Annotated in this window: 37 protein-coding genes and 10 pseudogenes; 28 read left to right on the top strand and 19 right to left on the bottom strand. The window is 67.1% G+C overall.

Translation table 11 applies throughout. The features are described 5' to 3' along the window. Positions 1 to 72: 72 nt before the first annotated feature. Together OG521_00235 and OG521_00230 are read right to left on the bottom strand one after the other, a co-directional pair. Positions 73 to 1,326: an endonuclease VII domain-containing protein gene (locus OG521_00235; GenBank protein WUW19292.1), complete on the bottom strand. Its 1,254-nt coding sequence runs from the start codon at positions 1,324 to 1,326 to the stop codon at positions 73 to 75. Positions 1,327 to 1,477: 151 nt separating this feature from the next. After that, positions 1,478 to 2,409: pseudogene (locus OG521_00230) on the bottom strand (IS5 family transposase). 439 nt (positions 2,410 to 2,848) lie between these two features. Between OG521_00230 and OG521_00225 the strand changes: the two are divergent. The 6 genes from OG521_00225 (at position 2,849) to OG521_00200 (ending at position 12,160) form a co-directional block, all read left to right on the top strand. Beyond that, positions 2,849 to 3,388, top strand: coding sequence for a hypothetical protein (locus OG521_00225; GenBank protein ID WUW19291.1), 540 nt, complete (start codon positions 2,849 to 2,851; stop codon positions 3,386 to 3,388). Continuing rightward, positions 3,385 to 4,356 carry a hypothetical protein gene (locus OG521_00220; protein WUW19290.1) on the top strand — a complete coding sequence of 324 codons (972 nt, stop codon included), beginning with the start codon at positions 3,385 to 3,387 and terminating at the stop codon, positions 4,354 to 4,356. Before OG521_00225 ends, OG521_00220 begins: the two co-directional genes overlap by 4 nt. 1,360 nt (positions 4,357 to 5,716) lie before the next feature. Continuing rightward, the gene (locus OG521_00215; protein WUW19289.1) at positions 5,717 to 6,670 is read left to right on the top strand and encodes a hypothetical protein; all 954 of its coding nucleotides are present in this window, start codon (positions 5,717 to 5,719) and stop codon (positions 6,668 to 6,670) included. 2,128 nt (positions 6,671 to 8,798) lie between these two features. Beyond that, positions 8,799 to 9,116 carry a hypothetical protein gene (locus OG521_00210; protein ID WUW19288.1) on the top strand — a complete coding sequence of 106 codons (318 nt, stop codon included), beginning with the start codon at positions 8,799 to 8,801 and terminating at the stop codon, positions 9,114 to 9,116. A 260-nt stretch (positions 9,117 to 9,376) separates the two neighbouring features. Next, complete coding sequence (locus OG521_00205; GenBank protein WUW19287.1) at positions 9,377 to 11,596, top strand: helix-turn-helix transcriptional regulator; 2,220 nt, start codon at positions 9,377 to 9,379, stop codon at positions 11,594 to 11,596. Positions 11,597 to 11,602: 6 nt separating this feature from the next. Next, the gene (locus OG521_00200; GenBank protein WUW19286.1) at positions 11,603 to 12,160 is read left to right on the top strand and encodes an XRE family transcriptional regulator; all 558 of its coding nucleotides are present in this window, start codon (positions 11,603 to 11,605) and stop codon (positions 12,158 to 12,160) included. A gap of 216 nt (positions 12,161 to 12,376) precedes the next feature. Here the strand turns inward: OG521_00200 and OG521_00195 are convergent. Continuing rightward, positions 12,377 to 13,105 (bottom strand): annotated as a pseudogene (locus tag OG521_00195) (HNH endonuclease family protein). A gap of 82 nt (positions 13,106 to 13,187) precedes the next feature. Between OG521_00195 and OG521_00190 the strand changes: the two are divergent. From OG521_00190 to OG521_00180, 3 genes are all read left to right on the top strand, one after another. Then, the gene (locus OG521_00190) at positions 13,188 to 13,889 is read left to right on the top strand and encodes a hypothetical protein (protein ID WUW19285.1); all 702 of its coding nucleotides are present in this window, start codon (positions 13,188 to 13,190) and stop codon (positions 13,887 to 13,889) included. A 628-nt stretch (positions 13,890 to 14,517) separates the two neighbouring features. Continuing rightward, positions 14,518 to 22,491, top strand: coding sequence for a polymorphic toxin-type HINT domain-containing protein (locus tag OG521_00185; protein WUW19284.1), 7,974 nt, complete (start codon positions 14,518 to 14,520; stop codon positions 22,489 to 22,491). Positions 22,492 to 23,268: 777 nt separating this feature from the next. Beyond that, positions 23,269 to 24,132: a Dyp-type peroxidase gene (locus tag OG521_00180; protein WUW19283.1), complete on the top strand. Its 864-nt coding sequence runs from the start codon at positions 23,269 to 23,271 to the stop codon at positions 24,130 to 24,132. A gap of 454 nt (positions 24,133 to 24,586) precedes the next feature. Here the strand turns inward: OG521_00180 and OG521_00175 are convergent, their stop codons facing one another. Beyond that, complete coding sequence (locus tag OG521_00175; protein WUW19282.1) at positions 24,587 to 24,775, bottom strand: hypothetical protein; 189 nt, start codon at positions 24,773 to 24,775, stop codon at positions 24,587 to 24,589. A gap of 135 nt (positions 24,776 to 24,910) precedes the next feature. Between OG521_00175 and OG521_00170 the strand changes: the two are divergent. Then, positions 24,911 to 25,453: pseudogene (locus OG521_00170) on the top strand (transposase). 29 nt (positions 25,454 to 25,482) lie between these two features. Here OG521_00170 and OG521_00165 read toward each other — a convergent pair. Then, positions 25,483 to 26,643: an IS30 family transposase gene (locus tag OG521_00165; GenBank protein ID WUW19281.1), complete on the bottom strand. Its 1,161-nt coding sequence runs from the start codon at positions 26,641 to 26,643 to the stop codon at positions 25,483 to 25,485. Between the two features lie 50 nt (positions 26,644 to 26,693). On the opposite strand from OG521_00165, the pseudogene OG521_00160 reads away from it, so the two are divergent. Continuing rightward, positions 26,694 to 27,440 (top strand): annotated as a pseudogene (locus tag OG521_00160) (IS256 family transposase). 16 nt (positions 27,441 to 27,456) lie between these two features. Here the strand turns inward: OG521_00160 and OG521_00155 are convergent. Together OG521_00155 and OG521_00150 are read right to left on the bottom strand one after the other, a co-directional pair. Further along, positions 27,457 to 28,961 (bottom strand): annotated as a pseudogene (locus tag OG521_00155) (transposase). A 95-nt stretch (positions 28,962 to 29,056) separates the two neighbouring features. Further along, the gene (locus OG521_00150) at positions 29,057 to 29,302 is read right to left on the bottom strand and encodes a hypothetical protein (protein ID WUW19280.1); all 246 of its coding nucleotides are present in this window, start codon (positions 29,300 to 29,302) and stop codon (positions 29,057 to 29,059) included. 107 nt (positions 29,303 to 29,409) lie between these two features. On the opposite strand from OG521_00150, the gene OG521_00145 reads away from it, so the two are divergent. Both OG521_00145 and OG521_00140 read left to right on the top strand, forming a co-directional pair. After that, positions 29,410 to 29,652 carry a hypothetical protein gene (locus tag OG521_00145; GenBank protein ID WUW19279.1) on the top strand — a complete coding sequence of 81 codons (243 nt, stop codon included), beginning with the start codon at positions 29,410 to 29,412 and terminating at the stop codon, positions 29,650 to 29,652. Positions 29,653 to 29,805: 153 nt separating this feature from the next. Further along, entirely contained in the window at positions 29,806 to 30,249 is a 444-nt protein-coding gene (locus tag OG521_00140) for a hypothetical protein (protein WUW19278.1), read from the top strand. Between the two features lie 328 nt (positions 30,250 to 30,577). Here OG521_00140 and OG521_00135 read toward each other — a convergent pair whose 3' ends face one another. Together OG521_00135 and OG521_00130 are read right to left on the bottom strand one after the other, a co-directional pair. Then, entirely contained in the window at positions 30,578 to 30,913 is a 336-nt protein-coding gene (locus tag OG521_00135; GenBank protein WUW19277.1) for a YnfA family protein, read from the bottom strand. A 55-nt stretch (positions 30,914 to 30,968) separates the two neighbouring features. Continuing rightward, on the bottom strand, positions 30,969 to 31,115 hold the full coding sequence (locus OG521_00130; protein ID WUW19276.1) for a hypothetical protein: 147 nt from the start codon (positions 31,113 to 31,115) through the stop codon (positions 30,969 to 30,971). A gap of 426 nt (positions 31,116 to 31,541) precedes the next feature. Between OG521_00130 and OG521_00125 the strand changes: the two genes are divergently transcribed. Beyond that, positions 31,542 to 31,880, top strand: coding sequence for a DUF6292 family protein (locus tag OG521_00125; GenBank protein ID WUW19275.1), 339 nt, complete (start codon positions 31,542 to 31,544; stop codon positions 31,878 to 31,880). Positions 31,881 to 32,195: 315 nt separating this feature from the next. Continuing rightward, a pseudogene (locus tag OG521_00120) lies at positions 32,196 to 32,429 on the top strand (hypothetical protein). Here the strand turns inward: OG521_00120 and OG521_00115 are convergent. Continuing rightward, positions 32,335 to 32,844: a DinB family protein gene (locus tag OG521_00115; GenBank protein WUW19274.1), complete on the bottom strand. Its 510-nt coding sequence runs from the start codon at positions 32,842 to 32,844 to the stop codon at positions 32,335 to 32,337. The pseudogene OG521_00120 and the gene OG521_00115 sit on opposite strands and share 95 nt — an antisense overlap. 485 nt (positions 32,845 to 33,329) lie before the next feature. After that, entirely contained in the window at positions 33,330 to 33,623 is a 294-nt protein-coding gene (locus tag OG521_00110; GenBank protein WUW19273.1) for a transposase, read from the bottom strand. A gap of 121 nt (positions 33,624 to 33,744) precedes the next feature. Here OG521_00110 and OG521_00105 point away from each other — a divergent pair, with 121 nt between their 5' ends. Beyond that, entirely contained in the window at positions 33,745 to 34,461 is a 717-nt protein-coding gene (locus OG521_00105; GenBank protein ID WUW19272.1) for a DUF2993 domain-containing protein, read from the top strand. A 75-nt stretch (positions 34,462 to 34,536) separates the two neighbouring features. On the opposite strand, the gene OG521_00100 is transcribed toward OG521_00105, so the two are convergent. Continuing rightward, positions 34,537 to 35,109, bottom strand: a complete 573-nt coding sequence (locus OG521_00100) for a hypothetical protein (protein WUW19271.1) — start codon at positions 35,107 to 35,109, stop codon at positions 34,537 to 34,539. Positions 35,110 to 35,206: 97 nt separating this feature from the next. Between OG521_00100 and OG521_00095 the strand changes: the two are divergent. Then, positions 35,207 to 35,380 (top strand): annotated as a pseudogene (locus OG521_00095) (IS701 family transposase). 142 nt (positions 35,381 to 35,522) lie between these two features. On the opposite strand, the gene OG521_00090 reads toward OG521_00095, so the two are convergent. Next, the gene (locus tag OG521_00090) at positions 35,523 to 35,861 is read right to left on the bottom strand and encodes an inner-membrane translocator (GenBank protein ID WUW19270.1); all 339 of its coding nucleotides are present in this window, start codon (positions 35,859 to 35,861) and stop codon (positions 35,523 to 35,525) included. 482 nt (positions 35,862 to 36,343) lie between these two features. After that, entirely contained in the window at positions 36,344 to 37,084 is a 741-nt protein-coding gene (locus tag OG521_00085; GenBank protein ID WUW19269.1) for a hypothetical protein, read from the bottom strand. Between the two features lie 387 nt (positions 37,085 to 37,471). Between OG521_00085 and OG521_00080 the strand changes: the two are divergent. Together OG521_00080 and OG521_00075 are read left to right on the top strand one after the other, a co-directional pair. Further along, positions 37,472 to 38,709, top strand: a pseudogene (locus tag OG521_00080) (IS256 family transposase). A gap of 42 nt (positions 38,710 to 38,751) precedes the next feature. Next, a pseudogene (locus tag OG521_00075) lies at positions 38,752 to 39,165 on the top strand (GNAT family N-acetyltransferase). Positions 39,166 to 39,239: 74 nt separating this feature from the next. Here OG521_00075 and OG521_00070 read toward each other — a convergent pair. Then, positions 39,240 to 40,398: pseudogene (locus tag OG521_00070) on the bottom strand (IS3 family transposase). Between the two features lie 324 nt (positions 40,399 to 40,722). Next, entirely contained in the window at positions 40,723 to 41,214 is a 492-nt protein-coding gene (locus tag OG521_00065; protein ID WUW26531.1) for a GNAT family N-acetyltransferase, read from the bottom strand. A 230-nt stretch (positions 41,215 to 41,444) separates the two neighbouring features. Between OG521_00065 and OG521_00060 the strand changes: the two genes are divergently transcribed. The 3 genes from OG521_00060 to OG521_00050 all read left to right on the top strand — a co-directional run bounded on the left by OG521_00060 (position 41,445) and on the right by OG521_00050 (position 43,608). Next, positions 41,445 to 42,323 carry a metallophosphoesterase gene (locus tag OG521_00060; protein WUW19268.1) on the top strand — a complete coding sequence of 293 codons (879 nt, stop codon included), beginning with the start codon at positions 41,445 to 41,447 and terminating at the stop codon, positions 42,321 to 42,323. A 224-nt stretch (positions 42,324 to 42,547) separates the two neighbouring features. Continuing rightward, positions 42,548 to 43,120: a DUF4262 domain-containing protein gene (locus OG521_00055; protein ID WUW19267.1), complete on the top strand. Its 573-nt coding sequence runs from the start codon at positions 42,548 to 42,550 to the stop codon at positions 43,118 to 43,120. Between the two features lie 158 nt (positions 43,121 to 43,278). Then, the gene (locus OG521_00050) at positions 43,279 to 43,608 is read left to right on the top strand and encodes a hypothetical protein (protein WUW19266.1); all 330 of its coding nucleotides are present in this window, start codon (positions 43,279 to 43,281) and stop codon (positions 43,606 to 43,608) included. 121 nt (positions 43,609 to 43,729) lie between these two features. Here the strand turns inward: OG521_00050 and OG521_00045 are convergent, their stop codons facing one another. Then, on the bottom strand, positions 43,730 to 44,056 hold the full coding sequence (locus OG521_00045; protein WUW19265.1) for a hypothetical protein: 327 nt from the start codon (positions 44,054 to 44,056) through the stop codon (positions 43,730 to 43,732). Between the two features lie 220 nt (positions 44,057 to 44,276). After that, positions 44,277 to 44,672, bottom strand: a complete 396-nt coding sequence (locus OG521_00040) for a hypothetical protein (GenBank protein WUW19264.1) — start codon at positions 44,670 to 44,672, stop codon at positions 44,277 to 44,279. 2,815 nt (positions 44,673 to 47,487) lie between these two features. Here OG521_00040 and OG521_00035 point away from each other — a divergent pair. The 5 genes from OG521_00035 to OG521_00015 all read left to right on the top strand — a co-directional run bounded on the left by OG521_00035 (position 47,488) and on the right by OG521_00015 (position 54,181). After that, on the top strand, positions 47,488 to 49,710 hold the full coding sequence (locus tag OG521_00035) for a helix-turn-helix domain-containing protein (protein ID WUW19263.1): 2,223 nt from the start codon (positions 47,488 to 47,490) through the stop codon (positions 49,708 to 49,710). A gap of 12 nt (positions 49,711 to 49,722) precedes the next feature. Further along, complete coding sequence (locus OG521_00030; GenBank protein ID WUW19262.1) at positions 49,723 to 50,280, top strand: XRE family transcriptional regulator; 558 nt, start codon at positions 49,723 to 49,725, stop codon at positions 50,278 to 50,280. Between the two features lie 703 nt (positions 50,281 to 50,983). Continuing rightward, positions 50,984 to 52,318 (top strand): SpoIIE family protein phosphatase, encoded by a 1,335-nt coding sequence (locus OG521_00025; protein WUW19261.1) that lies wholly within the window; start codon positions 50,984 to 50,986, stop codon positions 52,316 to 52,318. An 821-nt stretch (positions 52,319 to 53,139) separates the two neighbouring features. Continuing rightward, on the top strand, positions 53,140 to 53,343 hold the full coding sequence (locus tag OG521_00020; protein WUW19260.1) for a hypothetical protein: 204 nt from the start codon (positions 53,140 to 53,142) through the stop codon (positions 53,341 to 53,343). Positions 53,344 to 53,707: 364 nt separating this feature from the next. Next, entirely contained in the window at positions 53,708 to 54,181 is a 474-nt protein-coding gene (locus OG521_00015; GenBank protein ID WUW19259.1) for an SLATT domain-containing protein, read from the top strand. A 219-nt stretch (positions 54,182 to 54,400) separates the two neighbouring features. Here OG521_00015 and OG521_00010 read toward each other — a convergent pair whose 3' ends face one another. Then, complete coding sequence (locus OG521_00010) at positions 54,401 to 56,887, bottom strand: Helicase associated domain protein (protein WUW19258.1); 2,487 nt, start codon at positions 56,885 to 56,887, stop codon at positions 54,401 to 54,403. Positions 56,888 to 57,163: 276 nt separating this feature from the next. Between OG521_00010 and OG521_00005 the strand changes: the two genes are divergently transcribed. Continuing rightward, the gene (locus OG521_00005; protein ID WUW19257.1) at positions 57,164 to 57,424 is read left to right on the top strand and encodes a hypothetical protein; all 261 of its coding nucleotides are present in this window, start codon (positions 57,164 to 57,166) and stop codon (positions 57,422 to 57,424) included. Positions 57,425 to 57,671 lie beyond the last annotated feature (247 nt).

The raw sequence follows: 57,671 nt of genomic DNA, 5'->3' as shown, positions 1-57,671 counted from the left end.
GCCCTCTCGCATGTCCGTCGGGGCGGACATGCATGCACGCGATGTTGTGTCAACGACGCCGTTGTATGGCGGTCACCCCGCTCCTGTGGCCGGGGCGGGAGAAGGCCGGCCTTCCCGTACGGCCAGCACCGCGTCGACGAAGGCCCGCACGAGCGTCGCCACTTCGGACGCCGTGACGTCCTTTGTCCAGCGGCTTTCCGCGTGCCAGCCGCTGCACTCCAGATGGAACCGGTGGACACCGTGGGCGTGCTCCAGCTCCCGTACGTACGGCTGACGGTGACAGCGGCCATGCCGCTCGGTCTTCTCCAGGTGCGTGAGGACCACATCCGTGTGGAAGCGCCGCGGCAGGGTCTGCTGCTCCAGGCAGGCCCGGCATTCCAGGAGGTGCAGCGCATTGTCTTCGAGCTGGAGGAAGTAGTACGGCATGGCCTTGCCCTCGCGCGTGTTGCAGCTGCCGCAGAGAGGTCCTCGAACATGACCGTGCTCGTGGCAGTGGTCCCACGCGGACGCCTGGCGCCTCTTGCACAGACGGCACAGGTAGTCGTCGGCCCGCGTGCCCCGTCTGCGCGCGGACGCGTACTGCACGCCGCGCAGGTGACCGGCGTAGGTACGGAACGCCGCTCCGGAGCTCGGCGGGCACCTGGTGACGTAACCCTGGCTGGTCGATGTCCGCCAGCCGTCCCAGTACGGGCCCTTGAGGCCGCAGCTGGAGCAGAACCGGACGCAGTCGACCAGTTTGTCCTCGCGCTGCGCCCAGCGGTCCAGCAGCTCGATGTAGGCGCGGGGCAGAATCCACTCCTTGCCGGACCAGGTGAGCAGTTCCAGGAACCGGGTGCCGGCCAAGTTCTGCGAGTACCGAAACCGGCTGCTGGCCGCGACGAACTCGTCCCACGTCAGATCCCCGGGAAGCCCGTTCGCCCCGACCCGCTTCCAGGAGCCACTCCATTCCTCGTACGGGCGACCGTCGTGGGCTTTGCGGCGGGCCTGGCCGAACATCTGTGACACCACCCGGCGCCGCCAGTCGACGCGCTGCCATTCCTCTGGATTGCTCCCGGACTCGTGGTACGCGGGCAACTGCACGTCGACGACGTCGTCCAGGTCCAGCCGCATCTCCGCGAGCGCCTGCCCCGCGCGGCGGATGTCCCGCTCGTCGTACATCCAGCGCGCCTTGTGCTTGTAGCAACGCACCGCTATGTCACCGAAGAAGACGTGGCCGTGCTGCGCCAGCCCCGGCATGTGAATGAGCTCGTCAGGGTCCAGCGGCACCATGGCGCTCTGCGTCAGGTCCGCGAAGAGGGAGCGTGCGTACTCCCGGCTGATGGGCATGGCCGAAGGGTGGCAGCTGCCACTGACAATGCCGCCTGAACTGCACATAGCTAACTGTCAGTGCACAGGCGCAGAAACGGCACGACCGATCAAGAAGACACGCCATCACAAACCGCACATGACCAAGCCCTACTAGGCACTGTTTCTCGGATCATGCTCTGAGCCAGATGACGAGGGCTGCGAGGGTGACGGTGCCGAGGTAGATGTAGGCGCGTTTCTCGTAGCGGGTGGCGACGGCGCGGAAGCCTTTCAGGCGGTTGATTGCGCGTTCGACGGTGTTGCGCTTCTTGTATCGCTCGCTGTCGAAACCGGTGGGACGGCCGCCTCGGGAACCGCGATTCTTACGGTGTCTCTGCTGGTCTAGGCGTTCGGGGATGGTGTGCCGGATGCCGCGTCGCCGCAGGTAACGGCGGTTCTTTCGAGAGGTGTAGGCCTTGTCCGCCAGGACATGGTCGGGCCGAGTCCGGGGGCGGCCGACTCCGATGCGGGGCACGGAGACCTGCTCCAGCACTCGCTCGAACTGGGGGCCGTCACCGTAGTGTCCGGGTGTCAGGACAAGGGCGAGGGGCCGGCATCGCCCGTCGGCGGCAAGGTGGATCTTGGTGGTGAATCCGCCGCGGGAACGTCCCAGACACTCGCCGATCTGACCACTTCCTCCAGCCGGACCGTCAGATTCCTCAACACCGGATCGACCTGTTTCGTCCCCCCAGCGATCCCCTTTTGAGGGGCCGCGACCGCCGTCGCCTTGCGCGCGCCGGCGGCGTGCTGGTGGGCCCGCACAGCTGTCGAGTCCACTGAGACGTCCCAGTCGATCTGGCCCGCGGCGTCCTCGGCCGCCTGGATCCGCGACAGCAGCATCGTCCAAGTTCCATCCGCTGACCAGCGGCGATGGCGTTTGTAGACGGTCTCCCACGGCCCGAACCGCTCCGGTAGATCCCTCCACTGCACGCCCGTCCGGACCCGGTAGAGCACCCCGTTGATCACCCGACGGTGGTCACTCCACCGGCCCCCGCGGGCCCCACCAGGAGGCAAGAACGACTCCAGCCGGTACCACTCCGCATTCGTCAGATCACCACGTCCCATACACACAGCCTGACCCCAACACCCCACGCACGTCAGGAGATCCGAGAAACAGTGCCTAGTGGTCTGGGTGATGGCTGGCCCCGCTCTGTTCTGGGCGCTTATCGGGCTGGGGCTGGGACTGAGCCGCGCAGGCCGGGCGGCGGGGAATCACTCTCACCGCGATCCTGATCGTGCTGACCTACGCCTCGCTCGCCGCCCAGTCCACCGGGCACGGGTTCAGCTACTGGTCGTTCCTCACACTCCTTGTCAGCTGCGGTCTCTTCACGTTCTGCCTCATCCCGAACGGCCTCGTTCCAGATCGCTGGCGGCCGCCGTGAAAGAGAATGTTCAGTTCACGCCATCCTTCGCCAAGACCCAGCGCACCAGCTGACCGGCCGCGATACTCGTTCCCGCCTTGTCCCGCGCGAACGAGCGGGATAGGGCTTCACGAGGGGGGCCGGTGACCGAGGCACAGACGGAGCGCGAACTGCACGAGACGCACCAGGAGCTGGTGCGCGCGCTGGCCCGCGAGCACGCGCTCGCCGCCACCCAGGATTCCGAGGACGGCGTGCCCGACGAGGTGTTCGACGCTCTGGTGGAACGCGCTCAGGCACTGATGGTCTACGAGGAGCAGCTGCCAGCGCTGCTGGTCGAACCCCACCGACGGCGCAGCGAGAAGATCGTCTTCTGGTCCTGGCGGGCCCAGAGTGCGGTCGCGGCCGCGCTGATGGGCGCTGCGCTGCTGCTCGGGCACTCGGGCTGGTGGCTGCTGCTTCTTGTGCCTCACCTGGTGGCCACCTTCTGCGGCTGGCAGCTCAAGGTGACGCTGAAGGATCACCTGGACCGCCGCTACGCATCCCTCGGACTGCACGTGGTGACGGTCCTGCTCGCGCTGGTCGTGCTGGGTGTCATCTCATCCTGGTTCCTCGTCGCCGTCCTGATCGGCTGGGCGCTTGTGGGGGGCGGCCTCGCGTCGGACAGCCAGGGGGCGGGGAAGTGAGCGACGCGTTGGAGTACCAGTTCCAGGACACCGACCGGCGGGTGCGCGACCTGGACCGCCGGCTCGACGACCTGGAGAGCGAGCACGAGAGCTTGAAGTCGCGGTTCGGATACACCGAGGACCTCGACCACGACCTGCGCACCATCCGCGACAACGTCTCCAGTTGCGAGAGCGCGGCCGAGGAGGTCGATGGCAGAGTCGATGACCTCGAAGGCCGCGTCGAGGCTGCGGAGCGGACGGTGAAGCGGCTCACCCAGCACGTACGGCTGCTGGAAGGCCAGATTATCGCCACCGGGAAGATCCCCCACGCGGACCTGGACACCTTCACCACAGACCAGCATGCTCTGGCCCGCACCATGCGCACCGGCCAGGAAGCCGCCGACGACCTACTCCACGACGATCTTCGCTACCAGTACCAGGCCCAAATCCGGCGGTTCAACGAAACACGGTCCGCTCACGAGGACGCCCGGGAAGAGGTAGTCGCCCTTACCGGCGCTCTGCTCAGCCACCGCCACGGCACCCCGGCCCGCACCCAGACCGCCACCAAACTGCGCACGGCCATCGCGAACGAGGCCACCCGGCGCCGCAACTTCCGCCAGCAGAGCGGCCAAGCCCGCAGGGCCACCGCCGCTCTCGCCGCAGACCGCACCGCAGCCGCTGACAAGCAGCCGGCCATCGCCGCCGGCGAACGTGCCGAACAACGCCTGACACTGGCACTGTGCAGCAAGCTGGCCGACGCCCTCAGTAACCGCCGGATCCTGCCCTCCTGGTTCGCTACCGTCCTGGGCCCGGCGCCACCGGCCCGGGCTACAGACAGCTGGCTGGAGTGCGCCACCAGCGTCCTGCTCTACCGTCTTACCTACCGTGTCGACGACCAGGTCCTCGCGCTTGGCCCCCGCCCCGACCCTGCAGACGAACACCGATTTCAGTGGTGGGAGCGACTCCGTAAAGACCTCGGCCGCTGGTGACCCGGGCCTCACCTCGGCTGGCCCGCGCGGCCCCGGCCGCTGACCCACACGGTCCGGAACGTGCTGACCCGCGCTGTCGACCGGGGGCAAGGCGGGCGCGGTCGGTGACGTCGTCCCCGACGAGTGACTCGTCCCAGGAGTCAGGGCCCGGGGAATACACGGAGCGACGCCGCCCGCCAGGGCGGCTGCTCTGTGTTCCTTGGCATCCGAGGGTTTAGAGCCGAACGTGGAGCAGCCGGAGGACGGTCTCGCCTATCGAGTTCCAGCTCTACCCTGCTGCACCTTTACATTCTGTCTTGGGGATGACCTTGTTGTTCTCCCCAAGGGGTGAGTTCCCTAGCCCGTTACCGGACCAGTACACGCCAACTGATGCTTTGGGACTTCCGTCGGCTGCAGTGACGAAGACCTCGGACACATAGCGCTGGCCGGAAGCGGTCTTACCCTCGACTTCCAGTACGCGGCCGCCAGCTGAGTCATGTGTATTTTTGACGGCTGCCGAGCGGACGACCCGTGGTTCTCCTGCCGGCTTGAGGCAGTCACTTTCTGCTTCCTTCCAGATCGTTTCGCACGATTCGACCTGGTATGAGAGTTCCTTGCAGAAGGTGTGGCCGCTCTTACTCGGCGCCGCGGCCGTCAGCTGGCGGAGTACTTCGATGGCCTGTCCTTCGCTGACAGGCGGGGCGGCATCGGTCTCGCCTGTGGTGGTAGAGCTTCCACAGCCTGCCGTGAGTGCTGCCGTGAGTGCTGCCGCGAGTACAGCGGCGGCAAGCGTTCCTCTGTTCCGCATAACTTTTGTCCCCCTATTGGGCGTTCCGGCCTGGAGTGACCCCCGAATGCGGAACGCTTACCCAGTGGTAGTCAGGTGATTCGATTCCTTCAGGTTCCCCGGTGGGTGCATCGGAGAAACAGAGGATGACGGAAAAGGGGTGTCAGCGCACGCGGTTACCCATAGATTTGAGGCTAAGTTGAGGTTCGCCTCACCAAGATTTGCCACAGTTGGTCAAGACGTTCTAAAGGAGCATTGAATTTTTATAGGTAGATGCTAGGGCCCTTGATCATGGTTCCGAATTCTTATTTTTAGTCAGACTGGCTGGTTTTGGTGAGCGAGGCCGCCAGGCTGGTTCGCGGCCTTTGAACGTAACCTCAGATTAAGCTCAAGACTTTCGACTTGACGTGTACAGCTGGACTCAGGCGTGCCATATTTCTGACGCACACAATCAAAGGGGTGGGGAAAAAAATGGATTTGAGTAATCGCCGACACAGACTTGGCGCCGTCGTATCAGCTGCGGCGTTCCTCTTCGGTGGGATGCTTGCAGTAGAGCCCGCATCCGCAACAACAACGGCCACTGCACTGGACACAGTGAGTGTCACCTCGACGATCTCCAGCGACATCACAAGCACGACTGCCGGCTTAGCCGTGCTGCAGGAATTCGCCACCAACGTGGCCGAAGTCTCGCCGGAAACCGCTGCGAAGACCTCTGAGCAACTGCAGGCCGACTATCGTGTTCTGCAAGTCGATATGAAGAGGGTCCACGCCCAGGCGTCGCCCGGAATCCCCTGCACGGATGCCGATGGGTACGCCAACGCAAAGGACATCCTCGTTGCCCCGCGAGGCGCTACGGGAATCCGGTACCAAATCGACGAAGACCAGGCCAGAGACCCCAATTACAACCCGGTCCTGGCCACGAACCGCTGCAACCTCAACATCTTCTGGGAAGAAGCAGACACGGGTGACCTTGACGACCCGGATGTCGGCACCGCAACCCGCCCCTACGATTCGAAGTACGCAAGCGACTGCTTCGCTCGCAAGAGGTACTACGACAATAGCTTCGGCTCGAGCGTGTACGCGAGCTACAACGACGCCTGTTACGGCGACTACATCGTCAAGTACGACGGCAACGCGACCTGGAACTACTTCACCGTCAAGAACATGAGTTCCTGCAAGAACTACAAGGCCACACGACTGACATCTTGTGGGCACGGGATCCAGCCCTATTACCCGACGTCCAAGGGCACTCGCTACTGGGACGACTGGGCACCCACCTCGGACTCGACGGGCGACTGCCGAAGCAAGAGCGTCAGCGTATCTGCAGGCCCCATCTCCATCGGCGGCGACTACACGCACTGCGAACTGCAGAAGATCTACAAGTACGCCGAGGCCGGCAAGATGAGCTCGTACTGGAAGGGCATGAGGGACGGCACCCGAGCAACGCAGCACCAGGTATCGGTGAGATACCCGCAACACGCCGGTTACCCCCACTGGAGTCACTGGCTGAATTCCGACGCTTGCCTCGCCTGTGTGGGCACCCATTAGGAAAACTAGCGTGTCGCCGGGCGGGTGGAAACTCGACCGGCGGCACGCGCCTCCATGTTGATCGGGTATCAGCCTGGTCGGCAAATACCCGCCGGCGAGAAGTGTCCATTCGGAGGCCAGTAGGCCAGCCTCGCCCTCTCGCTGGTTCCGCAGCCCCATCTGATGCAGGAGGCACTGCACATGCACAACATCAAGATCATAGTCGCATCCGGACTCGCCGCCGCGGCCGCATGTATCGCTCTGTCGGCGGCTCCCCCGGCCCACACTTCGTCCGGAGAAACCCATGCTTCGGCAACGCTCTCAGTGGCGAACGCACTGCCCGTAGAAACCCCCACTGAAAACATCCCGCAAATTGTCATAATCTCCTGGTAGTGGACAACTGGGAAAGTTAGGTGCCGAGGGTTTCTTTGTGATACGAGAGCCCTTTAAAGGGTAGAAGTCCGGCCGGTCCTGGTATTCTGTGCCAGGACCGGCCGCATGACCGGGACACTACTTCTGACTGCATCATCCAAGTGGGTGGGCAGGTGAAGATCTGCAAGGTTTCATCTGTGTAAGCAATTTAGAGTTCACCCGGTTAGGGAACCGCATGACGTCAGATAGGAACACTCCCGTCGAGCTCCTCTCTGTTACTGACCTGGCGGTATCAAAGAGTCGACCCTGTAGTGGATAGTCTTGAGCGCTATCTCCAGCACCCGGCCAAGCGAAACGGTCTTCCTCCTGACTGCTCGCTACCCGCTCACCAAAGAGAGCCTCATGCACGAGCCGCACAGCGCCAACCATGACCGCCCCACCTCCCCGGGAGGGGGGCGACCGGTCAACCTGGACGTACCCGCTGACAAGCAACAATCACCCGTGCGGGACCTCGAAGCCCCAACGACGGTTGCACGGCGCCTTCGGGCTGAAGCGGAAGCAGATCTCATAGCAGCGGCAGAGAGACTTGCCCACATCCCCAACGTAGGTATGTCCGCTGGCTTTGATGAATTCAGCAGTGTTCACAGCAATCCTGGAGCGGAATTCCTGCCAACGGGAAATGCTGTTGCGACGAGAGTCAGGGACCTTGCCATGCAGGCAACGTCCGAGCTCTTCTTGGCTCAGCCCAGCACGCCAGAACCCGGCGACCTTGAAATCGCATTGGGCGCATTGGGCTCGGCGGAGTCTTACCCAGGAGGCACGGAGGCCCGTATTCTCTACCGCCCTGTGGCACTCGACTGCAGGATAACGCGGGATGGAGTTGCCGACCTCATCAAGCAGGGAAGTGAGGTTCGTGTTACCAGTTCGCACTTTTTGCGCATGACTGTAATTGACGGTAAGCACTTGATTATCGGAAATGTTGTCCCGGAGGGTGCCGTGGGCAGTGGCTGGCACATCACAGATCGCAACATAGTCCTCTGGGTGCGGGAGGTCTATTTAATGCTTTGGGGTGAAGCAGCCAATTGGCTATCTTTGGCCGACCCGGGTGAGCCCACGGTCACTACCGAACGGCAGCGACGCATACTCCGAGAACTCGAAGCAGGCCGCCCGCAGCACGAGATCAGTAGACGGACCGGGCTGAAACAACGAACTATAGAACGGGAACTTCTGTCCCTGCGGGAGCGGCTCGGTGGGTGGACCATTTACCAGGTCATGTCCTGGTGGGGGCGGTCCGCCGAACGGGACACGCTGTAACAACGGCTAACAACATGAGGCGGATCGGTCGAAGCGTGGTCACGAACAGCGGGGCAAGCGGTACGGCATCGTTCTGAGCGACATTCCCGACACCTGGTCCCGCTTGTAAGGTCCTGGAGCAGGAAAGCGGGCGGGCAGCAGCCGGCCGGGTTCCCGGGCGGCAGCTCGCCCTGGAGGACACGCAGCACAGCCGCGGTGATGTGGCGCAGCCGTCGGCAGATGTGACGCCTGAGCAGGTGGAGCAGGTCCGGACGTTTCTGCTGACGTTGCCCGCGTCGTGGGTGTTGGGCCCCGAGGCCGCGCTGCGTCTGGCTCCCCTGCTTGCGGACAAGGCGGTCGAGCGCGGCTGGGGCCTTGATGAGCAGCTGCGCCAGCAGCTGATGTCGAACCCGGGTGGCGGCCAGAATGCGGCGAACTCAGCCGGGTTGGTGGTGCGCCGTACCTGCACCAGCTGGTGCAGGCGGTGCCGACCGCCACGTACTACGCCGTCGTCGTCCACGAACGCGCCGTCCTGCGGCGTCTGGTGACGGCTGGGGGCCGGATTGCGCAGCTCGGTGCGGCGGGGGAGGGCGGCCTGGACGAGATCCGCTCAGCGGCCGAATCGGAGCTCCTGGACGCGCTCAAGGGGCCGGACCAGACCTCCGGGTACGCCCCGGTCGGTACGGACGTTCCGAACTTCTGGGACAGCCTGGAGACCCGGATGGCGCTGACCGGTGTCTCGACCGGTCTGTCGGACCTGGACGCACTGACCGGCTGGGCCGGGGCGCGGTCCGCCCGCTGACCAGGCGTGGTGAGTGGAACTCGCCACCGCCGCCGAACTCACCATGGCCGCCCGACGGTCGCGGTGAGCAACTGCCTGGCCGCGGTGATTGTGCGCGCCGTGGACCGGGCGGGACGTCTCCGAGGTGACGTATCGAGCCTCCGACCAGGAGCACGGAACCGGGCACCCACCGCGGTGACTAGGAGACAGACGCATTTTGTACGCAATAGGCACGCTATTCGTACGCTTCATGGGTTAGGATCTTGCTCAGGAGGTGCTTCATGTCCGAGTTGTTCGACCGGATCGATGCGCTGGTCGCGTCCCGGTCTGTGCTGCCGCCGCCGGCGGAACGCAGGCGGCTGCGCCAGGCGCACGGGCTGACGCTGGACGAAGTGGCCTCAGCCCTGGACGTTCGGCGGGCAACCGTCAGTGGCTGGGAGGCCGGTAAGACCGAGCCTCGCCCGCCGGAGCGTGACGCGTACGCCCGGCTGCTGGACAAGCTCGCGGAGCTCTACCCCGCCGCCGCGGACGCGCCCGTTCAGGACGACGAACCTCCGGCCGGAGCGCAGCCCTTGTCCACAGGGCCAGCACCCGAGGTCGGGGACATGACTGCAGCCGAGCACACCCTTGCTCCTGCCTCTCCTCCTGTCGCCGCTGCTCCGACGGCCGTGACGCGTCCGACGCGCACCACCAGGCCGACATCGTCGTCACCATCGGGCCGCTCGGGTGCAACGAAGGCGGCCCCGGCCGCGACCGTAGCGAGCAACGGGGACTCGCGGTTCGAGAACGGGCCGCTGGCCGTCTTGGACGTCGAGGACGACAAGGTGGTGGCGTACTGCGTCGGCGGCCTGATCCTGGACGTGCCTGCCAAGAGCCTGCCGCCCCTGGTGGAGTGGACGCTCAAGGAGGCCCGACTCGGGGCGCCGAAGTTGTCGGGGCCGGGCAAGGATGCCGACCCGCTCCTCGTGCTCACCGAGGCCGCGCTTAAGCGTTACGGCCTTCCGGTCGCCCTCACGGAAGAGGAGCGGCATGCCGGGCGGATTCCGGAGGGCCACAAGGTCATCAAGCAGCTGGCCCGTGCGGAGTGGAAGCTGACCAAGCGCGGGTTCGGGCCGTGGGCGCGGATCTACCGCCCCGCGCAGGGTTCGGAGCGGGCATGCGTGCAGTTGTGCATCCCGTCGTGGAACGCACTGGACTCCCGGCACTGGGGCGAGGCCGCACAGCTCCAGCCGGCGGACCTCGCCCGGGTCCTGGGTGTGTACGCGTCCCGGGTGATGACGCCGCGCGGCTCCACGGCGGTGACCGGTCTGGAGCTGATGACCGCCCTGCACCCGCCGACCCGCGCGTCCGAGCCGGGCACCGACGGCAGGCGGCACTCCGAGTACAACCCCGGCAGCCTGGGCAAGGACCCGGTCGACTGCGCGCCGTGTGAGGCCCCCGACGGCCACCCGCTCCTGGCGGACCTGCCGCGCTTCCACGTGCGGGGCCCGTCGGAGAAGTTGTTCGAGGAGGCGTGCGACTGGGCGCGGCCGATGACGGATGCCGAGTGCACCCTGCGTCACCTGGTCGGCATCGACGTGAACATGGCCTTCGCCGCCGGCGCCAACGGCCTGATCGTCGGCCTGGGTGCGCCGACGCACATCAAGAAGCCGGTGTTCGACGCGAAGCTGCCCGGCTCCTGGCTGGTCGACCTCTCCCATGTGGGCCTGTCGCGGGTGAAGGTCGGCAAGGACAAGTGGGCGGACCTGGACGCGAGTCTGCTGCCAAGCCCCTTCACACCGAAGGGCGAGCAACCGCAGGGTCCGGCCTGGTACGCGACACCCACCGTCGCCTACGCGGTGGAGCTCGGCTACGACGTGACGCCGATCGAGGCATGGGTCCGGTACGACAACGGCCGCTACCTGGACGGCTGGTACCAGCGGCTGCGTGACGCTTTCCTTGCCACGATGGCCGACCTCGGGGTGCACGCGGACCTGGCACCGGCCGATTTCCTCGCGGCGATGAACGGCTGGCGGCAGCCTGACCCCAAGCTGGCGATCGTTGTGGACGCGGTGAAGGCGACGGTGAAGGGCGGCCTGGGCAAGCTGCGCGAGCGCCCGCGCGGTGAGGGCTGGAAGCCGGGGCAGCCGTGGCGGGCCCTTGCCCGGCCGACGTGGCGGCCGGACATCCGCGCGGCGGTCATCTCCCGCACCCGGATCAACCTCCACCGCAAGATCGTCAAGCATGCCGCTTTCACCGGGCAGTACCCGGTCGCGGTCCTCTCCGACTGCGTGGTCTACGCGGCCGACGGCACCAGCCCGCTGGACTTCCTGCCCTACCGGGACGGCAAACCGCTGCCGGGCGGGTTCAAGCTCGGCATCAACCCGGGCCTGGTCAAGTGGGAGGGCACCCAGGACGTCCTGTGGGGCGAGGAGGTCCGCGAGCGGTTCGACGCGCCGGCACTCAACCTCGCCCGGTACATCAAGGACGGGCAGGTCACGGACAAGGACAGCGGGGAGTAGCAGGCGATGAGCATGTTCGCAGACGGCCTGGACCAGGCGGTGCAGCGGGCGTTCACACGCCCGGTCCCGAAGTCCGCCGGCGCGCAGATGCGGTACCTGGTCAAGCAACTCAAGGGCACCAGAGCGGTCGCCCAGCTGCTGCGGGTCTCCCAGCGCACCGTCGAGCGGTACGTGAAGGACCAGATCAAGAAGCCCCGCCCGGACCTCGCCGCGCGCCTGGAGCGCGAAGTGAAGGCGCGCTGGCAGCCGCAAATCCGGGCCAAGGCCAAGGCGCGGGCGGCGACGACCGGCGGCATCGTCATCGACACCCGCGCCCGGCTCGGCTACACCGCCCCGATCGGCTCCACCGACCAGGACCGCATCCGGCACCTGACCGTCGCCCTGCCCCCCACCTACGCCGCCCGCCTCTTCGAGGCCCAAGAGGCAGACGCCAGCGACGCCCGCCTCCAAGAGCTCGCGGCTGAGGCACTCAAGGAGGTGTACTTCCAGGACGGCGGCCGCCGCGCCGGAAGCCTGGAGGAGGTCCGGTTCACGGACATCGAGCACCTCGAGTTCGACCTGTAGATCTCGGACACTGTCTAGGGGTGGTGCAGGTGCGAGGGGTGCTTGTTTGGGTTGTCACCTGCGGGGTTGGTTGCGCGACGATCTCGGGGTGAGGGTGGGGGAGTGGGGGTTACGTTCGGCACGGCCTGGGGTCGCTGCCGCGCAGCCACGCCCTGCTCCCGGCACGATCTGCCGGGAGCAGGGCGCAAACGGGTGCGGGCCCCTGCGTGCTGAGGGTTATGGTGCGGGTTCGTAGGTGACGGTGGTGCCGGAGCAGTCCTCGGCTGTGCCGAGCAGAGCCTGGCGCTCGGCGTCATCCACCGCGAGGTCCTAGCGGAGTTTCGTGCCGACCCAGGTCGCGGCGTAGGTGCAGTGGTAGGCCGCGTTCGTGGGCATCCACTGGGCGGGGTCCTTGTCGCTCTTGGACCGGTTGGAGGCCGCGGAAACCGCGATCAACGTATCCGGGCTGCCCTGGTCGTTGGCATAGGCCTCGCGCCGCTCCGGGCTCCACGCCGTCTGCTCGGAGTCGAAGACTTCGGCGAGCGGCACGAAGTGGTCCACGTCGAGCTTCCCGGCGTCGGTCACCACCAGGCCGTCGTACGCGCTGCGCCAGGCCCCGCCCGACAGCTTGCAGCCGGCCGCGACCGTAGGCGCTTCGACGGCCTCGGCGAGGATGACCTCGCGGCGGGTGTCGCAGCCGTCCGAGGGCAGCAGCCCGCGGTTCCAGTGCTTGTACAGGTCCCGCTTGTAGCCGTCCCGGTGCTCCTCGGCGACGGGGAGCCGGTCGATCGCGTCGAACAACGCCAGCGCCACCCGGACGCCGGGGGCGCCGGCGGGAGCCTGTGCCGGGGCATACGACGTGAACGGCTGCTCGTCCACCGGCGTCCCGCCGAGAGCGCTGGCGGGGCCGGTGGTGGCGAGCAGGGGCAGGGCGGCGAGAGCGAGCGCGGGAAGGCCGCGCCTCATCAGGAAGATCATCACGGGTCGTGATGTAACAGCCGCCCCGTGCCGCACGTGAGAGGGATGACGTTCCGTCACCCGATCGCGGGTGCAGGTTCACCTGAAGAAACGGATCACCAGCCGTCGGTCGCTGGGTGCGGGCCAGTGCTGTGACCGCAAAGGTCCACCGGGTCTGGGCCTTCCGCTGACACTGGCAATTCAGGAGTATCGAAGGATGGGGAGTCGAGGGGATCTGGCCGAGGAGTTCCGGGCGGAGGCGGGGGCCGCGTTCGCGTTCTTGGTCGAGGACGCCGGCTTCTCAAGCCCGGAGCAGACTGACGTTGGGCTTCGGTTTCGTAGCGTCGGCCTGCACGTGGAGGTCTGGTTCCTGGAGGGACGCGAGGCCATGGTGACGACGCTGGTCACCCCGGTCTCATCGGACGGCACGAGGGGCAGGGGAGTATGGCTGGACGAGTTGTATGTCGCGAGCGGATGCGGCCCCGCTCAAGACGTCCCCGGCTCGGCCCCGACCCGGCGAGCCACGCTGAAACGAGTCCATCAGCATGCGGCTGCACTGCGTCGGCTCATGCCACAGCTGCTCACCGCTGAGGGTTCGGCACCCTCGCCATCCAGCCGTGGTCTGCTACGGCACACCCTCTACCTGGAGGAACTCACCCATCGGATCACCGTCGCCTGGCTGGATACCGCCGTGCGCTGCGGACCCGCTGAGCTCCAGGACCTGTTCATCACGGCCCTGGCTCTGTGTCAGCTCGACGAGTGTGGCCAGGATCCGCTCCCGGTCCAGATGTGACATGAGTACGGCGCGTCGCGAGCGATGTGCCTGATTCGGGTCACGTCAGGTGTCGGCGAATGACCGGCGTGACCTCCCGAGAACTTCACTCTGCTGCGGTGCTCGCATCCTGGACTGTGGTGCATGGGCTTCGGTCATCTCGAAGGGGTTGGGATCAGAGTGTGAGAAAGGTGTGATTTCTGGCGGAATCGGGATGAAGCTGAGTGTGAGACGTCCATCCTCGATACGGAGAGTGGTTGATCGCTGTTTCGTGCCCGGCTGTGAGTGTTGTCGTGGCCTGATCAATCCTGTGAATGGGTGGGATGCCTCGGCCGTCAGGTGTGCGCCACTGTCTGTGTGTAGCTTGTGACGGTCCGCGTGGGGAATGCGGGTGTCATGGGTCTTCAGTGACCTGTGTGGGGGCTCTGGGGAGGGCGCAGTGCGCAAGCACGGAGAGCTGTTCGGTATGCGTGGGTCCGGACGTTGGAGATCGCTGACGATCGGTGCGGTCCTTCTCGCCCTTGCGGCCGGAACGATCTCCGCCGACAACCCACCTGGCACGTCATCAGCCGGCCCCGCTGCGAGCACATCGCCCGCTCCGGCGAATCCTGTGCCGACGCCGAGCGTCAGCGGGGGAGTCAATCCGAAGGTGACTTCCGCGGGCGAGCCCGCGGTGGCGCCGGCGGCTGCGGACGCGCCGACGACGGATGACGCCGTGTACGCGTATGACGCGACGGGCCGTCTGGTCGGGGTGAGCGATCCCGACGGGGAGACGGCCCGGTACCGCTTTGACGAGGCCGGGAACCGCCTGGGAGTGGACCGGTTCGCCTCCAGCACGCTCTCCGTCCTCTCGCTGGTGCCCGTCCGGGCCAAGGCCGGTGGCACGGTCACGTTGTCGGGGACGGGCTTCGCGTCGACTGCCGCGTCGAACTCGGTGAAGTTCGGTTCCGTGCAGGCGCAAGTGGTGACCGCTTCCGTGACCCGGCTCGAGGTGAAGGTCCCCGCGGGCGCCGGTGCGGGCAAGGTGTCCGTCACGGCAGGCGGTGTCACCGTGGCGTCTCCCGAGACGTTCACCCTGGCAGCTTCGGGTCCTTCGCTTACGGCGATCGCTCCGGTCAGTGGCCTGGCGGGTGCTCAGGTGACTTTGACGGGGACAGGGTTCGCGTCCGTGAGGACGGACAACGTGGTGAGGTTCGCCGGCGGGGCCATTGCGCAGGTGACGGCCCGAACAGACACGTCCCTGACGGTGAAGGTTCCGCCGGGTGCGGTGTCCGGACCGGTAGAGGTCTCCACCGCGGACGGATCCGCGAAGTCCTCGGCCACGTTCGCGATGCTCTCGGGCGGGACGTCGGAGTTCGAGACCACGGTCACGACGTCGGTGAGCGACGAAGCACCGCCGACCGTTGCCGTGACGACGCCCGGCAACAAGGCTCGGGTCCTCTTCGACGGGGACGCCGGCCAGGACATCAGCTTCGGCCTCTCCCGGTCCACGTTCAACAGCACCGTGACCGTGCGCCTCCTGGACCCGCAAGGAGTGCAGGTCGACGGCACGAGCATTCCCGCGACCGGCGGGGACTGGGATGTCAGGGACCTGCCGTTGGGCGGCCGCTACTCGCTGGACATCGAGCCCGGTGCAAGCAACATCGGCTCCGCGACAGTCACGGTCTCCACGACCACTGGCGGCAGCCTCGACTTCATCGCTCCTGCCCTGCAGACGCCCATCACCCGCCCGGGCCAGGACGGACGCTGGTCCTTCACCGGATCCATGGGCCAGTCACTCAGCATCGGTTTCGCATCCTCCGGCTTCACCAAAGCCCTGGCGGCCCGGCTGTACGGGCCCGACGGCAAACAGATCGTTCAGGCCGACACCAACATCCAGGCAGGCTCCGCCGGCTCCTTCGATATCGATGCCCTGACCCAGTCCGGCGAGTACGTGCTGATCGTCGACCCGGATTTCGCCGGGACCGGAACGGTCAGCGTCACCGCCTCCACCTATGCCCAGCTCGGTGTACTCGACTCTGCCGGACCCGCGGCGAACCTCGTCATCGCCCGCCAGGGCCAGGACGGCCGGGCGGAGTTCACCGCCCAGGCGGGGCAGCGCTTCCAGCTCTGGCTGCAAACCAGCGGATCCATCTCCTCGTTCAAGGTCGGTATCTACCGGCCTGACGGAACCCCGCTCTACGAGTCCAGCGTCCTCGCCTCCACGGCCAGGGAATGGGACAGCCCGGCACTGCCGGCCACAGGCACCTACACCATCACCGTGTCACCCGACAAAGCGGGCACCGGAACGATCGCGATGACGCTGTCCCGGTCCCTCGAGGTCGCCCAACTCGCCCCTGCCGCCAGCCCCGTGCTCGTGGAACTCACCCGCCCCGCGCAGAATGCGGAGTCGGTCTTCCAGGCGCAGAGCGGCGACGACCTGTCCTTGGGCATCACCAAGAACACCTTCACCAAAACGGTCTATCTCTCGGTGATCGCACCCTCGGGGAAGACCGTCATCGACGGGCAGTTCATCACCGCCGGCGCTGACGCGACAGTGGTCCTGCCGGATCTGGCGGAGTCGGGCACCTATCTCGTGGTGGCCAACCCCTACCAAGGAGCAACCGGAACCCTGCTCCTGACCCTTTCCTCCGACGTAAAGGTGTCCCTGGCCACCGACGGCGCAGCCACTGCCATCTCGGTGGTGCGCGCAGGGCAGCGCGCCACCGGAACGTTCACCGCCACGGCTGGGGACGACCTGTCAGTCGGCGTCACGGGGAACACCTTCACCAAGACGCTGTACGCGTCAGTGGTCGCGCCGTCCGGGAAGGTCGTAGTCGACAAGCAGTACCTCTCGGCGGGGGCGGACAACACGGTTGGCCTGCCCAACCTTCCGGAATCAGGCAGCTACCTCGTCACCCTCGAGCCGTTCCAGGCCGGTGTCGGATCCGTGAACGTGACGCTGTCCACGGACGCCCACAACACCCTGGCGGCCGACACAGCCTCCGTGAGCGCGCACGCGCCCCGCCCTGGTCAGCGCATCCAGGCCGAGTTCACCGCAGCTGACACTTCGCTCGGCTTCGCGATCACGGACAACACCGTCGCCAAGAGCACAGAGGTCTACCTCGTCACCCCGGCCGGTACCCAGTCCAGCCTCGGTTCCGTCTCGGGCAAGACGGCCGGCACCAAGTACCTGACGGGCCTGACGCCCGGAGCGGCCTACACCCTCATACTCCAGCCCTTCCAGGCGGCAACCGGCGACCTGAAGATGTGGCTGTCCACACCGGTGCAGGCCGGAACACCGACTGCCACCACCGCGGCGAGCGGCACCGTCAACCGTCCCGGCCAGCCACTGGAATTCAAGTACACCGCGGCAGCCGGAGACGGCGCGGCGATCCGCTTCTCCGGAACGCCGGCCGGCAGCTCGACGATCGCCTTGGTCACGCCGGACGGGGCCGTGGATACCAACGCCTCGTCCTTCTCGTCCGGGAGCGGAGAGGTGGACCTGCTGGGCGCCCTCACCGCGGGCGCCCACCGGGTACTGCTGAACCCGGACCAGGCCATCACAGCTCCTGTCACCATCAGCGGAACCCTCGTGCCCGACCGTGTGGCCGGTTCCCTGACCATCGGCGGGGCCAAACTGCCCGCAGCCATCACCGCTGCCGCCCAGAACGGCCGGTTCACCTTCAACGGCACCAAGGACCAGCTCCTCACCGTCGCAGTGGACGCACCCCCCTACCCCTGGTACCTGTCCGTCCGCGGTCCGGACGGCAAGCTACTGGTGGACGAGCGCTACCTCGGCAACACCACCCTCACCACCGCCCTGCCGAAGCTCCCCGTCAGCGGCGTCTACACCGTGACCGCCGACCCCAACGGCCTGGCCACGGGCACCATCAACCTGGGCATCAAAACAACCGGCACACTCGCCACCACCCAAACCACACCCATCACCGGGGCGAAGGCCGCTGCGTCGGTGGCGCCGCAGCCGGCCGTCGTTCCCTCAGGTCCTGATGCGTGGCAGCCAGGGCAGGCGCAGCTGGCCGGCCGTGACTGGCTCACGGCCCGGGGTGATGCCCCCAAGGCTCCGCAGCGGCTCAGGGCCCCGCCCGGAAAGACCGCTCTGACCGGTCGCGTCCTCAAACTCGACGGCACACCCCTGGCGAACGTCACCGTCACCGCGGGCACCAGGACCGTGCACACCGATGGCCAGGGCAGGTTCCTGCTCGCCGGGATCAGCGACAGCACCGCCACCGTGGTGGTCGACGGGGCGAGCGCGAACACCGCCGAGCGCCAGTACGGCCGGTTCGACATACACGTCCAGCCCACAGCAGGCACGACCACCGACCTCGGCTTCCCGGTGTGGATGACCCCGCTGGACACCAAGCACACCGTCAAGTTCACAGCCCCGGCCAGGACCGAAGTGGTCCTGAAGACCCCCAAGATCCCGGGCCTCGAAGTGAGGATCCCCAAGGGATCGGTCGTCCGTGACGACAAGGGCAAGCCCGTCACCGAACTCGGCATCACCGCCATCCCGATCGACCGGCCGCCCTTCCCCCTGCCCAAGAACAGCGTCGTACCGGTCTACTTCACCGTGCAGCCCGGCGGCACCTACGTGTTCCCCAAGGGCGCCCAGGTCATCTACCCCAACTACACCCACGAAGCACCCGGCACCCGCGTCGACTTCATGGACTACGACCCGGAGAAGAAGGGCTGGCACGTCTACGGGCACGGCAAGGTCTCCACCGACGGCCGCCAGGTCCTGCCCGACGCCAGAACCCGTATCTGGGCCTTCCACGGTGCCATGTTCAACATCACCGACCTCCTCCCGTGGGACCTGTCCTGGATCAAGGACACCATCGACTGGCTGTCCGGCGACCCGGTCGAGCTCGGCACCGGCATGCTCACCGACTCCCGCACCGACCTCGCCGTCGCCGACCCGCGCGGCTCCGCCGAGATCACCCGCACCTACTGGCAGGGCGACACCCACAAACGCGCCTTCGGAATCGGCCGCGACCTCACCTACAACGCCTTCCTCCACTCCGAGGAGCAGTACAAGGAAGTCGACCTCTACCTCCCCGGCGGCGCCAAGATCCACTTCACCCGCACCTCACCCGGATCGGGCTGGACCGACGCCGTATTCGAACCCCTCGACACCCCCACCGAATTCCAGGGCTCGAAGATCGTCAACGTGGATGCTCAGTGGGAGCTCCGCTTCCGCGACGGGACCGTGTGGATCTTCCCGCAGTACGCGGCCCTCAAGGAGATCCGGGACCGCCACGGCAACACCATCAAGCTCACCCGGCGCGACGGCAAGAAGGGAGAGATCACCCGCATCGACACCCCGGGCGGGCACTGGATCTCCCTGGACTACGACGCCGACCACCGCGTCAAGACAGCGACCGACAACACCGGCCGCACCACCGCCTACACCTACGACACAACCGGACGCCTGGAAACAGTCACCGACCCGGCGGGCAAGCCGAGCTCGTACACATATGACGGCACGTCCAACCGGATCGCCACCGCCAAGGACGCCCGCGGCATCACGTACATGACCAACACGTTCCAGGATGGAAAGGTCAAGGAGCAGGTCCTCACCGAGGGGGCGAAGTACACCTTCGCCTACACCCAGACCGGCACCGGAAAGATCACCTCCACCCAAGTGACCCAGCCGGGCGGCGCGGTGCGCCGAGTAGAGTTCGACACCGCCGGCTACGGAGTCCTGGACACCGCCGCCTACGGCTCTTCCCTGGCCCGCAAGACCCAGTTCGTACGCGGCCCGAAGCACCGCATCGACGCGGTCGTCGACCCCTACGGCCGGCGCACCGAGCTCACGTACGACGCCAACGGATACGTGACCAAGTCGCTCGACCTGGCAGGCACTGCTGACGCCAGACCTTCGGGCACGGTCGTGTACAACGGCCCGTACGACCAGCCCACCAAGGCCACCGACCCCCTCGGCAACGACACCCTCTTCGGCTACGACGCCGAGGGAAACCTGCAGACGGCCACCGACTCCGAGGGACGCAAGACCACCCTCACCTACGCACCGGACGGTCAGGTCGAAACCGTCACGGACAACGCTGGCGCGGTCAGCGAGTACACCTACCGCAACGGCGAACTCATCACCGCCAAGGACGCCGAAGGCCGCGTATCGGCCCAGTTCACCGACGCCGCCGGCCGGGCCTCCGCCCTCACCGACACTGCCGGCTCCCTCACCACCGTCGCCTACGACAAGCTGAACCAGCCCCGCACCATCACTGACGCCCTGGGGCAGACCACCGGCTTCGACTACGACGAGAACGGCAACCTCACCACCCTCACCGACGCCCGCAACAACACGGTCGGCTGGGCCTACGACAACGCCGACCGCCCCAAGTCGACCACCGACGCTGTCGGCGCACAGGCCACGTTCGAATACGACGCGGCCGGGCTGCTGAAGAAGGCAACGAGCCGCGCTGGGAAGGTCGCAACCGCCACCTACGACCTCCTGGGCCGGTCCAAGACCGTTCAGTACGGGGTCGATATCGCAGGCCAGGCCGAATCGACGGTCGGCTACGACTACGACGGCCACGATCTGCTCAAGCAGATCACCGACAGCCAGGCCGGCAACCAGACCTTCACTTACGACACCTACGACCGGCCCAAGACGGTCACCGGCCCCACCGGCACCGTCGGCTACACCTACGACGCAGCCGACCGCCGCGAAACCATGACGGCCGACGGCCAGACCACCACCTACGGCTTCGACAAGACCAGCATCCTCACCTCCGTCACCACCGGCACCCAGACAATCGGATTCGGGCTCGACGCGGTGGGCCGGGAGAAGACCGCCACGATGCCCGGCGGCATCAGCCGCACCACCGGGTACGACAAGACCGGCATCACCAAGTCCGTCGCCTACGCCAAGGGCACCACCCCCATCGGCGACCTGAACTACACCCGCGACGCCCGCGCCCTGCAGACCGGCCTCACCGGCACTCTCGCCAACGTCGCACTCCCGGCCGCGGAAACAGCAACGGTCTTCGGCAAAGACAACCGCATCACCACCTTTGCCGGCCGCTCCTTCACTTACGACGCGGACGGCCAGCTCAAGAGCGACGGCATCCGCGACTACACCTGGGACGCACGCGGTCAACTGTCCGGCCTGAGCAAGGCCGGCCAGAGCAGCACCTTCGGCTACGACGCCCTGGGCACCCGCTCCACCAAGACCATCGGCGGGACGACGGACAAGTTCCTCACCGACGGCAGCAACCCACTCGTCGAACAGAACGGCTCAGGCGACACCGCCGCGACTGTGGCCACTTCCGGGCTGGACCAGTACCTCACGCGGTCTGAGAACGGCAGCACCCAGGTCTACCTGACCGACGCACTCGGCTCAGTGATCGGACTCGCCAACAGCGACGGCACCATCGCCACCACCTACGCCTACGACCCCAACGGGACGGCCACCCCCACCGGGGCTGTCTCAACCAACCCGTACACCTTCACCGGGCGCGAGAGCGACGACACCGGCCTGCTCTACTACCGCAACCGCTACTACGACCCCGAAACCGGCCGCTTCATCTCCCAGGACCCCATCGGCCAGGCCGGCGGCACCAACCTCTACCAATACGCCCTCTCATCACCCACCACCTACACCGACCCCACTGGCGATAACCCGCTGATCGCGGCCTGCGCAATCAACGGGGCGATCGACGGAGGCCTCAACTGGGCGTTCCAGAGGCTGAGCGGCCGCAAGGTCAGCTGGGGTGACGTCGCCAACGCCGCGCTGATGGGCTGCATGCTCGGTCAGGCAGGCGAGTACCTGAGTCTGGTTCTGGCAACCAGAGGCGCAGGACGCGTGGGGTGCATGTCCCCCAACAGCTTCACTGGTGACACGCCCGTCCTCATGGCAGACGGCAGCCGGAAACCGATCAAGGACATCAAGATCGACGACAGGGTCCAAGCCGCTGACCCGGAGACCGGCGAAGCGGGCCCCCGGACCGTCACGGCCCTCATCAAGGGCCAAGGGGAGAAACAACTCGTCGACCTCATTGTCGACACCGATGGCACCAAGGGCACCAAGGGCACCAAGACCGGCCATCTCACTGCCACCGACGGCCACCCCTTCTGGGTGCCCGCCCTGCATGAATGGGTGGAGGCTGGAGACCTCCAGCCCGGACAATGGCTTCAGACCAGCGCCGGCACGTGGGTCCAGATCACCGCCACCCAGCACCGGGCCGAGGCAGCAACGGTTTATAACCTCACCGTTGATGGCCTGCATACGTACTATGTGCTTGCCGGTTCCGCACCCGTTCTGGTGCATAACTGCGGTGCAGCGCGGCCCGGACTCTTTGCAAGAGTATTCGGGCAGAAGCCAAATGCCACAGTAGCTGACCTCGTGAATATAGAACTTCCCGACATCGGTGGAACGGCTGATAGTGCCAGTAAAGGAAGATATGCTTCCCGGCTTTCTGATAGCAAGCTCCTCGACTCCGTTATGCGGCCGAGAGATCGTGGACATCTGACGGTGGGGCAGAATGGGTCTATGCAGAACGGAAATCATAGAGCGGCTGAACTTATCGCCCGAGCCGCACACCATGCCAGGAGCGGCCGCGGGGGGATATCCTGGGAAACCCCAATATTTATCAAGAATTTCTGATGGAGTCGAGATGATCTGCTGAAGGAGGGTGACTTGCGTCGCGTTACGGCTCGCTCGGCACTCGGAGAGCTGTCAGAAATGGGGTTCCTTGAAATTCGCACGATGGCGCGAACGGGTGAAATTTACATCGAAGACGAGATCCTTGATCCTGATGTTCTGAGTGATGTCAGCACTATGGCGAGGATTTACATGATCTCTGACGTGTGTCACGGTTTTGTTTATTCTTCTCGGCGTCCCCGATTCGCTTTCGGGGAGCGAAACGCCAGAAAGGTCTTGGAGTGGCGTTGGTCAGCCAGTGGGTCAGCAGGCCGTCGCTGGATTCGCTCGCGCTTTCGACTTATCGGTGATGGCTATTCAGAACTACTGGAGGATATTGTCGGTGCCGCGGTTGACGATGAGGGGTGAATCCTATGATCGGATCGAGCTCTGGGAGCCGACATATGGTGATGTGGTCGAAATTCAAGTTGCGTCGCTCGATTTTCGCACGGTGGAATCTTGGTCGACATCTGGGCGTATTGGTCTACTGGGTGATAGCTGAATAGAGGAAGTCTCAAACTGGAGGAGCCGTAATTGGACCGGCGTGCAGTAATCGCAGCCTCGTCAGTCACCCTTGCTGCGTTGGCAGGCGGAGGTCTGGCTGTGGGGCGTGTGGTATCGGAGACTTCAGGGTCAGCCGAGTTGGGCTCTTCTGCGCTCCGGGGGACTGCGCCCCCGCCGTACGCCACGCTTGTCGCAATTGATCGACCTGCCGCCGGGGTAGGCGCTCAGAGGGAGGTTATGAGACGGGTTTTGAGTGGGATCCGTAGAGCGGAGGGTGCTGGACTGGACGCCTGGATCGGGCTCGGTGCGAGCCTTTTCGCAGATGATGGCCGTAGGCCGCGACATCTGAAGGTCATGCCAGTATTCACCGGCGACGTCCTCGACCCGGGCCATTCGCATGGGAGTCTTCTCGTCCAGTTTGCAGGTCGGGATGCCGAGGTGGTCCGGCAAGCCGCCAAGCGTATGTTGTCGGATCTCGCCGGATGGCGAGTGCGCTGGCGTATCGAGGGCTTCCGGGCCGAGAATCGAGTTGAGCAAGGCCGAGGCCTTTCACGCAATCCGTTCCACTTCACCGATGGATTCGGCAACCCCGACGATGCCCGAGGCGTCGTCGATCGCGCCGTGGTGCGGGCCGGTCAGGGCGAGCCTGACTGGTCTGTCGGGGGCAGTTACCAGGTCATACGCATCATTCGGTTCGCGACCGAGCTGTGGGACAAGGACTCCGTTCACGAGCAGGAACGCATCGTCGGACGGCGGCGTGACGGCCGTTGGCTGGATGGAACTCCGACCGAGGAGCGGCCGAACATTGCCGCTGACCCCAAGGGCAGGGCCACACCCCTTGATTCGCATGTGCGGCTCGCAGCTCCCGACCGGCGCAACCCGCCGCCCATCGTGCGCCGTAGCTACAGCTACGACCGTGGAAACGGGGACACCGGGCTGATCTTCTCCTGCTTCCAGCGGGACTTGGCCAAGGGCTTCGAAGCCGTGCAGAAGCGCCTCGAAGGCGAAGCCATGGCCAAGTACCTGCTCACCACCGGCGGCGGGTACTTCTTCGTTCCCCCGCCCGGTGATGGCTGGGTGGATGCTCTGTTCCCCTCGTGAGCGTCGTCAGTAACGGCGGCATGCACTGATGCTGGGGCGTGCCGGAAGGGCACTGCGGAGTCACTGGCCTGCGCCGTGGCGGTTCCAAGCAAATCAATCTGGAACTGGATCAGGCTCGCGATCGTGTCAGGACGCTCCCGTTTGGCGATAGAACGGTGTGCTGCTCTGGCGGCGGACCGGTCGGCGGTTGCCGGCAGGAGGGGCTGAGGTCCGTCGTGCTGAGGCGGCGCCACGCACGTGTTAGGGCGAGGGAACGCCAGGTGATGGGTGGTTGTGCTCGGGTTCTCCGCTGTCGAGTACGCGGAGCAGGGAGGCAGTGACTACGCGTGCTCCGCGGCCGAGGTGGAGTACACGGCAGGGGAACACAGCCCAAGCAATACACGACGGCCGGTGGGCCGCGTTCCCTCTGCCCAAGAGTGCCGCCCGTGCCGTGCGCTGGGAAGCTTCCATGGATTCAAGCGCACTGGACGAAGACCTGTTCGTACCCCTCGACAGCCATTTCACCGTCGAACTGCCCAGTACGGATCCAGAGCCGAACGTCATCGTGTTCCGCGCCTGCCAGGGCGACGGGTCCTACCCCGTCTGGATCGGCCGCACCGATGACCGACGGGGTGGTTGCGTCGTCATCGACTTCCAGCTCCATTCCGTTGTGAGTGGGCGCGTTGGTGGCATGGGGTGGGTGTCAGCAGGGTGGGTGCTTGGTGCGTTGGTCGTGGGGATAGTTGTGGCCGGGACTGTAAAACGATCGGTGTAACTCCTGATCAAGGAAGATGCATCGATGACCAGCGACAACGTGACCGAGGCCGAGGCCGTCAAGGCCTCTGAGCCGCAGCCGGCGAAGAAGGTGGACGACCAACTCATCGACGAGTTGGTCGGCCGCGCTCAGGCCGAGGGCCTGCAGCTGACCGGCGAGGGTGGGCTGCTCCAGCAGCTGACCAAGCGGCTCCTGGAGTCCGCCCTAGAGGGCGAGATCACCGACCACCTCGGCTATGACAAGCACGACCCGGCGGGGAAGAACGGCGGCAACAGCCGCAACGGAACCCGTGGCAAGACCGTGCTGACCGATGTCGGCCCGGTGGAGATAGCCGTGCCCCGTGACCGCGAGGGCTCCTTCGAACCGAAGATCGTCAAGAAGCGGCAGAAGCGTCTGTCGGGCGTCGACGAGATGGTCATCTCTCTTGCCGCGAAGGGGTTGACGACCGGCGAGGTCCAGGCTCACCTGTCCGAGGTCTATGGTGCCGACGTGTCGCGCCAGACGATCTCGACGATCACCGACAAGGTCCTCGAGGGCATGGCCGAGTGGCAGAACCGGCCCCTGGACGCCGGGCGGTTTCCATCAGTGGTTGCGAATCAGCTGGTCAATGGACCTGTGAGCCATTCTTTCATGGCTTCGGCGGGCGTCTTGTCGCCGAGTGCGAGTCGGGGGCGGCGGTTGAGCTGGCGGGCGACTTCTCGCAGATCGCGGGCAGTGTGGACCGATAGATCGGTGCCCTTGGGGAAGTACTGCCGCAGCAGACCGTTGGTGTTTTCGTTCGTCCCCCGCTGCCAGGGTGAGTGGGGATCACAGAAGTAGATCCGGAATCCGGTGAGGGCCTCGATGTCCTGGTGCAGTGTGAGCTCGCGGCCCTGGTCCCAGGTGAGGGTCTGCCGTAGCTGGAGAGGGACGTCAGCGGTTTGCGTGACGATGGCGTTGCGGACCTGCGGGGCCTTCCAGCCGTCGGGCAGGTGGATGAGTCGGACGTAGCGGGTGGTGCGCTCGACAAGGGTGCCGATGGCCGACCCCTGACCGCGCCCGATGATGAGATCTCCCTCCCAATGCCCGGGAATTTTACGGTCGTTGACCTCGTCAGGGCGCTGGTGGATCAGCGTCATGTTCTTGATTTTGTTCGGCGACGGGACTCCTCGTCGCTGCTTCTTGCGGCGGGTGCGGCCGGTGCGGAGCTTGCCGGGCTTGCGTCCGAGCTGGCCGGCGAACAGGGCCCGGTAGATCGTCTCTGGGCAGGCCCGCATCGCGGGCTCGTCCGTGTGCGTGCGGGCAAGGAAGCGAGAGATCTGCTGGGGCGACCACTTGTCGGCCAGCTTCTCGCGCACGGTTGTGCGCAAGGGCTCGCTCGCCCTGATCTTCTCTGCCTTGGGGCGCTGCCTGCGCAGGAGCGCCTGATTGTGGGCCCACCAGGGGTGATAGCGGCCGTCGGGCTTGCTGTTGCGCTGGATCTCCCGGTAGACAGTCTGAAAGCTCTTGCCGACCGAGGCGGCTATCGCCTTGGCGGACTGCTTGGCCTGGAGGCCGTCAGCGATGGCGATCCGGTCGTCCTGGGTAAGGAAGCGCGGCGATATCGGGCCGGGGTCGGGAACGATCATGCTGCCAGCATCGATGAACCGCAGCGAGCCGCAGCTGGTGGAGACCCCGACCACCCGGGCGGCAGCGGCACCCTTGTATCCCTCGCGCAGTAGCTCGAAGTACCGCTTCTTCACCGCGGTCGACTTCTTGTTGGGGGCGTACTTCGGCATCCGAACGCTCTCCTTCGGGAACGTTCGCAACCACCGATAGAACTCAAGCCGTCTATCCAGTGATCTTCATCGACGCGATCCACGTGAAGATCCGCGACGGCGCGGTGGCGAACCGGCCCATCTACGTTGCCCTGGCCGTCACCGTGGAGGGCCGACGGGACATTCTGGGGCTGTGGGCCGGCGACGGCGGCGAGGGCGCCAAGCACTGGATGCACATCCTGACCGAGATCAAGAACCGCGGCGTGAACGACGTCCTCATGCTGGTCTGCGACGGGCTGAAGGGGCTTCCCGACGCGGTGGAGACCGTCTGGCCCCGCACCACTGTCCAGACCTGCGTGGTCCACCTGCTGCGGAACTCCTTCCGCTATGCCGCCCGCCAGGACTGGGACAAGATCGCCAAGCTCCTCAAGCCCGTCTATACCGCGGCGACCGAGGAAGCCGCACTCGAGCGGTTCGCGGAGTTCGCCGACGCGTGGGGCAAGAAGTACCCGGCGATCGTCCGGCTCTGGGAGAACGCCTGGGAGGAGTTCACTCCGTTCCTCCGGTTCGACACCGAGATCCGCCGCGTCGTCTGCACGACGAACGCCATCGAGTCGGTGAACGCCCGGATTCGGCGGGCAGTCAAGGCTCGCGGGCACTTCCCGAACGAGCAGGCCGCCTTGAAGTGCGTCTACATGGCGATCATGTCGCTGGACCCGACCGGCAAGGGCCAGGCCCGCTGGACCATGCGCTGGAAGACCGCCCTGAACGCCTTCGATATCACCTTCGACGGCCGCCTCTCCGCAGCACGCCAGTAACCCTCAACAACCCCAGTTACACCGCTCTTTTGACAGACCCGGACCTAGCGGGCTTGCCGATGGCCTTGAGGGTCTCGGGTCGTTTGACGGTTTTGCCGACGTCGTAGCGGGGTGCCCGGTGTTTGTTCTTGACACCGAGTGGTCGGCCGGGACCCGCTCCTCGGGGTTTGGGAACACGGGCCGGGCAGGCGAGGTGAGCGCGGATGTTCCGAAACCCCCGGCGGACCCGAGCCGGGGTGAGCCGGTCGGAGGCGGTGGGCTTCTCCCAGGGCCGACGGAGTCCGCGGCGAGTGGCCGGGCGAGTCGGAGCTGGGTGTGGGCAACGATCAGGATCCAGGTCCAGCGGTCCGCCGCATCAGGGATGCGGAGTTTCGGGGTGGTCCAGCCGAGCGTCTGCTTCGCGAAACGGAAGGTGTGCTCCAGGTCGAAGCGGCGGAGGAACGCGTGCCAGAAACGATCCACATCATCCGGGGTGGCCCCGGTCTTTGAGGACCATAACCACACCGGCGGAGCATCCCGTTCCTTCGAGAGGTGCTCGACCTTCAGGCGGATCAGCGTTCCCTCAACCAAGGGCAGTTCACCGTCATGGTCGAGCCATGAGGAGCGGTGGGTGAGCCGGGGGTGGACCCGATCCCATGCCTGGGTTTCGGCTTTGCCGTAGTTGGTGGTGTCTGTGACCGTGGTGATCGCGGGCTCGGGCCAGGTCTCCGGCTTGGTGAAGCGGAACTCCGGGCCATGCTTGGGCGGCCGGCCGTTGACGCCGTGCATCCGCGGTGGCATCGGCAGCCGCATCACGCGGTCGGACCGGACCCGGCCGACTAGCTCGACAGGCAGGTCACGCAGGACCCAGGCCAGCCGGGTGACGTCGTAGCCGGCATCGCTGACGATCACGATGGCTGGGTCCCCGGCCCGCCACTGCCCCGTGGCGATAAGCCGTTCAACGACTCCTCGCAGCTGGTCGGCAGTGACCGCGGTCGCGTCGTCGACCGGGCCGAGCCGCACCACGTCCAGGATCGCGGTCCAGGACGTGGCACCCGGCTCCAGCACGGCCACGAAGGAATAGGGCCAGCCCGGGATGAACTGCGAGGCCGTCTTCGCGCGCCCGTAGACATGGCAGAACAGGCGATCGGCTGAGCACGGCGCGTCCGAGCGGAGCCACGGTGACACATCGACCGCCAAGACCAGGCGTCCGCCGTCGAACCGCGGCAAGGGCAGCCCTGCCAGCAGCGTCCGGAGCCGGTCGACGTCGATCCGGCCGCGGTTCAAGCCGCCGTACATCGCTCCGTGCCCGCGACAGTGCTCGGGCAGAAGGGTCAAGTCCACCGGGGACTTCACCGCACCATCGGCACACAGCACCGCGTCCACCAACTCGAACAGTTCGTCGCGCCGAGCGGTCAGACACTCGTAGAACTCGCCCCGGAAGCGTGACGCCTCCGCGAACGCTTCCCTCCGAACAGCATCAGGCAGCAGACTCACCTCACGGCCTTCGTCGTGGTCACGTGCACCTTGGTCGGAGCACATGATCAGACGAAGGCCGCTCCCATGTCCGGTGATTCTCCATGTGAGCGACGCAGTTCGAGGCGCCCTTCGAGGGGGCCCGAACCTCGAGCGAGTCCCTACCAACCCATGTTCTTGGCCACCTCGGCCTGCGCTGCGGCGATCTCTTCACCGGTGGACTCGATGATGTCCACCTCCTCCAGGCGTGCCAGCAGGTCTGCGAGAGCCTGCTTCTGAGCCGGGTGCGTGATCGGCACGGTGTTCAGGTCGGTGCTCATCAGCCAGTCGAACAGCACGATCGCGTCAGCACGCCACAGGCGGAGATCGACGGTTGGTGTAGACCCCCAGGGGAACCCAGTTTCCATGGGAGCATCTTGCCAGGTCAGCGCGCTGTGGCGCGTCACAGATCAACGACCACGCGGCTGCCCGCCCAACCTTCGGCGTCGAGGTCAGAAGAAAAAGAACAAGCTTAGTGAACGTCTCCCCGGACCCGATCACGAACCGGGAAATCGCGGCGCAGGAGCGGGAGAAGCTGCTCGACTTCTTCGCGCGCGGCCTGTGCTGCACCACTGCCAGCGCCTTCGGGACCGGCCACGGGGAGCCGAGCGCGGAAGCTCTCACGAAGGCCCGGACGGTGGCTGATGACTACCTGGCCGCCTACGAGGAGTGGCTGGTGAAACTCGCCGCCGACAACGCGGCACCGGGCCTGCAGTGACCCGGGGGCCCGGCGTCGACCTCGCGGTACTCCTGCCTTCAAAAAGTTACACACTGTAGCCGATTCGGATGATCTCTTGCAGGATCGCGGATTGCTGTCAGGCTGCTGGGCGCGGCCTTGATAGACAAAATCGTGACACCCATTGGAGGCTCCATGCGAGTACGCAGTGTAATCGCCGCCGCGGTTCTGCCCGCTGCCACCCTGTCCGTGGCCACGCTGATTTCGGCCTACGCCGCCACTCCGGCCGCGCATGCGCACGGAGCCGCCTCGGCCAGGGCTGAGAAGGCGGGCCTCTGCCGCATCATGGAATTCAACCGCGTCAATGATGAAATCGGGCACTACAGCGCTGTTCTGACGGACAGCAGCGGCCCCATTCGGGGGCAGGTCGTGGAGTTCGAGACCAACATTAGTGACGTCCATCTCGGCAGTGTCGAATCCGGCCCGGACGGGCGGGTCGAGCTCGATCTCAGGTCCAAGCTGGACACGTCGACCAACGAGGGCCAGACCCTCTACGGTCAGCTGCTGCACGCCGGGCTCAGGGCTCATTCCACCGTCCCGGGGACGAACATTGAGTGCAGTGCAACGCGCACGGCCTGACCGGGCATTGCCCGCAGGCAGAACGCGCAACTGGCTCGTGCCTGCCCCCGCTCCCGGGCCGCTCCGCTGCCCCCCGCTCAACCAGGAGGTAGCACCGTCGCCCCGCCCCGCCCTGCCCGGGGCCGGCAGGGCGGGGCGCAGCGGGGGTTCGTAAAGGGGGCGGGAGCTTGACGGCTCGGGGGCACCGGGCCTGACGGCCCGTTCAGTATGAGTGGCCCGGCGGCGCGGGGTTGACGGGGTGCCGCGTGCGGGGTGATCCGCTGCGCTCCTCACCCCACGGGGCGTGCCGGTCCGCTGCGCTCCCCGGACCGAGCGCTCCGCGCTCTCGTCAGTTGCCGCGCGGGGCGTACATGAGGACGCCCATCCCGATGAGGCAGATGACGGCGCCGGTGATGTCGTAGCGGTCGGGGCGGTAGCCGTCGGCGACCATGCCCCAGGCGATCGATCCGGCGACGAAGACGCCGCCGTACGCGGCGAGGATGCGCCCGAAGTTGCCGTCGGACTGGAGGGTGGCGACGAACCCGTACAGGCCGAGCGTGATGACGCCGGCGCCGATCCAGATCCAGCCCTTGTGCTCGCGCACGCCCTGCCACACCAGCCAGGCCCCTCCGATCTCGGACAGCGCGGCGACGACGAACAGGGCGATGGAGCGGGCGACGAGCACGGAGGCAGGGTCTTTCTGGCAGAGGACGAGCGAGAGGAAGTCGGTGGTGGGCCGGTCAGGCGGCCGGGCCGAAGAGGTCGGTGAGCAGGCCCGTGCCGTCGGCGGGGGCGCGGACTTCGAGGTGCAGCTCCTGGCCATCGAGGTGGAGCCGGAAGTCGAAGAAGGGGCAGCACTGCTGTTCGTCGGCGGCGAGCGCGGCCACCGCGGCGGTCCGCGCGGCGGGCAGGGGTGCTCACACTGCCGACGGTAGACCTTCTACCTGGCTCGAAGGCCAAGCGTCCCGGCCATACTTCTGACGGCGCGCGACCACCATCGCCCCCCGCCCCGCCCTCCCGGGGCCGCCAAGGCGTAGCGAGGGGGCGCAGCAGGGGTTCGGGCAGGTGCGGGCCGTGACGGGGCGCAGCGGGGGTTCGTAAAGGGGGCGGGAGCCTGACGGCTCGGGCGCACTGGGCCTGACGGCCCGTTCAGTATGAGTGGCCCGGTGGCGGGGGGTTGACGGGGTGCCGCGTGCGGGGTGATCCGCTGCGCTCCTCGGACCGAGCGCTGCGCGCTCTCATGCCCGAGGGGGCCGGCCCGCCGGGCCGCTTCGCGCCCCGCCAGTCCGGCCCCCTCCCTGTTCGGGAGCGCGGTGCGCGCCCGAACGGGCCCCGGCCGCTGCGCGGCAGGGGCGCACCTAGCCGACGTTGCCACCGCCCTGCACCGAGCCGGCTGGACCACCACCGAGGCCGTGCCCGACGTCCAGCACCCCGCCGACGAACAGGTCGTCGCCGTGCTCGTCCTCGATGCCGAGCACGCCCCGGCCCCTGTCCTGGTGTGGGACGAGCGGCACGGGTGGCGCACCGCGACATCCCGCCGACACCCCGTCGCCCGGGGCGCCGTTATCCCTCCGGAGGGCGAGGATGTGCGCTACCTCGCGGAAGGCACCACGCCGACGCCCGGCGACGTCGTCACCGCCCTCACCCCCTGAACCCGCAGCCCGGACCGGCCCCGGCTGGCATCTCGAGAGCAAGATCGACGGACACCGTTCTCAGGCCGCCTTATCGGCAGCCGCGGAGCCGGGGAACGAGTACGGACGCGCGCGTCCAGACGTGACAAGAAAATCGAACACGCGATCTAATGCGGGGAATGGGTGCCCCCCTCCCGCCGGCCTTGTCCAGGCCCGGCGCGACCTCAACACCACGTACGACGCCCTCGCAGCACCCCGCCAGTACGGCAACACCGCACTGCGCCGCCGCCTGCTCCTCCTGTCCGCCCGCATCTGGTGGCACCCCTTCTGGAACACCACGCCCGCCATCCCGACGTGCTCGCCGCCCAGCGCCGCGAGCGGGCCCGGATCCGCAGCGAGAAGGGCATCCGATGGGGCGGACGCCCCCTCGCCTCCGCGGCCTGCGGAACCCGGCGAACCTCATCCGGTCACAGGATCAGCCGGCGTAGGGGTTACCGCCGAGCCACGTGGCGCCGTCGATCAGTTCGCGTGCCGCGTCCAAGTGGCCGCCGTGGCAGGCGACTTCGGTGAGCACGTGGATCAGGATGCGCCGCACATCAGGCAGTCGCCAGGTCGGCCAGAACTCCCCAGGCCAAGCAGCCGGCTCCTGGTCGAGCGCCGTGGCGGCGAGCACAGTGTCCGCGGCCGTGATGGCTGCCCGGTAATCGGCGAAGACCTGCTCGGCGCTCATCCCCTCGGGCACGTACCAGTGCGCCTCCGCGCCCGCAGTGAACTGTCCGGCCACATCCGGATCGCCCGCGATCACCCCGAGGAACCAGAAGCGTTCGACGTCCACGGTGAGGTGACGCAGCAACGCCAGACAGCTCCAGCCGCTGGGCAGGACCGGCCGCCGCAGATCCTCCTCCGGCAGTCCTTCGAGGACTCCGATGACGTGATTGCGCTGGTGGTCAAGAGCATTCTTGAGGGCGTCGAGTTCGGCGTCCACCGCACGGTGCGCAGATCGGCGAGGCGTTCCAGGGCCCCCGCCAGCAGTCTCTCCCAGCTCTCCTGTCGTACCTGTCGCACTCGCCATAACGCGCCTCCGGTCTCCTGCAGATCATCTGCGGCCTGGACGCTACACCGGGGCTACAACAACACCTGGCCGAGCACGTACGAGGCCCACCCTGCGAGCACCCCCACTGGCAGGTCCTCGGAGCCGCTCAGCGCCACGTCGTCCGGCTCCCGCCAACCCGGTAAACCTTGCCGGTCAGAGCTGCCAGCACCAGAGAGCCTCCAGCATCTGACGATGTCCGGGGCTCTCTCCGGACACTCCACCGCGCTGCCCTTCCCGGCAGACGTCCGCCTTCTTGGCGTTGGGGAGGATCACCGCGTGATGTTGATCCGTCAGCTGGCTTTGTTCACGAGAACGGGTTCTGGCGCAACTGCTGGGTTCTGTCGCCGATTTTTTTTTGGGGGGGGGTGACCTCTTGATCATGGTGAGAGGAGGATGCGGCGTCGCAGGAGATCGAAGTTGGTGCGGCCGCACATATGCCTCTTCAGGAGCTTGATCCTGGTGGCGTTTCCCTCGACTGCTCCGGATGTGTAGGTCGTGGTGAGGGCTGCGTGGTCGCGTCGCATGCCATTGGCCAGGGTGCGGAGGTCGCGTTGTCCGTCGAGGCGGACGTCGGCCATCCAGACGCCGAGAGCGAGGTGTTCACTGCGGCGGTCGCGGATCATGAATGCCAGGCGGCGTGCGTAGGCGACGGTCGTGGCCGGCGCGAACATTTGCTGTACAGACCCGGTGGGCAGGCGACCTGGGCCGGCGTTACTATTCCCCGTCGTCGTGTCTCTGTTCGGCGGCGTGGCCGCTGCCAGGGGGGCGCGGCAACGGGATGGGGGCAGGGGAATGAGACGGCGTTGGGTCAAGGTGCTTGCGATCGTGGTCGTCGTGCTGGCTGTGCTGTTTACGGTGGCGGACCGGTTCGCGGTGCACTTCGCGGAGGGGGAGGCGGCTCATCTCGCGCAGCAGAAGTACGGTTACGGTGCGGGCTCGACGGATGGTTTCACCCATGTGTCGATCCATGGTTACCCGTTCCTGACGCAGGCGGCGGGCCGCGAGCTCGGCCATGTCACGATCAGTGCGGGGAACTTCTCGCTCAGCACGACGTCGAACGCGCAAGGCGACTACCTCGACGTGCGGAAGCTCGCCCTCGACCTGCACGACGTGACGGTCACCTCGCTGTCCTCCCGCACGGCGCAGGCGAACCTCGTCACCGGCGACGTGTCCTTCTCCTACGAGGCGCTGTCCGGTGTGATCACGCGGCTGATGGGCAAGGGCGGGGCACTCACCGTCGGCCCTGCGGCCGGGTCGCACGGGCAGGAGGCGCGGATCCGGGTCAGCGGCACCTGGGACGGCCGTAAGGTCGACACCGGCGGAAGTCTGCTGGCGCAGGGCGACGAGATCAGCGTCGCGGTGCCGGGCATCGGTGGACACTCCTACGTGTGGCGGGTGTCCCTGCCGCAGAACGCCGGCTTCACCGCTGCCCGTTCCACGCCGTCGGGCGTGGACTTCGGGATCACCGGCCACCAGGTCGTCCTCGGTTCCTCGATGTACACGAGGTGACGGGCCGCGCACCGATGACGTGGCGCGACCCGCGGCCGGGTACCCGAAGAAGCGGAGCCCTCTCCGGATGCCCGGCTACTCCAGCCGTAGGTCGTGATCTGTGGTCTGTGCCGATTGGGATGACCAGTTTGTTGCCGTGATGGCGTCGCGTGCGATGTCGGTGACGGAGCGGCCGTCGGTGGGTACTCGTGCGACCCATGGAGGCGCGGTGGCTTCCAGGTGTTGGGCCATGGCAGTGCTCCGGGTGACGTGGGCGTCGAGTTGGCTTCCGATCTCCCGGGTGCCCAGGCGCTGCCGGGCGGTTGCGTCGTCGGCGGTCAGGAGGACCGCGGTGATGCGGGGTGTGCCGCCCGTGGCGCGGGCGATCAGGTCGGGCTCCAGAACGGAGACGGTGTTGGTGTAGATCAGCCTGCGGTATCCCAGAGCGGCGTAGTTGCGCCAGATGGCGGCGAGGTTTGCCTCGGTCATCTTCGTGCGGGCGGGGTCGTCGGCCGGGGCGGGGAATGCCTGGTCCAGGTTGTCGCCCTCGATCAGGCAGTGGGCGGTGTGTAGGGCTTGCAGTTGCGCGGAGATCTCCCAGCCGACCGTGGTCTTGCCGACTCCGGCGCGGCCCCCGATGAGGAGTGCTTCGTATGCTGCGGCCTGCACAGGTGGTCTCCTCGCGTTCGCAGGGGCCGATGGCGTCTGAGGCGACGAGGGTGCAGCCACCGTTGATCATTGGTGTGTGAAGACAAACGATCATGCGGTGGCCGCGGGACACAGGGCAGACCCTGCCCGCTGTCAGGAGGCGTTCGACGGCCTGATGGGCCGGATCGCAGGTCGGTTCGCGTGGGTCGAACCACGCCGCCGCGTAGGGAAGTTGGTGCTCGGGCTGCTGGCGGACCTACCGCCTAAGAACTGCTGGACCATGACGTGGTCCTCCCAGGCCGAGCGGGTCACGGTATCGGTCGTATAGGTGAGATGGCTGCCAGCGCCCTCTGGTATCAATATCGCTCGTACGCCCCGGTCCAGCACGGCTTTCCTGTGCCAGGGCATCTTCGGCTGCCGTGGCAGCACGGGGGTCACGGCCAGGATGTCAGCGCGATGAGTGCCACAAGGGCGCAGAGAATCATCTGCACCGCCCCGATGGCGTGGTGTCCGATCCGCAGCAGTACGACGGCTGTTATGCCGACCACGAGGGCCAGCGCACCGAAACCCAGGACCGGAGCCCAGTCTTGGGGCGACCCGCTGGTCGCGGTCTGCCCGGAGCTGCTGTCCATCCGGTCCAGCCCTCGAACTGCGAGCACGATGGCGATCAGCAGTGCGGCCGCCACATCCGCCACCAGCACAAGCAGTAGCAGACAACCTCCGGTGAGCGCGTCCTTCCTGCCGGAAGGCTGTGAGCCGTCACGATCAGACATGTCCCCACCATCACTCGGAAAACATCCTTCCGAACGGTCCATTGCCGAGTCGTAACCCAGACGTACTCCCGCCTCTATGGACCTGGCCGGCCCGTACCTGTCCGACGTGGCTGCCGCCCTGCACCGGGCTGGCTGGACCACCACCGAGGCCGTGCCCGATGTCCAGTACCCCGCCCTCACCGGTCACCTGCAGCCCGCCGGCCTGAGCCCGGGCCACCACCTGAGCCACCAGAGCATCATCCACACCGGCCTCGTCCGTCCCGGCGCCCATCGTCACGCCAGTCATCAACTGCCGCTCTCTGCATGGGAGTTACACCGTGCACGGTGCAGTCCCTGGCGAACCGGGAACGCCGGTAGAGAGGGCGCAGCAGACGCAGGCACGACAGGGCGGCGCACGGGATGACTGCGCGGGAGGACGGTTCTGTCTCTTTGGTCGGCCCCGGGTCCACTCCGCGGGGGCCAGGCCGTCGCCCTTGCGGGGGTCAGTCCGTGTCGGAGGACGGCGCGGGCATGTCCCACACGATGTAGTGGAACCGCTCGCCCTTGTCGCTGGTGCTCAACCACTGGACTCCGGCAAGGTGGTTTGCACTGGTCGGGATGCAGTACCAGGTGCCCTCGTCGAAGCCGTCTTGGATGTTGCCGGTCTGCTTGACCTCGGAGCCTGCGAGTGCTGTCGCGCACGTCTTGGCGGTGGCGCCGCCGGAGGGGTGGGCTACGCGTCCGTTCATGCCCGAGAAGTACGCGACGTCTTCGGCCAAGTAGATGTCCGGGGCTTTGACGGACTCTCCGACAGTGCCGTTTTCGAGATCCGCGCTGTTCCCTACGGGCAGCGTGAATTCGCCCCTCTTGAGGATCTTCACGGTAGCCGTGTCTGATGGGGAGGGTTCCAGCGTCGTCAGATCGCTGCCGCTGGCAGTCTCTTCCGGTTCCGGTGAATCGCTGACGTCGACAGTCGCCGATTCCCGGGCCGTGGCCGAGGCGCCAGCGGCCGGACTCGCATCACCGGAGTCCTTGTTGCTGCTCTGTGCGAATACGGTGGCGAGGACGCCGACGACAGGTATCAGGATGCCGACGACCCACCAGGACCACGCCGGCGGCCCGTGATGAGCCGGCTCCGGCGGATCGGGTGTAGGCCTTGGTGGCTCCGGCGGATCGGGTGTGAGCCTTGGTGGCTGCGACGGCATCGGTGGGTGAGGTTGCAGTCCGTCCGGCTCGCGCGTCATGGCGGTGTGTCCCCTGTGTCTCCCGCTCGTGAACCCGAAGATCCTTACCGTACACGGATTGATCAGGTCCACGCCACGAAGTTGGAGCAACAGGCGTCAACTCCCTTCGCATGAAGGCAATGTGACGCGACTCGCGTCGTACCTGCCCAGCGGGAGACCCACGGCGCACGCCCTGGCCGGACGGCTCTCGCCTTCCCCGCCAGGCCGTCTCGCGCCGAACCTGAACCGGGCAGAGACGGCCAACACCATGAGGGCAGCGTGCCCGGAGCAATGCTCATGACCTGTGGATCGGCCTCGGGGTGGACGCGAAGGGCGTACCTTCCCGAGTGATCGACTTCTGGTCATCGAGTAGGCCGACGTTGCACCGTCGGTTAGCAAGGCACGCCCGTGCTGAGCGTGGTGAATGCCGATGGAACGACCGAGACCGGCTCTCTGATCGACGACATCGTCCGGGAGGCGAATGCTGGCCGCCGCTCTGGAGGCTGAAGTCAACTCCCACATAGCGGAGTTGGCCGACCAGCGGGACGAGAGTGGGCGCCGCTTGGTGGTCCGCAACGGCTATCACCAGACCAGGAAGGTCGCGACCGCGGCCGGGGTGATCGAGGTGAAGGCCCCACGCATCAACGACAAGCGCATCAACGAGGCAACCGGCGAGCGCAAGCGGTTCTCCTCGGCGATCCTGCCGCCGTGGTGCCGCAAGTCCCCGAAGATCAGCGAGGTGCTGCCGCTCCTCTACCTCCACGGCCTGTCCAGCGGGGACTTCGTGCCCGCGCTCGAGCAGTTCCTCGGCTGGCCTGTCGCCGGCCACTGTCATCCGGCTGACCGCCCAGTGGCAGGCTGACCACAAGGCGTTCAGCGAGCGCGACCTGTCCACCACGGACTACGTCTACGTCTGGGCCGACGGTATTCACCTGCGCATACGGCTGGAGGAGGCGAAGGCCGCGGTCCTGGTCGTCATGGGCGTGCGCGCTGACGGAACCAAGGAGCTGATCGCAATGGCCGACGGCTACCGCGAGTCCACGGAGTCCTGGGCGAGCCTGCTGCGAGACTGCCAGCGGCGCGGCATGCGCGCTCCCGTCCTCGCCGTCGGTGACGGAGCCCTGGGCTTCTGGAACGCGTTGAACGAGGTCTTCCCCGAAACCCGCCACCAAAGGTGCTGGGTTCACAAGACGGCCAACTGCCTCGACAGCCTCCCGAAGTCAGCTCAGCCCGCGGCAAAGAAGGCCATCCAGGACATCTACAACGCCGAGGACAAGGAGCACGCGGCCGCCGCGGTCAAGGCGTTCGCCAAGCAGTACAGCGCGAAGTTCCCCAAGGCCGTCAAGAAGATCGTCGATGACGAGGACGAACTGCTCGCGTTCTACGACTTCCCCGCCGAGCACTGGATCCATCTGCGGACAACCAACCCCATCGAGTCGACCTTTGCGACCGTCCGTCTGCGAACCAAGGTCACCAAGGGCGCCGGATCCCGGGCTGCCGCCCTGGCGATGGTCTTCAAGCTCGTCGAGTCCGCCCAGGCCCGGTGGCGAGCCGTGAATGCACCCCACCTCGTTGCCCTCGTCCGCACTGGGGCCCGCTTTGAACGCGGCCAGCTCCTTGAACGGTCGCAGACGACCGCGGCGTGAATAGGGTGGCGGACCTGCCTCGAAGTTCGAGAACATCCGGTCATGTTGGATGGCACGGCAGGACAGGACCTTCCGGTCGGCCTCGGGTTCCGGCCGTATCGCGGCGACGAGGACCACGGCGCCATGGCCGCGGTGCGGCTGGGGTGTGTTGAACGGGACCGGGTCGATGTCCATTCGGTAGTGGAAGGGCTCCCGACAGCGGCCGAGATCGGCGAAGCTTCTGCCAAGTTGGAGGAGCCCGCCAAGAACCAGATCTTGGTGGTGCTCGACGAGAGCGTCGTCGGCTATGCGACGATCCGGTGGTGGCAAGAGCGGGACGATACGTGGCTGTACCTGCACCGCGGCTACCTCTTGCCCGAGCATCGCGGCCAGGGCATCGGCTCAGCCATGCTGAGCTGGGCCGAAGAGCGGATCCGCCAGCTCGTCAAACAGCATGGAACGGCGCGGACGGCAGTGGGGCCTTGACCCCGAATCCTGAACACGGCATATGCGGCTTGTGCCAGCGTAGTTGGTGTGAGGTGGAAGGCGTTCTCGAAGGCGATCGGTGATCGTTGTCCGAGGCGGGAGTGTCGGCGTCGGGTGTTGTAGCGGTGGAGCCATCTGAAGGCGTCGAGTCGCGCCTCACGCTCGTCTGGCCAGCTCTTTCGTCCCTGCAAGGTCTCGCGTTTGAAGGTCGCGTTGAAGGATTCGGCGAGTGCGTTGTCCGCGCTGGAACCGACCGCGCTCATGCTTTGCCGAACCCCTGCTGACCTGCATGCTTCGGCGAATGCTCTGCTCGTGTACTGTGCTCCGTGGTCGGTGTGCATGATCGATCCGGCGAGGCTGCCGCGGTGCGGATCGCCGCGGCCAGGGCGCCGGTGACGAGGTCCGCGCGCATGTGGTCGGCGATCGCCCAGCCGGCCAGACGGCGCGAGGCGAGGTCGATGACGGTCGCCAGGTAGCAGAACTTCCCGCCGTCGATGGGCAGGTAGGTGATGTCGCCGACGTACTTCGTGTTCGGCCTGTCCGCTGTGAAGTCGCGGACGATCAGGTCCGGGGCCTTGGCCGCAGCCTGATCTGGGACGGTGGTGCGGTGCCGGCGGCGAAGGCGGACTCCTTCGATCCCGGACGCCCTCATGGTCCTGGCGACCCGCTTGCGGTTGACCGCCTCACCGTTCTCCTCGCGAAGCTCGGCAGTGATTCTGGGGGCGCCGTAAGTGCCGTCCGATTCCTGATGCACCGCCCGTATCCGGGCCGCCAGGCGGGCATCAGCCGCCCGCCTGGCGGCCCGGTCAGCGGCCGTCCGTTGCCAGTAGTAGAAGCTCGAGCGGCTGACTCCGAGGATGCTGCACAGCCGCTTCACGCCGTGACGGCGCTGGAGGTCGGCGACACACTGGAAGCGGTTCACCAGCGCGTCTCCCCGGCGAAATACTTCGCCGCTTTGCGCAGGATCTCGCGTTCCTCCTCCAGCTCACGGACCTTCTTCCGCAAGGCTGCGTTCTCCGCTTCCAGCGGGGCCGGCGGCTGAGAGGGTTCCTGCGTCCGCCGTCCCCGAGGACGGCTTACTCCGGCTGCCCGAACCCAGTTCCGCAACGTCTCCGGGTTGATCCCCAGATCGGCGGCGACCGACCTGATCGTCGCTTCGGGCCGCGACTCGTACAGCGCGACCGCGTCCGCCTTGAACTGCGGCGGGTAGTTCTTCATGACCACGAGATGTCCGTTCTCAGATCCGCAGGATCCAGTGTCTCGTGTGTCCAACATCAGGGGTCAAGGCCCTGGATCCATCTGCTCGTCTTCACTGCCCTCGATGAACCACAGGGCATCGACCAAGGCCGCGGCCAGGGCGTGAGTCAGAGACGAGTACACGGGCATGAAGGCGGTCTCCCAGCAGGTCACGGCAGCAGAGTCCGGCCATCCCACCACACAACACTGACATCACACTCAGTCAGCCCTCCACGGAAGGTGAGCCAGAACCGCGACGGGTTCTGGCTCAACTTCTGTGAAGAGTGCACGTGAGTGATGAACGATCAGGGGTCAGTTCAGGCGTCCCTCGGGGAACCTGAACTCCATGAGGAGGTCCTCGGCCTCGCTTGACACCTGCTGGAAGCCGGCCTTCTCCCAGGCGCGTACGGCCCGCTGGTTCCCTCTCACGGGATCGACTGTCACACGCCGCCACCTGAGGTTCCCGCCCAAGTGCGCAAGGAGCACGCGAGCGGCATCCGGTCCCAAGCCCCGTCCCCTTGCTTCCGGTGCCAATACCATGTCGATGCCGCCTTCAGCCGCTCGGGCCCGCCAGTACTGTGCGTAGCCCACCGGCGTGCTCCCTGCCAGTACGAGGAAGGACTCCACACGCGGCCGGCGCCTCCCCACGTACTTCTCAGCCACCTCGGCACGCGAAATCGGTAGTCCGCCCCAGTGCTCGACGAAGTCGGGGGAGGCGAACCACTGGGCCAGCAGGTCCAAATCACTCTCGGTTGTCGGGACAAGACGGGTCAGCTCTCCGTCGAGAACGACTCCACCGGCCATCAGTCGCTCTCCCGTTCGGCTTGGAAGCGCACGCATGGCAGAAAGTTACGGCATCACAGAAGTTGCGCCAGAGCCCGAGACTGGGCAGCAGTTGTTCAGCACTTCGGACAGCACCCAGCTCTGTCGCCGTTCGATTTCAGGGGCAGGGTAGCCGGGGTCGGCAGATGGGAGGGAGCGCGTAGTGAGAAAGGCCCTGGCCCGGCGTGGGTGCTGGAGGCTAGCGTCAGCTCATGCGTATCTTGCATCTCTCCGACACCCATCTCGATCGGTCCGGCGGCCCTGACGCCGATGGCGCGGATGGCACTGCTGCACTGCGCGGGCTGCTGGCCGAACTGGGCCATCTGCGCGACCTCGGCGCGGTGGTGGTCACCGGCGACGTCGCGGACGACGGTTCGCGCGAGGCATACGCACGGGCGCGTGAACTCCTGGCCGACTACGCGGGCCGACGAGGGGCTAACGTCTTCTACACGACTGGTAACCACGACGACCGCACCGCATTCGCCGACGTGCTCGGCATCGGCCACTTCCAGCCCGAGACGGCATATGAGGGAGCGGCCGGTGAGCGGGCGGGGGCGAGCACAGTGGATGGATGGCGGCTGATCACACTGGACACGCTCGTGCCGGGCAAGGGTTACGGCCGGCTGGACGGCGGCCAACTCGACTGGCTCCGCGAACTGCTGGCCACGGCGGCACCGGTGGGCACCGTCCTGGCCTTCCACCACCCGCCGGTCGCACTGGACGTCGAGGTTCAGCGAGCGCTGGGCCTGCAGAACAGCGCCGAACTGGCCGAGACGATCCGCGGGACCGACGTCCAGCTCATCCTCTGCGGGCACTTCCACCTGCAGATCCTGGGGCGCCTGGAGCAGGCCACCGTCTCGGTCACGCCTGGCGTCGTGAGCCGCATCGACTTGACCGCCCGCCCCGGCACCGAGCGCGCCGTCCACGGCCCGTCGGCCTCCCTCGTCCACCTCGGATCGCCCCACGGCCCACTCATCCACACGCTCCACGCCCGGGATCCACGAATGGGGGAGACGGTCTACGAGGCCGACGAAGAGGAGATGCGCGAGGTCATCGGAAGGCTCGGACCCTCCGCAGCGAGCCCGACCTGAGTCTGGGACACACTTGACCGCCCCACTTGCCCCTCGTTACGGCTGCTTGCTGTTCGAATCGGGAGCCCGTCTGGGCGCTGTCCGAAGTGCTGAACAACTGCTGCCCAATCTCGGTTCTGGCACAGATCTTGGGGACCGGTCGCAGAGGGACCGCGTCGTTCGATTGAAAGGGTGGTCGCGAGCCCGGCTGTCCGGCCCGAACGCTCACCTCCTAGCCTCCACGTATGACTGCTGATCCGTTCCAGTGCCGCTGCGTCCTCTGCCATGACTACGGCGACCGAGACGAAGCGGACCGCATGGATCTGACGATCATCGAGAATGTGCAGCAGCACGGATGGCACGTCGTCATGGTTCCCGAGGACGACGCCGGTCCTGGATTCGCTTACACGATCGGCCTCGCACACACTCACGGCGCTTCCGAGCTCGCCATGTTCGGACTCGATATCCACGCCATGCACCGCATGCTCAACAGCATCGGAGAGAAGTCCGCCGCCGGCGCTGTACTGGCTGACGGCCAGAGGCACCCTGGCATTGTCGACGGTCACCACGTCGCGCTCAGGCACGTTGACCTCCGCTGGTACCGGACCTTCTTCGGGCGGGCCATCGGGTTCTACCGACGACCTCCCTTCCCTGTTCTGCAAGTCGCGTGGCCCGACGCGGATGACCGTTTTCACTGGGAAGAACAGGCTGACGAACGGCATCGGCTGTCGCAGCCTCAGTTGTGGCAGCCGCCGAGTGAGCACCCTGACCAACTCGGTCTGGACCGTCGGCGTCGCGGGCGCTATGGCGCCGGTTAGTCAGACGATTACGTGGCGAGAAACGTTGCTTTACTGAGGTAGGGGGAATTCAGATGTTTTCAACTCTGCGGAATGTAATTGCAAGTACAGTTTTCCTCCTGTGTGTTGGGCTCGTCTCTGCGTGCGGCTCGACGCCTGACTTGGGTGATGTGTCTAGCGTGGATGAGTCCGAGATTATCGGTTCCTGGCGGGGTGAGGATGGGGGAGCTGCTGTTCTTGTTCTGGAGAAGGGCGGAAGGTTTTCGGCGAATTCGTTGAATACCTCCTATACGGGTGGTGCGGGAGTGGAGGTGATTTCGAAGGAAGTAATCAAAGGGAAGGGGGAGTGGTCGCTTGACGACTATGCCGACGAGTGGGTGGTGAACCTAAGATGTGAGTCGGGAGGAACAGTCACGCTTCGAGTGGCTATCCGTAAAAGAGAGCTGGTTCTCTGGGCCTATGTTGGGGATGGAGAGTCATCTATCATAAGAAGACCTGAAAGCGGGTGATGTTGAGGCTGGGGTTTGCCCGCGTATATGGACATCTCTTGAGGGGCAAATCGTGGGATCGGGCGTATAGGTGTCGTGGTCGTGGAAGGCGTAGCCTGGTATTCGCGCCTCATTGACACCGTCACCCAATACAGTGAACTTGCGGAACGCGTTGACGTCGTCGGTCTGAAAAGGGCCTGCGTTTCGGGGGTGGAGCGAGCGGAAGGTCCTTCAGCCTGCGCTGATAGCGGTCGTGGACTCGGTCTGAGAAGCGACCACAGTCTGGACATGCCGCCCCCACCGCGCGGCTTCTCGCCATCACCTCGACCGTGCCGACCGCGGCCGTAACCGCCTCGATGTCCACCTCGTCGATCCCGTCGAACACCAGCGAGTCCCAGAACGGTGCATCGGTCTGCATGACCAGCACGATCACGGTCAACAACTGACCACGGCAGCGGCCGACGGACACCTGAGGGAGCGTCAATTCCGGTGGGGAACTACAGGGCGTACGCGGTCTCGCGCGAACCAGTCTTCTCGCAATCGAACAGCGGGGTAACGCTGAGCGACGACTCCCCAAGATCTGTGCCAGAACCGAGAGCGGACAGCAGATGTTCACGACTTGGGGATGCACCGGAGCCACCGCGAATTCGAACGCTGAATCTCCGACCCGGGAGGCACCCTGGATGTGCTCAGCGGCCGCCCGTGTCCGGGGGCACAGGACGTGGCAGTAGCTGACGCCACTCGCCCGACCTCGCGAGGAGGAACCGGCGGGCAAGAAAACGGATGTCGTCCCACGACGGATCCGTGGCCAGGGCGTTGCCCCAGAGGCCGACGCGGCAGGTGGCGTCGATCTCGCCGAGGCGCTGGCCGATGGCCCGGAGATTACGCATGTCTTCGGGCTCGAAGGCTCTGCGCTCCGCGAGCTCTTCGGAGACACGGCAGAGCAGCTCCACCTCTTCGACGACGTCCTTCGTCTCCAGTTCACGCTCGCCCAGCCAGACAAGCTGATCTCGGGCGTCGGCTGCCAGGAGAGCCATGAAGCGCAGCGTCCAGGTGCGCAGATGCGCCTCGCCGAGATGGTTCATGGTTCCAGGATCGCACCTGCCCACCGCAACCGTTCGATGGTGCGGAGGGTGCCATCGGCCGCCGCGGTGCTCGCGTCAGCGGGAGCTCCGTGCCGTCGTCCACGTCGAACCACGTCACGGACGGCTCTCCGAGCCGGCCGCAGGTCCGGTAGTCGAGAGCGATCCAGCAGTGACCATCACCGGAAAGCAGAACCAGAGGCGAAGGGAGACCCCACTCCTCAACCAGGTAACCCGAGTCCAGCAAAGACGGCTGGCCGTCTTGACGGCCGATGCCCCTGATCTCGTCGAGCGGAACGTGGTCCTCGCTCCACGACGTCGGCACGTCCGTCGGGAACGCGTTCCACGACTCCGCGACCAGGCCACCGTTCTGAACCCGCAGGATGTCCAGCAACGAGGCCGGCAGGCGAACGCCGAGCCGACACTCGGCGTCCTGGATGACCGCGTCGGTCAGCGGAGGCTGAACCCCATACACGCCCTCGCCCCAGAACGTCGTCTTCACCTCATCGAACCGAGCCACAAACGCACCCTATTGACCCAGCAGATCAGCTTGACGATCTATAGGAGCTTCAAAGAGCCACGAGGGGCCATCCGATCCCGACACGTTACAGAGCGTGTGAGCTCCACAGAAGTTGGACCAGAACCCAAGCTCGTGGACAAAGCCCAAGGGACTTCCTGCGTGGCGGATGCGCTGGGCCGCGGCCGTCCAGATGCCCAGAGCTGTACACGCACTCGCGCCGCAGGCTCGCCCCGGTGAGACGGACGCGGTCTCAGTCCTCATCTGGGCCTGGGTCTGTGCAGCGCGGGCGGCCGTGCTGGCCTGCACCGTCACGGCAACGCTCAGCGCCGGCATCCAGGCCCACCAGGGCGGCGGGATCCTGGACTTGATTATCTGCATCCTCCTGGCTCTGTTGGGGCTGACCGTCACGGCATTCCTCCTGGCGACCGCGACCTCGATCGAAACCAGTGTCTGGCAAGCCCTTCTTCTTTTCCCTCGTCGCGTTCCCGGCCGTGCTATCCGCGGGCCTGCTCATTCTGTGGCTCGTAGCTGTCAACCAACCCTGGGAGTGGCTCGTGGACCACCTCGGGGTGATCCGGAGGAAGGGCCATGACTACCCCGGCTGCATCGCTTTTGGTGGCTGTGACCGTGGTGGGTTGTCCCGGGCGCTGAAGGAACTGCCCGATCGTGTTCGGTACCGTTGCCTGCCGACCGGGCGGCTGGGACTCTGGTCGCATGGTCGACACTCACTCGCGCGGGTACCTGTTTGCCGCACGCTGGATGGTCCGGTGCGGAATCTCGTTCTTCGTACTCGGTCTGGCCGGCGTTGCTGGTGCGCATAGCGACGGGGCGATGTCGTGGACGTGTGAATCGACTTGCCGACGCGTGGAAAGCGGGCTGTGGAGCAGCGTTGGGACGGCCGGCGCGCTGAGTACCGTGACAGGGGTGGTGCTGCTGGTTGCGGCGTTCCTGATGGTCATGCTCCGCAGGCCCCGCTCCGAGGGAGGAAGCGATGGAAGGTGATGGGCGCCGCCTGTCTCACACGCAGAGTTCCCAGGCCAAGCGCCTACGCCCGCGTTACCAAACACCCCTGTTGGAATGAAACGCTCTTCTACGCCTTTCGTTCGCGGTTCCGTCGGCTGAGCATTCCGGGGCTCAGCTGCTCATGCCGGGTGGGTTCCCGGAGTCGCGCCCCGACCCGCGGGCGACGTACGCAGGGGACATGAGCGAAGAGCAGACGTCCTGGCATCCGGGCGAGGTGGTGCCGGAGAGCGGGATCTACGAGTGCGACTGCGGCGCGGCCACCACTGGAGCACCGATGTGAAAGGCCACCGATTCCCGCCCCTCCCGGCAGGCTGCCCCGGGGGCTCGTGGAGGCTCCGGACGGAGGCGCACCCAGAGTCCTGACACACCAAAGGCCCTGACTCACCGGGAGGAAGCCCCGCCTGGTGCTGGAGCCCATATCCGTGCGTGACCCCCATCCCACGGCTGAAGCCCCGCCAACGCCTGCGTTCCCACCCACCCCGTTATCCGTGACTTCTGCGGCCCCGACGCCCCGGACGGCACCCCTCTCTGCCCCGGGCACGGCGGCCGAGCCTCGGTGTAGGCGCCGATTGTGGCGTGCCCGCTGCTCGTGTCCCTCGTGTCCCTCGCGTTCTGGCCGGTACTGGAACTGGTACTGGAACTGGAGCTGGTACGGGAGCCGGTACTGGTACTGGTACGGGAGCCGTGCCGGATGCGGCCCTGGCCGTGCGGCGGGTGCCGGGACTGGTCTTCCGTATCCGGGCTCGCCGGTGCATCCGGCTGTCGGCCTCTGTTCAGGCGCTGTGTGCACGGTCTGCCTTTCACGCGTTGTGGGCGAGGGTGGCATCACTGCAGAGCGTCCGGGCCGGCGGGTGCTGTGCCCGGGGGAACTTGGCGCTCCTTCGCCGAGAGCACCGTGTACATCATTGGTTCCGTCCTGACGGATCCCTTCGCGTACACCGGCAGTGCCGGTGCTTCCTGTTGGAGGTGGCATCCCGTTGCCTCGGGCGCGCTTGAGCGATTACTCTCCCGCGGCCCGGAACCGGGGGGTGTGGAGCCACCGGGGGTCCGGAGGCGATGGCGACGCCGGCGGAGGACTTGGCCGGGTCGTGGATGCCGATGCCCTCCCGGGCTCCGGGGGACGCTGCCACCAGTGGTGGCCGGTACGCGCCACCCCCAGGCCGACTCGCGGTACGGGCGGGGATGCCGGGCCACAACCGTCATTTACGTCATCCGTACGCGTTCAGTACGCGAAAGGTGCGCTTCAGGCTAGGGTTGGGGGACTGGAGGTGCTGCATGTCAGAGTTGTTCGATGCGGTTGATGCGCTGGTTTCGTCCCGTTCAACGCTGCCGCCTCCGGCGGAACGCAAGAGGCTGCGCCAGGCGCACGGCCTGACGCTGGACGAGGTGGCCGCCGCTCTGCAGGTGCGCCGGGCCACGGTGTCCGGCTGGGAGGCCGGCAGGACCGAACCGCGGCCGCCGGAGCGTGATGCCTACGCCCGCCTGCTGAAGCAGCTTGCCCAGCTCTACCCCGCAGGCGCCCCGGTGCCCTGTGAGGACACGGCGGTCCCCGGGACGCCTGTCCTCGCAGCCGCTCCTGCGCCAACGGGAGCTGAACCGGCCAAAGCCCGCCCCGAACCCGCAGACCAGGCGCCGGGGCCTGTTTCCGAGGACACCGCGCTGGTCTCTGCCGTCGTGCCGGATCCGGTGGCCACGACCAGGCCGGCACCGCGTCGGCCGCCCGCGCGTAAGGCTGCCCCCGCCGCCAGCGACGGCGGTGGTGGTGATGCACGGTTCGAGAACGGGCCGCTCGCGGTCGTCGACGTCGACGCAGATGGTCAGGTGCTGGCGTACTGCGTCGGGGGCCTGGTCCTGGACGTACCGGCGAAGTCGATCGCCGCTCTGGTGGAGTGGACGCTGAGCCAGGGGCGGCTCGGTCAGCCGAAGTTGTCCGGGCCGGGCAAGGACGGCGATCCGCTGCTCGTGCTCACCAGGGCTGCGCTGGAGTATTACGGCCTGCCGGTCACGCTCGCACCACAGGAGCGCCTGGCCGGGCGGATCCCGGAGGGCCACAAGGTCATCAAGCAGCTGACGCGCGCCAGCTGGCAGCTGACCAAGCGCGGCTTCGGGCCGTGGGCGCGGATCTACCGCCCCGCGCAGGGCTCGGAGCGGGCGTGCGTGCAGTTGTGCATCCCGTCGTGGGACGCGCTCGACACCCGGCACTGGGCGGACACGGGGCAGCTGCCACCGGCGGATCTGGCCCGGCTGCTGGGCACGTATGCGGCCCGGGTGATGACGCCGCGCGGATCGACCGCCGTGACCGGTCTGGAACTGATGACCGCCCTGCATCCGCCGACCCGTGCCTCCGAACCCGATGAGAGGGGCAAGCGGCACTCCGAGCACAACCCCGGCTCGCTGGGCAGGGACCCGGTTCAGTGTGCACCGTGCGAGGCTCCCGACGGCCACCCGCTGCTCGCGGACCTGCCGCGTTTCCACCACCGCACCCCGGCGGAGGTTCTGGTGGAGGAGGCGTACGACTGGGCGCGCCCGCTCACTGACGCCGAATGCCTGCACCGCAACCTGGTGGGCATCGATGTGAACATGGCCTTCGCCGCCGGCGCGAACGGCCTCACGGTCGGCCTGGGCGCACCGGTGCACGTCAAGAACCCCGTCTTCGACGCGAAACTGCCCGGCTCCTGGCTGGTCGACCTGTCCCATGCCGACCTGTCGAGGGTGAAGGTGGCCAAGGACACGTGGGCGGACCTGGACGGCTCGCTGCTGCCCAGCCCGTTCACACCGAAGGGTGAACGGCCCGAGGGCCCGGCGTGGTACGCCACGCCCACCGTCGCCTACGCGGTGGAGCTCGGCTACGACGTGACACCGATCGAGGCATGGGTCCGGTACGACAACGGCCGTTACCTGGACGGCTGGTACCAGCGGCTGCGTGACGCCTACCTGGCTACGATGGCCGACCTCGGGGTGGGCGCCGATCTGTCGCCGGAGGAGTTCTTGAAGGCGATGGACGGCTACCGGCAGCGTGACCCTGAGCTGGCGATCGTGGTGTCCGCGGTCAAGGCGTCCGTGAAGGGCGGCATCGGCAAGCTGCGCGAGCGCCCGCGCGGCGAGGGCTGGAAACCTGGGCAGCCCTGGCGGGCCCTCGCCCGGCCCACCTGGCGGCCGGACATTCGCGCCGCCGTTATCTCCCGGACCCGGATCAACATGCACCGCAAGATCGTCAGGCATGCCGCTTTCACCGGGCAGTACCCGGTCGCGGTCCTCTCGGACTGCGCCGTCTACGCCTCCCAGGGGCCCTCCCCGCTGGACTTCCTGCCCTACCGGGACGGCAAGCCGCTGCCCGGCGGCTTCAAGCTCGGGGTGAACCCAGGCCTGGTGAAGTGGGAGGGCACCCAGAGCGTGCTGTGGGGCGAGGGCGTCCGCGAGCAGTTCCACGCCCCCGAGCTCAACCTCGCCCGGTACATCAAGGACGGCACCGTCACCGACGTCGACAGGGGAGAGTAGGAGAACGCGACGATGAGCCTGTTCGGGGACGGCCTGGAAGCCGCGGTGCAGAAGGCGTTCACCCGCCCGGCGCCGAAGAGCGCGGGCCCGCAGATGCGCTACCTGGTCAAGCAGCTGGGGGGCACCAAGGCGGTCGCCCAGATGCTGCGCATCTCCCAGCGCACCGTCGAGCGGTACGTGAAGGACCAGATCAGGAAGCCCCGCCCGGACCTCGCCGCCCGCCTGGAGCGCGAGGTGAAGGCCCGCTGGCAGCCGCAGATCCGTGCCAAGGCCAAGGCGAAGGCCGCGTCCACGGGCGGCATCGTCGTCGACACCCGCGCCCGCATCGGCTACACCGCACCGATCGGGTCGACGGACCAGGACCGCATCCGCCACCTGACCATCGCCCTGCCGCCCCGCTACGCCGCCCGCCTCTTCGACGCCCAGGAGCAAGGCGCCACCGACCAGCGGCTCCAGGAGATCGCGGCCGAAGCGCTCAAGGAGGTGTACTTCCAGGACGGCGGCCGCCGCGCCGGCAGCCTGGAAGAGGTCCGGTTCACGGACATCGAACACCTCGAGTTCGACCTGTAGATCCCAGCGGAAGGGCCCGAACCGCCCTCTGGGCGCGGGCCCTTACCGCTGCTCCTGGCTTTGCCGAGCCGGTGAGACCGGGAATTGCCGGACTCCGCGCCTGGAATGCGGCCCGTGAATCAGGACTGGATGAGACAGCGGCTTGAGGCGTTCGACAACCTGACCCTGCGCTGCGAACGCAGGACAGGGCCAGGCCCTTACGCGGGTGATCCGGCACTGTATGAGCAACCGCACCGCGCAGAGCCCACGGTCAAGCAGATCCGGCGGCTCCCAGACCCGCAGCTCGCCGAAAAGCCCGGCCTCGGTCAGACGGCAGGCGAAGACCTGGCCCGCAACGAGGTTCACAGAGGCACTGGGCATCCTTGCCGACCTGGACGACCGGGCTGCCCGGCTCCCACCGGATGCGCCCACCCTGCCCGCCGGCCGGCTCCCACCCCTGGGCGTGGGAGCCGGCCGCCGACCTCGCCGAGGACTCCACGAGGGTCCGGGTGACAACGACTGTGATGCCGGCGAACCCAGAGGGTCCGGGTGACAACAGCTGTGATGCGGCGAGCCCACCGCGATCTTGAGCATGTGCCGTCCGATCACTGAGGGGACGTGACTGATCGTGGTCAGCGAGGGCGGGCGACAGGAAGGCTGTCGTGGGGGATGGGGGCGTGATTTGCTATGTGCCCGAACAGGGCCCGAGGGAGTTGCTGGACCGGTGGTGAGCGGGGTGCATTTCGCGGGGGGCGTGCGGCCGGACGGCCTGCCGGCGGCGCTGTCGGATTCGGTGCGGCTCGCAGCGGTGGCGGCCACGCGGTTGCTGGACACCGGGCCGGAGGAGGCCTTCGAGGACCTGGCGACGCTGGCGGCGCGGGTGACCGGCTCCGGGCGGGCGTTCGTGACCCTGGTCGATGCCGACCGCTCATTCTGGAAGACCTGCATCGGCGTGGACGCCGAAGAGCTGTCCGACCGGCAGAACGCGGTGCGCGAGAGCTTCTGCTACTTCCTTGTCGGCCTGGACGGGGAATCCTTCATCGTGGACGACGCGGCCGCTGACCCGCGTACCCGCGACCACCCCTCGCTCACGCCCATGCGCATCGGCGCATGGGCCGGCTACCCCCTTCTGTCCCCGCAGGGGCAGGTACTGGGAAGTCTCTGCGTCATCGACGACAAACCCCGCACCTGGACACCGGGAGATCTGACGACCCTGGCAACACTGGCTCGCTCGGTCTCGGCGGAAATTCACCTGCGGCAGAGCCTGGAATCCTCCCGCCAGGCGCACCGGGTCTCCGCCGATCTCGCCCACAGCCTCCAGCAGGGACTGCTGCCGCCGACACTGCGCCCCGTACCGGGCCTGGAGACCGCTGCGTCCTACCTCCCGGCATCGACCAGCGGACGGGCCGGGGTCGAGGTCGGCGGGGACTTCTACGACCTCTTCCACACCCACGGGCACTACTACGGAGCGGTGCTCGGAGACGTGTGCGGCAAGGGCGTGGCCGCAGCGCAGGTGACCTCGATGGCTCGCTACACGGTTCGGGCCGACGCCGGACAGACACCGTCACCGGCCGCGCTTCTGGACCGGCTGAACACCGCGATGCTGGAACAGCGGGCCCCCCGCTTCCTGACCGCCGTATACACCGCCTTCCGCATCACCCGGGCCGGGCTGTCCGGGCGCATCGCACTGGGAGGCCACCTGCCGGCGCTGGTGCGCCGCGTCGACGGCCGTATCCAGCAGCTCGGAACGCCGGGCACGCTGCTGGGTGTGCTGCCCACCACGCAGCTGACCGATGTGCGCTACCGCCTGGCGCCCGGCGACCTGCTGCTGCTCTACACCGACGGGGCCTGTGAGGGCCGGCCGCGCCCCGGTACCCCGGCCGCCGCCCCGCCGACCTTCGGTGAGGCCGAGCTCGCCGCGGCGCTGGCCGCCACGACCGGCCTGGACGCTGCCGCGACGGTCAAAGAGCTGGCCGCCGTGCTGTCCGATCACCACGGCGGGTGGGCCAGCGATGACACTGCCCTGCTGGCCCTGCGCGTCCCCCCCCCCAGCGCCTGACGGTCTCCACCAGCCCCCAGGAGTGACATGCCGGTCAGATGGACCACGCGGGCGGACCCGACCACGACCTGACCGCCCCCAACGCCCGGTTCCATAGCCCTGACACCTACGTGCTGCCCCCTGAGGCATCGCGGGCCCGGACAGCCATGCGGAATTCGGAACAGCCTTTGCCCGCGCCGCCGCGTCCGGCTACCCCCTGCCCGGCCCTGCCCGGCCCTGCCCGGCCCTGCCCGGCCCTGTGAACGAGACCTTCCTTGGACGGCTGTCCGTCACCTGGCCTTCTCCACGAGACTGGGTTCTGGCACAACTTCCGTGAAACCGTACCGATCTCGGCGTCCGAGGCCGGCGACCCTGGCGAACCAGCAGGCCAGCAGCGCGTCCAGAGGCCAGCGCGAGCCCCGGCCGACGGGGCACGGAAGTTGCGCCAGAGCCCGGGATCCTGCAGCACCAAGGAGCCGTTGGTCCGGGTTCCGGGCCCTGACGTACGTTCGGGCCTATGACGCAGCAGGCCCTGAAAACCCGACCGGTGGCCCAGTGAGCGGCTGGTGGGCCCACCTGGAGGAACGGACCTGCCGGGAGGTGGACGCCGCCGTGCTGCGGGATCGTCGGCTGTCGGCGGTCAGGTCCGTCTGGGAGGCATCGCGTCCGCCGGGGATAGGCCTGCACGAGGCCGAGCGGGTGGCCCACACACGATACGAGGCCCTCGGCGACCGAGTGCAGCACACCCCGCCGGATCCGCTCGACCTTCCGTCACTCGCAGCGCGCGCCGCAGCCCTCCCGGGCCGGGTGGCCGCGGTGGAGGCGTCCGGGAAGGCGACACCGTGCACGACTACTGGTTCGTGCTCCTGGTCGCGGTCCTGGATTCCCCAGACGGGGCGAGCCGCCTGGCGACCGACTACCGCCGCCCTGACGGCTCTCCGCCCGGCATTGCCGCCGCCAAGGCGGGCCGGGCGCCGGCCCGCCATCTTGGCGTGCCATTTCACTTCGCTTCGCCGGATGCCCCGGACGATGATGAGGATCTCTGAAAACGGCCGGCACCCCATTCCGCCGAAGCGGGTGGCAAGGGGGCCGGCCCAACCGAACTTGTATGCCCTGCCGTCGAAATCGGGCGGACGGCCACCGAGCGGGCCTCGCTCCAGGCCACGGCCAACCTGGTCGGACGGCTATGGAACGACAACGCGGACCCCTCGCCGCCGCAGGTGGGTCCGGACAGCACGTGAGGAATACACACGGCCGGGCAGGACGGCCCCGACCGGGGCTGAAGTTACCGAGATTAGGATCCCGTGCATGACTCAGAGGCCCGGAACGGAGCAACAGGCCGTAAGGCAGCAGAGGTTCACAGGCATGCGCCCGACGGAACCGCCTCCGACCGGAGCCGACGCCCTTGAGGTGACCACCCACTACCTGGAACATTTCCGCAGGGAGTACACGCGCACCCGCGAGTTGATGAAGATGAAGGCGCGACGGACCACGGTGGGCATCGCCGCTCTGAACGGAATGATCGCGGTGCTGGGCGTAGCAGTCGCGGCCTGGCGGGCCTACGCTCCCTGGCTCGGGTTGGCCAGCACCGCGGTAGCAGGCGTGATCGGCGTGATCACGGCGTGGAGCGGCCTCATGCGTCACCACGATCTGTGGCAGCAGCGGAGCCTGATCCTTGCGGAACTCCAACGCATCATCAGAAATGTCGAGCGTCGCGAAGCGGCGGGCGAGGACCGGCAGACCATCGCGCAAGAGGCGATGGAACTGCTTGACGCGACACTCAGCCAGGATGCCAGCAACTGGGGCAGCCTCACCCGCACCCCACTGGCCGGAGCCCAGCCACCGACGCTCCCGGCGGCGCCCGGCGACCGCACCCAGGAGTAACGAGGACGCGCCGCGGGCAGACGTGGTCAGCGGTCACACAAGCGCCCAGACGGCCAAGAGGCCCCGCCCCGTGCGCGGCGGGGCCTCTTCGTACAGAGCTCGGAGAGCGCCGGCGCCAACTGGCACACGGGAAAGCTCATCCTCTGCAGGGGCGAACTCTCCCTGGGCGTTAACGAGAAACAGTTGCATGGGCTGCGCTTCGACCCGCCCCGCGCGCTGCTACACCCACCGCATTCCGACCTCGGACAACTGCTCCATCCGCTCCGGGGTCAGAGCGGCGGCCCGGCTGCGCTGATTGTTGACCCACGCCCCCAGGCGGAACTGGTCCTCGTGGCCGTCTTCGGAGAGCACGATCTCCACGTGCTTACGTGGCACCTTGAGGTGTCCCTCGCGCTCGAAGAACTGCCGGGCGGCCGCGAGGTTGGCGACCCATTTATCGGCCTGCGTACGACGCGGCTTCGGCTTCTCTTCCTCGGGCACAGGCGTGACCCCGAGGACCTGCTCGCACATCCACTGCTGCACGCCACTCAGCTGGTCCCACCCGTAGCGAACCGACGTCACCCACCGCCCGAGGTCTTCACCCTGGCGCAGGACCTCGCCCGCCTCGGCGGGCACCGCCTCGCCCGCGTCCAGGTGCATCCGCACGAGGTGGAAGCACCGCTGCCACGTCACGGGCCACGACGGGCACCAGGACGCGTCGATCTCCTCCAGCTGCTCGCGTCGGTCCTCCGACAGCGCCCCGGCCACCGATCCCACCAGCAGGCCCTCGGCACGCCGCTGCTCGTTCTCGGCAGCCTTGCGGGCGGCGGCCCGCGCGTTCTTCAGCCAGATGCCCACCGCCGCGCCCTGGAAGGTGGCGTCCAGCGGGGCCAGGAGGTGGCCGTGTTCGGCGGCCCACCCGCGCGCGGCGGTCAGGCCCGCCTCCCATGCGACGTCGAAGTGGGACCAGATCATGCCGAGCTTCTCCAGCTGGGCGACACGGGCCTCGTCCATATCCCCGCGGGCGTAGAAGCGGCGGGCGTCGGCGGTCCACTGCCCCAGCGGGAACCCGGCGAGCGAGGCCGGCCACCCCTGGCCTTCAGACTCCTGGTCGTTGACGGCCGGGACACGAAACGTGAACGGCACCCGCAGGTCACCGCGCTCGCGGGCGTAGATCACAGCGGCCTCCACACCCCGGCGCCAGTGCTCATGCTCCGGATTGATGACCCGCAGGTTGATGAACGCTGCCAAAGCAGCCGGGTCGCGTGGCGTGGAGAACTTCAGCAGGGCCCTGGCGGGGGAGCTCACGCTCCCGGAGCCCTCGCCGCTCCCCTTGCTGACGGGCTTGCAGGCGCTCGGGGCCTGCTGCTCCGCGAGGGCCTCCACGATCCGCGCGTCGTGCGCCCGCAGCGCCTCCAAGAGCTTGGCCAGCCCGCCGAACGCCCGGGAGGTCAGCATGTTGTCCGCCGTCTCGCCCGGTCCGAGCAGCACCGGCACCACGAGCGAGGCCACCTTGCCCTCGCCCGGCTGCATCCGCAGCGCCCGGCCCACGGCCTGGACCAGGTCGGGCATGGAACCGCGTACGTCGGCCCAGTAGACGGAGTCGCAGTGCTTGGTGTCGACGCCCTCGCCCAGGACCTTCACCGAGCACAGGAAACACTTCTCCACCACGGTGCCATCGGTGGCGATCCCGTCGGCGAACTCGCCCAGCAGACGCCGCCGGTGGAGCGGCTTATGGTCGCCGCACAGCCAGTTTGCCCAGATCGTGGCCGGATACAGCTCAGGGTCGGAGGCATGCAGCTGCGCGGCGACGTCGGGGAGGCCGGCCGCAAACGCCTCGGCCTCCTTCACCATGTGGTGGAAGACCAGCGTGCGGCGGAAGCCCTCCTCCGAGGATGCCTTCACCAGCGCGGTCTGGAGAGCGGCGAGCCGGGCCCCGCGGACCTCTGCCGAGCGGCCTTCGGCGCCCAGGAGCTGCGCGGCCTGGAGCGCGGTGTCGGTGACGTCCACGCATACAACCTGGTAGGGGGCACAGATTCCCCGGTCGATGGCCTCCGAGAGCGTCAGCGTGAAGCAGCGGCTACCGAAAGGCCCGTCCGGGTTGTCGTCCATGCTCGCGACCAGCTCGCCCGGTGCGCCGGTCTCGTCCTCGTCCCCGAGCTGCCACAGCCGGGGCGTGGCCGTCATGTAGAGGCGGCGCAGGGACGGAATCTTCTGGTTGTCGTGGACGACCGCCCACGGCTTCCCGATCCGGCCAGAAACGCGGTGGGCCTCGTCCACGACGATCAGGTCCCAAGCCGAAAGGCCGGCGACGTGCGCCCGCTCCAGCGTGCCCAGACCGAGGCTGGCGTACGTGGCGTACACGGTGACCTTGTCCAGGCCACGGGTCCACTCCACCAGCTCGTCCACGTCCGTGGTGTTGGGGAAGGACACCTCCTCGCCCCGCAACGAGGACACCCCGATCACCGGCCCCCGGCGGCCCCCCTCGCGCCATGCTGACTCCGTCTGGGCGAGCAGGTCAAGAGAGGGCACGACCACCAGCACCCGGCCCGCACGGAGCTCCTCCGAGCTGCGGACCGCCACGAGTGTCTTCCCGGACCCGGTCGCCATGATCACCTGTGTACGCAGGCCCTGCCCGAGCACACGTGATCTTGCAGGGATTTCGAGCGCACTGCACACCGCATCGACCGCTTCACGCTGATGAGGCCTCAGCTCTCTGGCCGGCACGCCACTTCCCTCCGGTACCACGCTCACCAACTCACCTCAAACACCCACAGAAACAAGATGAGTTGCCAATCCGAGCCGCACACGATCCAGCCCGGCCGCCTGCGCACCCCGTAAACCGCAAGTGAAACAGCAGAGCATGCAAGGTGTTTTGGTGCACCCTCATCAAGTGTCCTGCCTCATTCCAGAGTCTATCTCAACTAAATTTTGAAGCACTCACCTTTACAGTGGCTCGTACGACACAGTTTCGAACCGCCTCCCGGGGGCAACCGGCCTGTCATGGAAACCAACGAAGGCACCGAAGAAGCGGTCACCACACAGGGGGACGAACATCACGTCGTCCTCAGTGCTGACACCAACGGCGACGGAAAACCCGACGTCTGGATGACAGACACCACCGGCGACGGCACAGCCGACCTCTACCAGTTCGACACCACCGGTGATGGGGAGATCGACGTGACGGTGGTCGAGGGAGCCGAGGAGCCCGGCACCGACCGGCTCGTGGTCGAGGGTGATGGCGGCCACCCCCAGCAGGAGTGAATCCCCGCCCGATTCGTGGCCACCACCGCAAGGCTCCCCGGCTCGGACCGTTCCTGCCACCGCCCTGGAAAGAGGCGGAGGGACCGCATCTGCTCCCGGGGCGGATGCGGGCCCGGGGATGTGGAGCTGGCTGGGACGAGGTGGCCTGACGGGCGGCAGGGAAAGTGCTCGCGGCGATCCTTTGCGTGGCACACCGATACCCCCTGCCCTGTAGCCAGCTGCCCGGCGGAGCCGGACTGGTCCGGGA

It is taken from the genome of Streptomyces sp. NBC_01463, from assembly GCA_036227345.1.
Lineage (GTDB): Bacteria > Actinomycetota > Actinomycetes > Streptomycetales > Streptomycetaceae > Streptomyces.
The sequence above is the reverse complement of the archived record's forward strand: the minus strand, read 5'-3'. Positions and strand labels throughout refer to the sequence as shown.

Bases quoted from the DNA above. Each gene is read 5' to 3' on its own strand.
- OG521_00235 (WUW19292.1), bottom strand. From the start codon at position 1,326: ATGCCCATCAGCCGGGAGTACGCACGCTCCCTCTTCGCGGACCTGACG.
- OG521_00205 (WUW19287.1), top strand. From the start codon at position 9,377: ATGTCCGAGTTGTTCGACCGGATCGATGCGCTGGTCGCGTCCCGGTCT.
- OG521_00200 (WUW19286.1), top strand. From the start codon at position 11,603: ATGAGCATGTTCGCAGACGGCCTGGACCAGGCGGTGCAGCGGGCGTTC.
- OG521_00180 (WUW19283.1), top strand. From the start codon at position 23,269: ATGAGACGGGTTTTGAGTGGGATCCGTAGAGCGGAGGGTGCTGGACTG.
- OG521_00175 (WUW19282.1), bottom strand. From the start codon at position 24,775: ATGGAGCTGGAAGTCGATGACGACGCAACCACCCCGTCGGTCATCGGT.
- OG521_00165 (WUW19281.1), bottom strand. From the start codon at position 26,643: ATGCCGAAGTACGCCCCCAACAAGAAGTCGACCGCGGTGAAGAAGCGG.
- OG521_00150 (WUW19280.1), bottom strand. From the start codon at position 29,302: ATGGAAACTGGGTTCCCCTGGGGGTCTACACCAACCGTCGATCTCCGC.
- OG521_00140 (WUW19278.1), top strand. From the start codon at position 29,806: ATGCGAGTACGCAGTGTAATCGCCGCCGCGGTTCTGCCCGCTGCCACC.
- OG521_00110 (WUW19273.1), bottom strand. From the start codon at position 33,623: ATGTTCGCGCCGGCCACGACCGTCGCCTACGCACGCCGCCTGGCATTC.
- OG521_00105 (WUW19272.1), top strand. From the start codon at position 33,745: ATGAGACGGCGTTGGGTCAAGGTGCTTGCGATCGTGGTCGTCGTGCTG.
- OG521_00090 (WUW19270.1), bottom strand. From the start codon at position 35,861: ATGTCTGATCGTGACGGCTCACAGCCTTCCGGCAGGAAGGACGCGCTC.
- OG521_00085 (WUW19269.1), bottom strand. From the start codon at position 37,084: ATGACGCGCGAGCCGGACGGACTGCAACCTCACCCACCGATGCCGTCG.
- OG521_00065 (WUW26531.1), bottom strand. From the start codon at position 41,214: ATGGCCGGTGGAGTCGTTCTCGACGGAGAGCTGACCCGTCTTGTCCCG.
- OG521_00060 (WUW19268.1), top strand. From the start codon at position 41,445: ATGCGTATCTTGCATCTCTCCGACACCCATCTCGATCGGTCCGGCGGC.
- OG521_00055 (WUW19267.1), top strand. From the start codon at position 42,548: ATGACTGCTGATCCGTTCCAGTGCCGCTGCGTCCTCTGCCATGACTAC.
- OG521_00040 (WUW19264.1), bottom strand. From the start codon at position 44,672: ATGAACCATCTCGGCGAGGCGCATCTGCGCACCTGGACGCTGCGCTTC.
- OG521_00035 (WUW19263.1), top strand. From the start codon at position 47,488: ATGTCAGAGTTGTTCGATGCGGTTGATGCGCTGGTTTCGTCCCGTTCA.
- OG521_00030 (WUW19262.1), top strand. From the start codon at position 49,723: ATGAGCCTGTTCGGGGACGGCCTGGAAGCCGCGGTGCAGAAGGCGTTC.
- OG521_00005 (WUW19257.1), top strand. From the start codon at position 57,164: ATGGAAACCAACGAAGGCACCGAAGAAGCGGTCACCACACAGGGGGAC.